Source organism: Allorhodopirellula heiligendammensis, from assembly GCF_007860105.1.
Taxonomy (GTDB): Bacteria; Planctomycetota; Planctomycetia; order Pirellulales; family Pirellulaceae; genus Rhodopirellula; species Rhodopirellula heiligendammensis.
Map to the genome: position 1 here is coordinate 806,278 of NZ_SJPU01000001.1, position 57,671 is coordinate 863,948.

At 56.3% G+C, this 57,671-nt stretch carries 36 protein-coding genes (1 of these 36 running past the window's edge); 18 read left to right on the forward strand and 18 right to left on the reverse strand.

All coding sequences use genetic code 11. The features are described from left to right. Both Poly21_RS03075 and Poly21_RS03080 read right to left on the reverse strand, forming a co-directional pair. Positions 1-700 carry the beginning of a DUF1501 domain-containing protein gene (locus Poly21_RS03075; protein ID WP_146405531.1) on the reverse strand. The gene continues 701 nt to the left of window position 1, outside the view, so the window shows 700 of its 1,401 coding nt (coding positions 1-700); its start codon is at positions 698-700; its stop codon lies off the left edge, out of view. Positions 701-728: 28 nt separating this feature from the next. Then, entirely contained in the window at positions 729-3,746 is a 3,018-nt protein-coding gene (locus tag Poly21_RS03080; RefSeq protein ID WP_146405532.1) for a PSD1 and planctomycete cytochrome C domain-containing protein, read from the reverse strand. A 245-nt stretch (positions 3,747-3,991) separates the two neighbouring features. Here Poly21_RS03080 and Poly21_RS03085 point away from each other — a divergent pair, with 245 nt between their 5' ends. Together Poly21_RS03085 and Poly21_RS03090 are read left to right on the forward strand one after the other, a co-directional pair. After that, on the forward strand, positions 3,992-5,281 hold the full coding sequence (locus Poly21_RS03085; protein ID WP_146405533.1) for a DUF1552 domain-containing protein: 1,290 nt from the start codon (positions 3,992-3,994) through the stop codon (positions 5,279-5,281). 17 nt (positions 5,282-5,298) lie between these two features. Continuing rightward, the gene (locus Poly21_RS03090) at positions 5,299-7,806 is read left to right on the forward strand and encodes a DUF1592 domain-containing protein (protein WP_302117362.1); all 2,508 of its coding nucleotides are present in this window, start codon (positions 5,299-5,301) and stop codon (positions 7,804-7,806) included. 753 nt (positions 7,807-8,559) lie between these two features. Here the strand turns inward: Poly21_RS03090 and Poly21_RS03095 are convergent. From Poly21_RS03095 to Poly21_RS03125, 6 genes are all read right to left on the reverse strand, one after another. After that, positions 8,560-8,883, reverse strand: coding sequence for a hypothetical protein (locus Poly21_RS03095; RefSeq protein ID WP_146405535.1), 324 nt, complete (start codon positions 8,881-8,883; stop codon positions 8,560-8,562). After that, a complete protein-coding gene (locus Poly21_RS03100; RefSeq protein WP_146405536.1) occupies positions 8,858-9,334 on the reverse strand; it encodes a hypothetical protein in 477 nt (158 codons plus the stop codon). Before Poly21_RS03100 ends, Poly21_RS03095 begins: the two co-directional genes overlap by 26 nt. A 156-nt stretch (positions 9,335-9,490) precedes the next feature. Next, the gene (locus Poly21_RS03110) at positions 9,491-9,910 is read right to left on the reverse strand and encodes a DUF4275 family protein (RefSeq protein WP_146405538.1); all 420 of its coding nucleotides are present in this window, start codon (positions 9,908-9,910) and stop codon (positions 9,491-9,493) included. A gap of 175 nt (positions 9,911-10,085) precedes the next feature. After that, positions 10,086-10,412 carry a hypothetical protein gene (locus Poly21_RS03115; protein ID WP_146405539.1) on the reverse strand — a complete coding sequence of 109 codons (327 nt, stop codon included), beginning with the start codon at positions 10,410-10,412 and terminating at the stop codon, positions 10,086-10,088. Positions 10,413-10,900: 488 nt separating this feature from the next. After that, positions 10,901-12,355, reverse strand: coding sequence for a DUF1501 domain-containing protein (locus tag Poly21_RS03120; RefSeq protein ID WP_146405540.1), 1,455 nt, complete (start codon positions 12,353-12,355; stop codon positions 10,901-10,903). After that, positions 12,352-15,492: a DUF1553 domain-containing protein gene (locus Poly21_RS03125; protein WP_146405541.1), complete on the reverse strand. Its 3,141-nt coding sequence runs from the start codon at positions 15,490-15,492 to the stop codon at positions 12,352-12,354. Before Poly21_RS03125 ends, Poly21_RS03120 begins: the two co-directional genes overlap by 4 nt. A gap of 443 nt (positions 15,493-15,935) precedes the next feature. Here Poly21_RS03125 and Poly21_RS03130 point away from each other — a divergent pair, with 443 nt between their 5' ends. Then, positions 15,936-16,583, forward strand: coding sequence for a hypothetical protein (locus tag Poly21_RS03130; RefSeq protein WP_146405542.1), 648 nt, complete (start codon positions 15,936-15,938; stop codon positions 16,581-16,583). A 74-nt stretch (positions 16,584-16,657) separates the two neighbouring features. On the opposite strand, the gene Poly21_RS03135 is transcribed toward Poly21_RS03130, so the two are convergent. Beyond that, positions 16,658-18,163, reverse strand: coding sequence for an alkaline phosphatase D family protein (locus tag Poly21_RS03135; protein WP_302117364.1), 1,506 nt, complete (start codon positions 18,161-18,163; stop codon positions 16,658-16,660). A gap of 581 nt (positions 18,164-18,744) precedes the next feature. Here Poly21_RS03135 and Poly21_RS03140 point away from each other — a divergent pair. Then, positions 18,745-20,646, forward strand: a complete 1,902-nt coding sequence (locus Poly21_RS03140) for a carbon starvation CstA family protein (RefSeq protein WP_146405543.1) — start codon at positions 18,745-18,747, stop codon at positions 20,644-20,646. Positions 20,647-20,727: 81 nt separating this feature from the next. Here Poly21_RS03140 and Poly21_RS03145 read toward each other — a convergent pair whose 3' ends face one another. Then, positions 20,728-21,789: a DUF1571 domain-containing protein gene (locus Poly21_RS03145; RefSeq protein ID WP_146405544.1), complete on the reverse strand. Its 1,062-nt coding sequence runs from the start codon at positions 21,787-21,789 to the stop codon at positions 20,728-20,730. Between the two features lie 314 nt (positions 21,790-22,103). Here Poly21_RS03145 and Poly21_RS03150 point away from each other — a divergent pair, with 314 nt between their 5' ends. The 6 genes from Poly21_RS03150 to ilvE all read left to right on the forward strand — a co-directional run bounded on the left by Poly21_RS03150 (position 22,104) and on the right by ilvE (position 29,170). Continuing rightward, positions 22,104-23,036, forward strand: a complete 933-nt coding sequence (locus Poly21_RS03150) for a ThuA domain-containing protein (protein WP_146405545.1) — start codon at positions 22,104-22,106, stop codon at positions 23,034-23,036. 221 nt (positions 23,037-23,257) lie between these two features. Continuing rightward, positions 23,258-25,480, forward strand: coding sequence for a PVC-type heme-binding CxxCH protein (locus tag Poly21_RS03155; RefSeq protein WP_146406821.1), 2,223 nt, complete (start codon positions 23,258-23,260; stop codon positions 25,478-25,480). Positions 25,481-25,606: 126 nt separating this feature from the next. After that, a complete protein-coding gene (locus Poly21_RS03160) occupies positions 25,607-26,728 on the forward strand; it encodes a c-type cytochrome (RefSeq protein WP_146405546.1) in 1,122 nt (373 codons plus the stop codon). Between the two features lie 160 nt (positions 26,729-26,888). Then, complete coding sequence (locus tag Poly21_RS03165; protein ID WP_436967470.1) at positions 26,889-27,407, forward strand: 3-hydroxyacyl-ACP dehydratase FabZ family protein; 519 nt, start codon at positions 26,889-26,891, stop codon at positions 27,405-27,407. 65 nt (positions 27,408-27,472) lie between these two features. Then, a complete protein-coding gene (locus Poly21_RS03170) occupies positions 27,473-28,243 on the forward strand; it encodes an enoyl-ACP reductase FabI (RefSeq protein ID WP_146406823.1) in 771 nt (256 codons plus the stop codon). Between the two features lie 69 nt (positions 28,244-28,312). Next, on the forward strand, positions 28,313-29,170 hold the full coding sequence (gene ilvE / locus Poly21_RS03175; RefSeq protein WP_146405547.1) for a branched-chain-amino-acid transaminase: 858 nt from the start codon (positions 28,313-28,315) through the stop codon (positions 29,168-29,170). Positions 29,171-29,385: 215 nt separating this feature from the next. Here ilvE and Poly21_RS03180 read toward each other — a convergent pair whose 3' ends face one another. Beyond that, complete coding sequence (locus Poly21_RS03180; protein WP_146405548.1) at positions 29,386-30,411, reverse strand: glutamine synthetase beta-grasp domain-containing protein; 1,026 nt, start codon at positions 30,409-30,411, stop codon at positions 29,386-29,388. A 445-nt stretch (positions 30,412-30,856) separates the two neighbouring features. Beyond that, positions 30,857-31,909 carry a hypothetical protein gene (locus Poly21_RS03185; protein WP_146405549.1) on the reverse strand — a complete coding sequence of 351 codons (1,053 nt, stop codon included), beginning with the start codon at positions 31,907-31,909 and terminating at the stop codon, positions 30,857-30,859. A 278-nt stretch (positions 31,910-32,187) separates the two neighbouring features. On the opposite strand from Poly21_RS03185, the gene Poly21_RS03190 reads away from it, so the two are divergent. Beyond that, positions 32,188-33,975 carry an aspartate kinase gene (locus Poly21_RS03190; protein WP_146405550.1) on the forward strand — a complete coding sequence of 596 codons (1,788 nt, stop codon included), beginning with the start codon at positions 32,188-32,190 and terminating at the stop codon, positions 33,973-33,975. A gap of 140 nt (positions 33,976-34,115) precedes the next feature. Here Poly21_RS03190 and Poly21_RS03195 read toward each other — a convergent pair whose 3' ends face one another. After that, a complete protein-coding gene (locus Poly21_RS03195; RefSeq protein WP_302117368.1) occupies positions 34,116-35,225 on the reverse strand; it encodes a lactonase family protein in 1,110 nt (369 codons plus the stop codon). A 420-nt stretch (positions 35,226-35,645) separates the two neighbouring features. On the opposite strand from Poly21_RS03195, the gene Poly21_RS26965 reads away from it, so the two are divergent. Together Poly21_RS26965 and Poly21_RS03205 are read left to right on the forward strand one after the other, a co-directional pair. Continuing rightward, positions 35,646-39,518 carry a PVC-type heme-binding CxxCH protein gene (locus tag Poly21_RS26965; RefSeq protein WP_302117370.1) on the forward strand — a complete coding sequence of 1,291 codons (3,873 nt, stop codon included), beginning with the start codon at positions 35,646-35,648 and terminating at the stop codon, positions 39,516-39,518. A 63-nt stretch (positions 39,519-39,581) separates the two neighbouring features. Continuing rightward, entirely contained in the window at positions 39,582-40,910 is a 1,329-nt protein-coding gene (locus tag Poly21_RS03205) for a Gfo/Idh/MocA family protein (RefSeq protein WP_146405552.1), read from the forward strand. On the opposite strand, the gene Poly21_RS03210 is transcribed toward Poly21_RS03205, so the two are convergent. The 4 genes from Poly21_RS03210 to Poly21_RS03225 form a co-directional block, all read right to left on the reverse strand. After that, on the reverse strand, positions 40,895-41,998 hold the full coding sequence (locus Poly21_RS03210; RefSeq protein ID WP_146405553.1) for an ROK family protein: 1,104 nt from the start codon (positions 41,996-41,998) through the stop codon (positions 40,895-40,897). The genes Poly21_RS03205 and Poly21_RS03210 overlap by 16 nt on opposite strands. Next, complete coding sequence (locus tag Poly21_RS03215) at positions 41,995-43,419, reverse strand: sugar MFS transporter (protein ID WP_146405554.1); 1,425 nt, start codon at positions 43,417-43,419, stop codon at positions 41,995-41,997. The genes Poly21_RS03210 and Poly21_RS03215 overlap by 4 nt, the downstream gene beginning before the upstream one ends. A 314-nt stretch (positions 43,420-43,733) precedes the next feature. Then, the gene (locus Poly21_RS03220; protein ID WP_146406825.1) at positions 43,734-45,215 is read right to left on the reverse strand and encodes a glycoside hydrolase family 125 protein; all 1,482 of its coding nucleotides are present in this window, start codon (positions 45,213-45,215) and stop codon (positions 43,734-43,736) included. Between the two features lie 488 nt (positions 45,216-45,703). Then, positions 45,704-46,297 (reverse strand): HNH endonuclease, encoded by a 594-nt coding sequence (locus Poly21_RS03225; protein WP_146405555.1) that lies wholly within the window; start codon positions 46,295-46,297, stop codon positions 45,704-45,706. 198 nt (positions 46,298-46,495) lie between these two features. Between Poly21_RS03225 and Poly21_RS03230 the strand changes: the two genes are divergently transcribed. The 5 genes from Poly21_RS03230 (at position 46,496) to Poly21_RS03250 (ending at position 55,287) form a co-directional block, all read left to right on the forward strand. After that, positions 46,496-47,173 carry a DUF456 domain-containing protein gene (locus Poly21_RS03230; RefSeq protein WP_146405556.1) on the forward strand — a complete coding sequence of 226 codons (678 nt, stop codon included), beginning with the start codon at positions 46,496-46,498 and terminating at the stop codon, positions 47,171-47,173. A gap of 82 nt (positions 47,174-47,255) precedes the next feature. Then, complete coding sequence (smc, locus tag Poly21_RS03235; RefSeq protein WP_146405557.1) at positions 47,256-50,834, forward strand: chromosome segregation protein SMC; 3,579 nt, start codon at positions 47,256-47,258, stop codon at positions 50,832-50,834. Between the two features lie 620 nt (positions 50,835-51,454). After that, a complete protein-coding gene (locus tag Poly21_RS03240; RefSeq protein WP_302118442.1) occupies positions 51,455-52,828 on the forward strand; it encodes an excinuclease ABC subunit UvrC in 1,374 nt (457 codons plus the stop codon). 192 nt (positions 52,829-53,020) lie between these two features. Then, positions 53,021-54,427, forward strand: coding sequence for a GTPase HflX (gene hflX / locus Poly21_RS03245; RefSeq protein ID WP_146405559.1), 1,407 nt, complete (start codon positions 53,021-53,023; stop codon positions 54,425-54,427). A 5-nt stretch (positions 54,428-54,432) separates the two neighbouring features. Beyond that, positions 54,433-55,287, forward strand: a complete 855-nt coding sequence (locus tag Poly21_RS03250; RefSeq protein WP_146406826.1) for an SDR family NAD(P)-dependent oxidoreductase — start codon at positions 54,433-54,435, stop codon at positions 55,285-55,287. A gap of 181 nt (positions 55,288-55,468) precedes the next feature. Here Poly21_RS03250 and Poly21_RS03255 read toward each other — a convergent pair whose 3' ends face one another. Then, a complete protein-coding gene (locus Poly21_RS03255; protein WP_146405560.1) occupies positions 55,469-57,430 on the reverse strand; it encodes a glycerophosphodiester phosphodiesterase family protein in 1,962 nt (653 codons plus the stop codon). Between the last annotated feature and the right edge of the window lie 241 nt (positions 57,431-57,671).

The following is a 57,671-nucleotide window of genomic DNA, read 5'->3' on the forward strand; positions in this document are numbered from 1 at the left end:
GAGTCACGCCCGCAGGGTTGCCGACATAGTTGACAGGGTTTCCACTGGCGTGCATCTGCACACCTTGGAACCGACTCGGTAGGAATCCAGAGTGCCACTGTCGTGAACTGATAGGTTGTGCTTGTCCACCGCCCACGCTCGTCAGAACGATGTAGCCGGGCAGGTCTTGCGTTTCAGCCCCCAGTCCATAGAGCACCCATGAGCCCATCGATGGACGTCCGCTGATCGCAGTCCCCGTGTTGAAAAACGTGTGCGCGGGGTCATGATTGATCTGCTCGGTGTACATGGACTTGATCACGCACAGGTCGTCGGCATGTTGGGCCGTATGCGGTAAAATTTCCGAGATCTCCAGCCCACTGTCACCGTATCTGGCAAAGCTATGTTGCGGCCCCATGACCTTGAGCGTCTGCCCTTGCAATTGAGCGAGCTGTTGACCTTGCGTGATGGATTCTGGCATCGGCTGTCCGTCCAACCGCGCGAGCTCAGGTTTGTAGTCGAACGTTTCCAGATGACTTGGCCCACCCGCCATGCACAAGTGGATCACGCGTTTGACGCGTGGCATTATGACCGATGAATCGACCGCAGCAGCTTGCACGACAGCGGATTCCAGTAACGACCCTAACGCCAAGCCACCGATCCCGGTTTGCCGTAGAAACGTGCGGCGGGCCAACTGCTGCGATGAATGATTCAAGAATGACATAGTCTTGCCGCTTACGAAGTAGGCGGGCCTAATAGCGAGTGATGGTTTCGTGCAAATTCAAAATCACGCGAGCGACGCTGGTCCACGCCGCCAACTCGGCTGCATCGAGGTCTTCTGCAGGCGGCGAGACGCCCGTGGCGACCAAGTCTTCGGCGTCGACGTGTTGCTCGGTGTAAGAGTGAATGTGCTCGATAGACAACTTTTCCAATTCTTCAGCGATCTCGGGTGCAGGCTTGTGCGACAACGCCTCGCGATACGCCCATTGGATTCGCTCCGCCGTGGTCTTCCCTCCCTCTCGCATGATGCGCGCCGCGAAGACGCGTGCGGCTTCCACAAACGTGGGATCGTTCAGTAGGGTGAGAGCTTGCAGGGGAGTATTGGATCGCGATCTCGCAGCCGTGCATTCTTCACGACTTGGTGCGTCGAAGGCCTTGAGCATCGGATGCAAAAAGGTTCGCTGCCAATGCGTGTAAAGGCCCCGTCGAAATTGATTCGAGCTCGTCTCGGCAACGTAGGTGCGTTTGGGAAAGTTCAAATGGTCGTAATAACCCTCCGGTTGGTAGGGCTTCACGCTCGGGCCACCGCGATGTTCCACGAGCAGACCGCTGACGGCGAGGGCATTGTCGCGAACCATCTCGGCATCGATGCGGAATCGACCCTGCCGAGCAAATAATTCATTGTATGGGTCGCTCGCCCGGAGTGACTCCGTCGGTCGGGATGATTGCTGGTACGCCGAACTGCTGACAATGGTGCGTATCAAATGTTTGACGTCCCAACCGGATTCGACAAACTCGACTGCCAACCAATCCAGTAGATCGGGGTGCGAAGGATAGGTACCCTGCCCTCCAAGATCATCGACACTCGTACTGATTCCACGCCCGAACATCAAATACCAAATTCGATTGACAAATGTCCGCGACGTTAATGGGTTGTCTTGTCGACACAACCAATTTGCGAGATCCAAACGTGTGGCTCGCGGAGAGTCAATTTCGAGCGATCCCAAGAATTCGGGAATCGCCGGCTCAACAATCTCACCTGAATCATCCATCCAGTTACCCCGGGGGAGGACACGAATGGGACGCGGCGTGACAGCTTTACTGACCATTACCGTGGTAGCAGTATTCACGATCGTCTGACGAGCGGTTTGTTCTGCCGCAATCTGCTGATCGATGTCGATGATTGGCTGGGACTGCGCTAGATAGTATGCCGTCAACATTTGGGCCTGCTCCATGCTGCGACCATCGACTGGTTGACTCAGCGCTTGGGCGATGTCTTCAGGCATGGAATCCGATTCGATCCAGGCTGTGTGATCCCAATAGGTCAATCCTCCGAATTGCGTCCAGGCTTGGCCCGCGACCGTGCTCCCGGGTTTCAACCCCACATCGGCCGCGCGGACCTCCAATCGAACCCACTGGCCCGTTTGCGGTAGATCACCTGCCCGGTGGTACCCGGCCCAACTTTCGGCTCGCTTGCCATACTTGATTGCATCCGAACCCCAGACAGCACGATGGTCCCAAGAACCATCGTGGAACTGCAGCATCACGGCCTGAGGTGGGTTACCGGGATCGAGGTAGACCCACGTATAGAAACGAGTGGTTTCGGTAATGGGAATTGTCGTTTTCGCCCCCAGCACAACGTGCTGGACGAGGCCGCTGGATGACTGCCGCCGCGCGTGGGTGCCGCTGTATACCGGTCCCTGATCGTGACCAATGAACTCCCATGATTCGCTGCTCTGACCCCCAGTGTCCTGTGAATCTTCAATCCAAACTGTGGTTTTGTCTCGCGTTTGGTCGAGCTGCGCTCGTGCTTGATTCTCCCAGATGGGTTGCGCGGCCGCGAGCTGTTGCTGTCGTGACAGACGCTCGCTATTGAGTTGGGCGAGCCGCTGGTCGTGCTGATCGAGGTGTGCTTGTTGGTCAGCGGTGAAGACGGGAATCGTAGGCGGCCGTTGGCGAGCGCCATAAACCCCGCGTTCGTCCAAGTCAGCGAAGAATGCGCCAAGCGAATAGAAGTCTTTAGCGGTGTAGGGATCATACTTGTGGTCGTGGCATTGGGCGCACCCCACCGTCGCACCCATAAACACCTGGGAAACATTGCGAACGCGATCGGCGAAATAGATCGCCAAGTACTCCTTGGCTTGAGCGCCGCCTTCTTCGGTGGTTTGATTGAGCCGGTTGTAGCCGGAGGCGATTTGCTGTGCTGGGGTGGCCCCCGGCAATAGATCGCCTGCCAGCTGTTCTCGTACGAACTGATCGAAGGGCATGTTGGCGTTGAAAGCGTCGATGACGTAGTCTCGGTAGGGCGACTGCGACACGTCCTGGTCACCGTGGTATCCGACCGTATCGGCGTAACGCACGAGATCGAGCCAGTACATTGCCATTCGCTCGCCAAAACGCGGTGACTCGAGGAGACGATCAACGAGTTCGCGATAGGCGTGTTCGGAATGATCATCAAGGAAGGCATCGACCTCCGCGGGCGTCGGTGCGATCCCAGTTAAATCAAGTGATAGACGCCGGATCAAAGTCACCCGATCAGCTCGAGCCACCCGCGCAGCGCCCTCACTCTCGAGGCGGGCGGCGACGAAGCAATCAATGTCATTGCGACACCAATCAGAATCCAGCGGTGACGGTGGCGTTGGCCGGCGGAGCGAGGTGTATGCCCAGTGCGGTTCGTACTGCGCCCCTTCTTCAATCCAGCGCGTCAGCAAATCCTTCTCCACACTCGTCAGCGTTTTGTGGCTATGTGGCGGCGGCATCACCGTGTTCTCATCGGAAGAATCGATGCGATCGATCAGCGGACTATCGCCGGGGACGCCGGGCGTGATTGCGCCGTTGTCGACGGCAGATTCAGACAAATCCAAACGCAGGTCACCTGCGACGCTTTCCGCGTCGGGACCATGGCAGGCAAAGCACTTGTCACTCAGAATCGGGCGAATGTCACGATTGAATCGTATCGGTCGCTCGTCAGCGCATGCGAGTTGCGATAGGCCGCACGAGACGAACGGGAATAACAGGAGAGCGAGTGTGGAGCTGAGGTGGGAGGTCATGCGCCGGATTCTACGAGCGGGGGTGAATCAGTTAACGTCATGTCGCATCTATTAAACCAGATTACGGAGCGCCCTGTGGAGTTGCCACACGCAAGATCGCGAGGAACGCCTTAGGAAATACGGGATTTTTGCCCCCCGAAAACGCCTCGTCGATAACAGCAATCTGGTGATAGCGTCCCGTTTTGACGATTCAATATTCATCCACGTGTTGCATCGGGTGGTCCTCTCGATGTTAGAATGGCTGCATGTCAAATTCAAATAATCTTAATCGTCGCCGTTTTGTAATCCGGTCCCTCGCTGGATCGCTCGCTCTCCCGGGGTTACCGTCCCTGATGGCTGGTTCGGTCGGTGGTAACTCAGCGATTCAGGCTTCCCGCGGCGCCGGCGTCGGTGCGAGACGCTTTGTCGCGGTGGGCAATCTGCTTGGTTTCCAACAGAAATCATTCTTCCCCGAGACCACAGGACGTGAATTTGAAGCGACAACACTCCTGAAACCACTCATTGCCAATCGCGAACATATCACGGTCTATCGCGGGCTCGATCATGGTTTGCGAGGTGGGCACTTTGCCGTGCACACCTTTCTTTCCGGTGTGCTCCATCATGAGTCAAAGAACCGGCCTGATGGCAACGTTACCATTGACCAGTTCATTGCCGATGAGGTTGGTACCGAGACTCGATTTCCGTCGTTAACGGTGGGATCCGAAGGAGGAATTCATGGCGGGTGTCAGATGTCGTGGACGAAGTCGGGTGTCCGTGTTCCGCCCATCACCGGCCCCGCCGAATTGTTTGACAGACTCTTCGTGACCGAGTCGAAAGAACGACGGGCCCAGCGGGTCAAAGACAACTCATTGCAAGGTTCTGTGCTCGATTTGATGCTGGAGGAAGCCGGGGCTCTTTCTAAGCAGGTCAATCAGGAAGACAGGGCTAAATTGGACGAGTATTTCAGCTCCATTCGAGATGTCGAGAAACGACTCGAAGTCCGCCGGCGGTGGGCAGATCAGCCCAAGCCTGCTCCACCTTTCGAGAAACCAGCCGACTCGAACACGGTCGACGATCTGCCGATGTTGTATGAGCTGATTGCCTTGGCATTGCAAACAGACTCCACCAGGGTCGCGACTCTGGAGATTGGCGGGAGCTTCTTGCCTCAAAATCTCGGCATCGATAAGTCGTATCACAGTCTTTCACATCACGGCAACGACGATGCGGCGATCGCAGACTTGATTACTCTTGAAACCTACCAGTTGGAGCACTTTGGAAAATTTTTGACACGTCTTGCCGACGTCCAAGATGGCGAACAGACCTTGCTGGACTCCACGGCAGTCGTTTTCGGCAGCGGTATGGGAAACGGCAGTTCACACACCAACAGTGACCTACCGATCGTCGTGGCCGGGGGCGGCTATGGTAGCGGTGAGTTCCGGAATGTCGCGTCGAGACACTCCGGCAGCATCCCCCTATGCAACCTCTTCGTCGACATCGCTCAGCGGATGGGAATCGAGAAGGATTCGTTCGGTACCAGTACCGGGGCATTTTCATAACCGCGATGGCCACGCACGTGATTAGCTTATTTCTGTCGACAGCCCGGCGCGGTGCGCTCGTGCTTGGCATCTGTTGTTCAGTCAGCCCTTTCGCCGTCGCCGCGGACACCGAACCCGATCTTCAGCCCGTAATTTCAGGTTTCGTTGAAAAGTACTGCTTGGAGTGCCATGACGCGGATACCGCTGAAGGTGAACGCGAATTCGAATCGTTCTCATTGCCGCTTGTTTCAGAGCAACAGCTGATAACGGCCGATGAAATGATCGACCAAGTGACACTGCAAGTGATGCCGCCGGAGGAATCCGATCAGCCCACGGATGACGAGCGTGTGTCGTTCGTTACCGCGCTGAGAAATCTAGTCTCCCAAGCCGACGACAAGGCGCCGGGGGGCGGTGGACGCACAGTGATGCGGCGACTTTCCAATCGTGAGTACGAAAACACGCTGGCGACACTATTCGGTCGTCGCGTCGATACTTTGGGGTTAACCGCGGATTTCCCCAAAGACAACACCAGCCATCACATGGACACCATCGGGGAGTCGCTGGTCACGTCAGGCTTCTTGTTGGACCAATACTTCCAAGCCGCCTCACGTCTTGTCGAGACGCGCCTGGGTAAGCCGAACCTGGAACCAAAATCATGGCATTTTACTGATAACTTTCAACAGTACGAAGAGCTGACAGGGGCGCACCGAAGCGTCTTTAAGTTTAAATTTCTCTGTTTGTATGAACAGCCCAATACGGACACGCGGCAAGGCGGTTATGGCCATATTGAGGATTTCTTGGAGGGGGTCCCTGTCTCTGGGCTTTATGATATCGAAGTTCTTGCCCAGGCGATGCACCGCGACACGCACTATGACCCCAAAATCTTCCGTATCGATTTCTCCGAGCCCTTCCAACTCGCCGTGGTCCCTGGTGACGCGACCAAGGGGCATATCCATTACCCGCAGGCAATTGAGCCCATCCTGGGGTGTACCGTCGTGCCCGATGAGCAGCCCGAATGGCTGACGTTTCGCGTTTGGCTGGAGGCGGGGCAAACACCTCGGTTTATCTTCCCCAACGGTCCTTATGAGTCGCGGGCGTCGGTGATCGAGACCAACAAGAGATACCAAGACGAGTTCAAGAATCCCAAGGTCGGCGTGAGCCGCACGTCATTGCTTCGCGAAGGGGCGCTGCCGCACATCAAGATCGGTGAAATCAAAGTCCGAGGACCGCTGAAGGAAGCTGACGGCGGGAAAGAAGACGTCACCGTATTCGGCATCGATGGTTTTCAGCCAGATCGTGCTCTTGAACAACTATTTGCCTTTGGCGAGCGAGCCTTCCGTCGACCCCTCAACGACCGTGATCGGGCGCGGATCGAGGCTATCTATCAGACACGCTTGTCCGAACACGCCACACCGCGCCAAGCTGCATTGGACGCGTTGAAAATGATTCTTTGCTCCCCCTCGTTTCTGTATCTGAGCGAGATTACTCCCGAAGACGAGAGCGACCTACGCCCCTTCGATCTAGCGTCACGGCTCTCCTACGCGATTTGGGCGGCGCCACCGGACGAGATCCTGTTTGAAGCGGCAAGATCCGAATGCTTGACAGAAGCGGACGAATTAAGAAAACAAATTAGTCGTTTGCTTGCGGACGAGCGATCGAATGAATTCATCAACGGATTTCTCGATAGCTGGCTGAACCTACGAGACATCGGCAGTCTGCCGCCACCTCGCAAGGCGGCGCCGGAGTACTATGCCGAGAACTTGCCTGAATCGATGAAGGAGGAGGCTCGGCGCTTCTTTCGGAATCTGCTGGACGAAAACGGATCGGTTACGAATTTCATCAACGCCGACTACACCTTCGTGGACAAAAAGTTGGCTAAACTCTATCAATTGCCGGAGCAGGACAGTTTGCGTTTGGGAGATGGATTTCAACGGGTCAGCGTCGCTGGAAACGAGCAACGAGGCGGTTTGCTCGGAATGGCGGGAGTGCTAACCGTCAGCGCCAACGGAGTTGATACATCGCCAGTGACGCGGGGTGTATGGGTGCTCGAAAACATCCTTGGAATCATACCTCCCCCACCGCCTGATGAGGTTCCCTCGATCGACAGCGACGTTAGCGGCGCCAAGACGATCCGAGAAAAGCTAGAGAAACACCGCGAGGACAAAACTTGCAGTGTGTGCCATCGAAATATCGATCCACTGGGATTTGCACTTGAGACATTTGACCCCATCGGACGCTGGAGAACGAAGTACCCTAAGCCGAAGAACAAAAGCGTAGCAGCTCGAGTAGACCCGTCGGGAACGCTGCCGTCGGGAGAAACCTACAGCGACTTTGCGGGCTTCAAGGAAGTGCTTGTCGAGAGTCGCCGTGATCACTTTGTTCGCAACTTGATCGAAAAATTGTTGACGTACGCGACGGGACGACACATGGAACGACGTGATCAGTACGAGATCGATCGCATCGTGGAGGTTGTCAGAGCGGATGGCGATGGACTCCATACGATGGTGACCGAGGTCCTCACCAGCGAGATCTTTCGGTCGCGGTAGATTGCTGTCCCGCGGTTGCTCTATCGACGTAGCTCAGAACGGTTCAGTGTCAAAGATGTGCGAGCGGTCGTGTAATTGACGCGAATCTTGGACCACGAAATACACGAACCACACGAAAGTCAGCGGTGGTCTATTTCGTGTCGTTCGTGTATTTCGTGGTTGATTCAATGCACGGCACAACGGCGCGGCCGCCACTCCTGAAGGTGTACAACCATGTTGCATATCTCTATCGACGTGGCTTAGAACGGTTCGGTGTCAGAGATGTTCAAGCGGCCCGTGCCATCAAAGCGAATCTTGGACCACGAAATACACGAACGACACGAAAAGTTTGGGGCCGTCTATTTCGTGTCCTTCGTGCATTTCGTGGTTGATTCAATGCACGGCACAACGGCGCGGCTGCCCCTGCTTAAGGTGTACAACCATGTTGTATATCTCTATCGACGTGGCTTAGAACGGTTCGGTGTCAGAGATGTGCAACGCGCCCGTGCACTCAAAGCGAATCTTGAACCACGAAAGACACGAACCACACGAAAAGTCAGCGGTGGTCTATTTCGTGTCCTTCGTGTATTTCGTGGTTGATTCAATGCGTGGCGTAACGACTTGGCCGCCCCTGCTTAAGGCGTACAAGCAGGTTGCATATCTCTATCGACGTGGCTTAGAACGGTTCGGTGTCAGAGATGTGTAAGCGGTCGTGAAATTGATGGGAATCTTGAACCACGAAAGACACGAACCACACGAAAAGTCAGCGGTGGTCTATTTCGTGTCCTTCGTGTATTTCGTGGTTGAAACAATGCGTGGCTCAATCGAACGACCGCCATCGTGTTTCTGACGGTCTGAGACGCCCAACAGCAGGTTTTGTCGACGCCAGTGGTGATCGAAGCGGAAATCGTGGCACACGAATAAGTTGTACCAACGGAGGAACACCTCGCCAGCCAAATAGGTTTCCGCGGGGTTGAATTGCCAGTGGACGTGACTGAAGCATTGGACGTATTGAGAAAAGATTTTCCAACGTAGAACGTGCAGCTTTGCGGCAAAACCATGTTGCCCGCCGCTAACCTCGCGATTGATTGTCAACATCGAGGTAACGCGCGTCAGGATACGCCATGAGAAATGCATCAGCGACGTTGCCAGACGCACCAATCAACAAGGTGGCGGATGAGTCCCAGCAAACGATCTCAAAATGCGCATCCGGTAATTGTGGCCGAGGTGAACCACGCCAAAGTTCGGAATTGCCGTCGGCGTAGGGTGCGGATTCGAGGGCCGCTGGATCACAGTTGGTATCAGCGGGCAATGCAGACAGGACAGACCAAACGAATTGCGGACGTTTGAGCGTGAAATCAAAAAGAACGTCGCCATCGATCAAGTAGCGGTCGTGGTCGTTGGGTGGCACAGGCAGCTCCGATGTGACGTCAACGTCCGTCCATAGCCAGTAGTGAGATCGGATCGTTGATTCGATCAACGAGAAGAATGGAAACAGATCGGAGTACCATTGGATCGTCGGCGAGTTTTCGATAATGAGGTTGGCCAACGATTAACCTGCGGCGTACAACGGAAGCTTTTTACGACACCGACCTGAACGAAGCGAACGATGCCTGAACTACGAGAGATTCTACCAATGCCAGCCCGCGTGACCAACCAAGAAAGGTGTGTTGAAGGCCTAGCGTAAAAGCCAGGTTGTGTGACGCTAAGCACCGGGTGCGGCGAAGAAAGGACCAAGACCAATCGACATTTCGTGAGTGGTGGTGAATAGCCACGTCATGTCGTGGGGGCAAACGTAAATGTCGTCGGCAAACGAGCGGATATCTGGCCATGTCGCTGCCGCGCAATCGAGCATTGCGTCGTGACATTCGTGATAGATATAGAATGGGACAACCGTCTGTTCGCGGTAGCACTCAAAGGCGGCGTCGCCAGCCAGTGCAATCTCGTGGCCGAACGTGTATCCGTGCCAGCGGTAGTTGCTGTACACCCACCTACCGGTCGCGCTTTTGACGTTGGGGAAGAAGCGCTCAAGCAACCGCTGGTTGACGTTGCGAAACGTTGCTGCGTCCAACACCGCCGCGGACGTGCAGTGTTCCATGCTGAGCGTTGCGATAAAGTCGTCCATCTTGATGAGACTGCGTGACCCAACGGAAGGTATTTGCGATACCGCCCTGAGCGAAACGAGCGATGTCTGAACGACGAGAGATTGTAACAAGGCCAGCCCGCGTCGCCAAACTCGGAAGGTGTACCGAAGGTCTCAGCGTAATAACCATGTTATGCGACGGCGAATCGCGAAAACGTTAGGAATCCACATAGAAGACCGACCAGACCGCGAGTGCGGTAATGAATCCAAAGAACGCAGAGCATTCAAGCAACGGCTTGCGAAACATCGAACGTCGATCGTTTACGAGCCAATTGACGGCGAGAGCCGTCAATAATGATGCCCAGGCAGTGACGCAAGCCATCGCAAACGCAGTGATTGCAACGCCAAAGACAATCACGGGGAGTTCGTAGTTGTTCGCGACGATTTCCGCCCAGCTCGCGGCAGTTGTGAGTGTGAGCCACATAGTGACGCCCAGCCAGACGACGGGCGTCGGAAAGAATCGAAATGTGCCTTGGTCATTCATCTGAGTCGCCCAATATGTTTATAGGCGACACCCTGTCATGATAAACGCAAGGTGTCGTGAAACGGGTTGTTTTGGCGGTTTGGGTGAAGGGCTGCAAGACTGTTTTTATTTCACTGAGTTCTTAATGGAATTTGCATGATGTTCTTCATGGTCGGTGAACGCAGAGCGTTGGATTCGAGTTTGGTGTTTCAGCGTTTTGAGCTGGGGGCCGCCTGGCGGATCTCGATGTTGGGAAATTCGCGGGCGCGAAATTGAGAGGGGTAAAAACGTGGACCCGAATGAATTGTTCGATGAGGCTTCAAGAGTTCGACAGGGACAGACGCGTTGCCGTGCTGCGCGGTCGATATGTCTTTGCAGTTGTTGGACAACGCCATGGTTCTCGATACTTATTCGTCAAAATCAGGGTAACCCCCCAACGGCTCATCAGCGCGGCGCTGCCGCGCTATCTGGGGCGTGTTGCGATCTAGGCGAGTCTGGCGGCTCATCCGTCAGGTCAAGATATCTGTCACGGCGTGACGTTCTTCGACGCCGGTTAGTTTTAAATCGAGACCTTGAAAGGGTATCGTCAGCCTGCGATGGTCGATGCCAAGCGTGTGCAGAATCGTGGCGTGTAAATCGTTCACATGGACCGGGTTAGCAACGATGTTGTAACCAAACTCGTCGGTTTCCCCGTAAACCGTGCCTGGTTTGATGCCGCCCCCGGCCAGAAACACGGAGAAACACCGCGGATGATGGTCGCGACCGTAATTGGTCTCGGTCAGTTTGCCTTGACAGTAAACCGTCCGTCCAAATTCACCACCCCACACCACGAGCGTGTCGTCGAGGAGTCCACGCTGATCCAGATCATTGATCAGTGCCGCCGTAGGCTGGTCGGTATCACGGCACTGTTTGCCCATGTGATCGGGCAAGTGGTCATGCTGATCCCAGCCCATGTGAAAGAGCTGGATAAATCGCACGTCCCGCTCGGCGAGGCGACGGGCCAGCAAACAGTTTCTCGCATAGGTGCCGGGTTTGGACACATCCGGACCGTAGCTATCGAGCACCGATTGGGGTTCGTCGCTGAAATCCATTAACTCGGGTACAGATGACTGCATACGAAACGCCAGTTCGTATTGCTCGATTCGGGTCTGGACGTCTGGGGCCATCGTGCGTGCGAACGTTTCCTGATTCAGCGATTTCAGATCGTCTAAAATTCGCCGTCGGATTTGAGGTGGGCAGCCTGCGGGATTGGCCAGATATAGAATTGGATCGGCGCCACCACGAAGTTTCACACCCTGCGTTTTTCCCGGTAGGACGCCGTTGCCCCACAGGCGGTCGTAGAGCGGTTGGCCAGCTGCCCGACCGGTTCCCCGTGAGACCATGACGACGAAGGTGGGTAGGTCCTCGTTGATCGATCCTAGCCCGTATGCGACCCATGATCCCATGCTGGGGCGACCGGAGAGCTGCGAGCCTGTTTGAAAGAAAGTGATCGCTGGGTCGTGGTTAATCGCTTCGGTGTGCATCGAGCGGATCACGCAATATTTATCGGCGACTGCGCCGATATGGGGCAACAGATCGCTCACCCACGTGCCCGCCTGACCTCGCTGTTGAAACTTGAAGATCGATGGAGCGATCGGGAAACTCGACTGTCCGGCGGTCATTCCAGTCAGCCGCTGGCCATTGCGAATCTCATCTGGCAACTCGGTCTTGGCGAGTTGGCTGAGCCCGGGCTTATAGTCAAAGGACTCGAACTGCGACGGAGCTCCTGATTGGAACAGATAGATCACCCGCTTGGCCGTGGCCGGATGATGTGGGAAACCGGCCAGAGCTGAGCTCGAGATACGTCCTTGCACCGTCGCTGGGCTCGGTTCGGCTCGGGCGTTCATCGCCGCCGCAGCGATGGACCCCAAACTGAGGCCCGACGATTTCAGAAATAGTCTTCGGTTCTCGATCATGTTATTCATTCCTTCGTGACGGCTTCGTCTAAGTTCAATAGGATCGCTGCCACCGACGTCATGGCCGCCATTCGGTCCGGCGGCAATGACGGATCTACCCGCGACTGACCAGTTGTCAATAATTCGTTGGCGTCATCAACATGCTCAGCATAGTAATGGCTGTAGACCTGATAACCCTGCCACAAGACATCCAGCTCGCTCGCGCTGGGTTGGCGCAGAGTCACGACCAAAAAGCCGTGGCGAATTGAGTCGCGAAGTGAGGTTTCGGTTCCTGAAGATTGGGTAGGCTCGATCAGCATCCGTTCGGCCAATTTGCGTGCTGCTTCCACATAGGTCACGTCATTGAGTAAGGCCAACGATTGCAGCGGTGTGTTGGTGCGGGGACGCTGGAGTTGGCAGATTTCCCAGGTCGGTGCATCAAACGTAGCCAAAGTCGGATGAGCAACGGTCCGTTTTCGATACGTATACAAACTGCGGCGATACAGATCGTCACCTTGCGATGGCACGTAGGGACCGTTGTTCGCGCCACCGGCTAATTCCTCCCACAAACCTGCGGGCTGGTAAGGAAACACCGATGGCCCCCCGACCCGCTCGACCAGTAACCCTGCGGCGTTCAAAGAAGCATCACGAATCTGTTCTGCGGACATCCGGTATCTCGGTCCGCGAGCGAAATATTGGTTGGCGGGATCGCGAGCGAGCGACTCCTCCGTCAGATCAGAGGCACGCTGATAGGTCGCGGTCATGACAATCATTTTATGCAGTCGTTTCAGATCCCAGTTGTGAGTTCGGAAATCGTCGGCAAGCCAGTCGAGCAATTGGGGGTGCGACGGGGGTGTGCCCTGCAAACCAAAATTGCCGACAGTCTCGACTAAACCCCGCCCGAAGAATTTTAACCACGCACGATTCACGACGACTCGTGCAACGAGTGGGTTACGGGAGTCAATCATCCACTTCGCCAAACCCAACCGATTGCGGTGTTGATCGGCACGGAGCTGGGGAAGTGCCGCGGGGATGGACGGCATGAGCGCGACGCTCGTGTCAGGTTGGTCGTATTGTCCACGTTGCAGCAGAAACGTTTCGCGGTAGGGCCCCGCGCGCTCCCGCATGATCATCGTTGTCTGCGTATTTGCCGACAGTCGTTCGTGCTGCGTCTGCAGTTCGGCCAGCTTGGCTGTCGTCCCATCGTCGGTGATGCCATGCAGATACTGGTTGCAAACCTGCATCGCAGCAGCCTCGTTGCCGGTGGTGGCGAGCTGACCGTAGTGGGAGATGACGGCGTGATGAAGCAGAGCGTTGATATCCTGTTGGGACAATGCGCGGTCGTACAACCGAAAATCCGCCAGCGCGCCTGTGAGAAACTCCGAGTGCGAGCGTTGTCCCAGTTTAAACGGGACTTCGGTCGCCACAGACTGCGTCAATGAATCTGCATTCATTTCAAGTTCGACTGGCTCGCCATTGAAATAAACTCGCACGCCACTGGCTTGGCTCCCACCATCGTAGGTCACACTCACTGAGGTCCATTGACCAGCCTGAAATGGACGTTTGGAGATCACCGCGATCGCGTTGTCCGACCAATGATGAATCAAATGAACTTTCAGTCGACCATCTGCTAGGATCAGTCCGTCGACGCCTCGGAATCCATCGCTCTCGTCCATGTGTCCGAAAATGGCGCCGCGGGCATCTCCTTGAACCCATGCCGACCATGAGAACGGTGAGTCTCGCTCGAACGTGAACGACGGTGTTGGGTGGGTGCTCGCCGCGTTGTTTCGTCCAGGGAATTCATAACTCGGCCCGGCGGGTGAGTCGCCCTCGGGCAGTTCGCTACCTTCAAACCCGTTCGATACGTAGACGGGCTGAGGGAGCGTGGTCGAATCACGCGCTGATAGCAACTCTCGCCATCGCTCCATGACGGTGCTTGCGCGGTTGACATCGTTCGATTGGGAATCGAGTCGCTGCCGTAAGTCGGCGATCTGGGCTGCAATTTCTAACAACCGAGCGGTCTCGTCCGTTGTGGGCACATGCAGTTGAGGTCCCGCGTTGCCGCGTTTTTCGTTGTAAACGCCCTGTTCATCGACGTTATTGAAGAACGCAAAAAACTGATAAAATTCCTGTTGCGACACCGGGTCGTATTTGTGGTCATGACAGCGGGCGCAACCCATCGTCAGACCCAAAAATGCTGCCGAGGTTGTTTCCACGCGATCAATGCAGTTTTCGATTCGCCATTCTTCATCGATCGTGCCGCCTTCGGTAACCGACGGGTTGTTTCGATTGAATCCGCTCGCGATCAATTGCTCATCAGTCGGATCGGGCAACATATCGCCCGCGACTTGGAAGACAATGAACTCATCGTAAGGCAGATTCTGATTGAAAGCCTGGATCACCCAGTCACGCCAGGGCCACATGTTGCGCACGAAATCGTTTTGATATCCGTTGGTGTCCGCATACCTTGCTACATCGAGCCACTCGACGGCCATCTGTTCGCCATAGTGAGGTGAGGCCAGTAGCTCGTCGACGACATGCTCAAACGCGTCTGGGCGAGAATCGTGGACGAACGTTGCTAGTTGTTGCGGAGTTGGTGGAATGCCGACGAGATCGAGATGCACGCGACGTAGCAACGTGGCTTTGTCAGCAAGAGGCGAGGGTGATAGACCGTGGCGGTCAAACTGCTGTGCGATATATCGATCGATCGTTGCTGGCGACGACTCGGAACTCTCGGTGGACGCGATGGGCTCGAACGCCCAGTGTTTTTGCCATGTGGCACCTTCCTCGATCCAACGTTTGAGCAACTGTTTGTCATCATTGGACAGAGGATGACGGGCCTCGGGAGGCGGCATAATCAGATTGGCATCTTCGGTGAAAATCCGAGAAACCAATTCGCTATTGCTGGCATCGCCAGCCACGATTGCATAGTCCTTAGCTGATGACTCGTCATCGAGGCGCAGATCGGCCTCGCGAGTGCTCTCGTCGGGGCCGTGACAGGCGTAGCAATGCGTTGCCAAGACAGGCTGGATCTGCTGGCGGAAATCAATCTTCGACTCCACCCCTTCACCTGCCGTGAGCCGCTTCGATGAGCCCAGTCCCAACGCGGAGAGTAGTATCGCCGCAAGCAAAAGTGGTTGTGGGATGCAATGCTGCGATGTACTCATGGAAGCGTCTCGGATTGTCAGAAGGTGGTCCGTCGCTAGTCCTCACTCGCTCGATGGACCGGAAATAGCCCTGATCGTAGTCTATGATGAAGTGTCAATCTATCAGCGCGGTGTGCTGCCGGTTTCCGTGGGAGTCGAGCGACGGAGCTGTCGATTGACGATGTTCTGCCAGAGTCCGAAATGCACCGTGTATCGCTATTCAGATTCGAACAGTATCTCTTCGGCAATAATCTCCTCAGCATATATTTTCTACATTTCAAGTGATCTGCCGAAATAGAATCAAGGTAACATCGCAATTCGGATAGACTGCCGGCTATTCGTCCTGAAAGTCACAGCCCTTTTGGTGATTGACAGCCCCTGCCTTGACGGTGTCCTTATTTCACCGACCACGGTGGTGCCGGTTCCAGTCAGGTATTTCCTTTCGCCTGTTCGCTGGAGCTGTGATGTCCGATCATACATTGACGCGAGAGTCCCCAGTCTACGTCTTGCTGCGGTTCCTTATCTATGGCCTGTTTGCAATTGTGATGGGGCAAATCATTGTCTGGAATTTGAATTCTCTGGGAGTCGCTGCGCTCGCGAGCGAGAACGGTGTGCTGGAGTGGGTGCAAGTTGCGTTTTTGGCGTTCGCGAGTGGCCTTTCTGCCTGCGCTTTCTGTACCTCGAGATCCGGTTCGACCATCTACGGTCTCATTGCCTGTGTCACGGCGTACGCGACCGCGAAGGAGTGCGATACATTTTTCGAAGCAGCACTCTTTGACGATGCATACAAGTACGTCGCGGGCGTTCCCTTGGCTCTTCTGGCTGGATTTCTGCTATATCGCGGACGCATGAGATTCGTCAACGAAATATCTGAATGCATCGGTTATCGATGGTTTGGCATCTTTGTGACCGCGGGCATTCTGTTGGCCTCTCTCTGCCAACTCTTGGACAGTGCTCATTTTTGGGAGACATTTGAGCAAAGTCTTACGCTGCAGGATGCCAAACGCCTCGTCGAAGAGACCTCCGAGCTGTACGCGTACTACTTTATGTCTGTCGCAGCCGTTGAGAGTTTTTTCCAATCGAGAATCTTGATAGCACCCACGGCATCGTAGCCCCCACCGAGCATCAGAGGCGGGGTATGGGTGCGAGACGCATTCGAGCGACTGCTTGTTTCTGTTGCTCAAACCTACACCGAGTCCGGGGAGGCTGGTGTCAACTCCGAGAGGCTGAGGTCGATCTCTTCGAGAATGTCACCCTGTGGCGTGATCAAGCGAAACGTGACGGCGGATTCATCGTCGGAGACATCAAAGGTGAATTCGCCGAACGCTACGAAGCTATTGCCCTGGTCGTCACTACCACTGTAACCAAACAGTTGCTCAGGACAGTTCTTGACCAATCCTGGAGGTCCAGAGACCCCGCCTAACGTCGCGGGTTCAAATTCATAGAACGTGAAAGTCGAAGGCCTCGGGATGCGGAACCCACGGGCGCCATGTCGATCACCACTGACCAGCAGAACGCCACCAATCGACTCTTCCTCGATCAAACTGAATATTTCCTCACGGGCAGCAGTGTCCCACGTGCCCCAAGAATCCTTTCCATTACTGACATAGTCGCTCCACATCGTTCCACTGCTAATGACTTTGAACTTTGCCGTTGAGTTTTTCAGCGTTTGCTTGAGCCAGTCCATCTGCTGCTGGCCAAGATACGAACCATGTTGCCCTCGCTGCTGGCGATCTCGACACGAGCGAGTGTCCAACATGATCACTTCGACGGGCCCAATCTGCGTACTGAAATAGATACCCTCTCGATTCGCGTCTGCCGCTGGATTATTCCAGTTCTCACGCCAAACTTCGCGGACATTGTCACGGTCTTGAGAGCTGAACTTTCGCGGAATGCCACTGAGGTCATTGTCAAAATAATCGTGATCGTCCCAGGCAGTGTAGACGGGAACGTGCGAGACGAGATCATTCCATGGCTTGGACACATCACGTAGTTGGTAGTCGGCCCGATGCATAGCGACTTGGTTGTTACGATCATCGACCGCAATATCTCCGAGCAGTAACATCGCGTGGGGCTGGCGGTTGACGATCGCACGAAACAAATTCGGATTATGCACGCCGATCTTGTGACAGCATGATCCAAAGGCAAGGCGAAAGGAACCTGAATCGTTGGTCGCTGGAGCTGTTACAAAACGTCCTGAGGCGATGGTGCGTCCCTCTGACTCTACCGCGTAGTGGTACGGTGTGTTTGGCTGCAGTTGATCGACTCGGATGCGAACGGTCTCACCAGGACGTCGTGGTTTGATCGGGAACGATTTTCCTGCCACGGTGATCGACATCTCTGACTCGGTGGCGGGTCTCATCCAAATGGTAACACCATCATCTCGCAAATCTCCCAACAGGGGCCCGCCCATCAGTAAGACACCGTTGCGCTGTGCAGCGGCGACGATCTTGGGGTCCGTAAAGTTAGCCTGTTCGTTGTTCGCAAAGATCTGACGGACATCCAGATAAAACCGCCGCAGGTTCGCTGCGGGCCCGCCGTAGCTGTCGAGCAGACGCGTGTCGATTTCCAGCGTCCCCTTGTGAGCTTCGGGCAGAGTGACCTTGAACTGAGGTTCGACGGTAGTTGCGAAGATCCGCTGGAGCGGAGTCAGTACGGCACCGACCGCGCCGAGGAATAAACGACGTTTCATGTTTGTTTCTTTAAATTGGCTCGCCCCACCCATCCTGCTTCGGGGATGGTGGATTGACCGTCACTTTGATGGCGGACGACATCGTCAGTCTACCCGGTAATGAACGCCGATTGTACTTGCGCTCGAAAACTTCCTGGGTGGCCGGTTCTCCGCAGTGCCTACGTCAGGTCGGAGAGGTTGAAAATTTGGGGAGTGTGGAGGTTGCCGACGACGAGTCCACCGCTGTCCTCTTGGTCGGCGACAATCGAGTTACACCTAGCGCGCCTCCGACCCGCGTTTTCGTCGGATGGTCCCAATAAAAGTGGTAAGGAGGGAGCCGCGGTCTGTTTGGTGGATTGTCCGGATGGGGAGAGTTGACGGGCTCTGTAAACAGCAGTCGTCGTCAGGAGTTTCGACGTTGGGCGATGGAGTCAGTGCTGCCGAAACCCGTAGTTGTTTCCAACTCAAAAGCTCACTGCCCAGCAGCGGTGCTCCGGTTCAGTACAGACCGGCCTGCGGGCTCACTGAATCCGTAAAGGTGGTTATGATGGGGCGACTCTTTGCATCAACGTCGTCCCCACTGGCCATCTCGGCACCTGTTTATGAGCACTCTTTTCGTTGCCGCCGCATCCATGATCGGCTTTCTGATCGCCTATCACACCTATGGCAGATACTTAGCGAGACGGTTGTTCGACCTACGTGACGATGAGGCCATGCCGAGCGTGACACAGCGTGACGACGTTGATTTCGTACCGACCGATCGGAGCGTCGTGTTTGGGCATCACTTTACGAGTATCGCGGGTACGGGACCGATTGTCGGCCCGGCTCTCGCCGTTTTCTGGGGTTGGTTGCCAGCACTATTATGGGTGGTGTTTGGATCGATTTTGGTCGGGGGCGTGCACGATCTTGCCGCCCTCGTGATCTCGATTCGCAATCGCGGCGAGTCGATCGGGCAAGCAGCCGGCCATCTGATTTCCCGGCGTGCCAAGTTCCTATTTCTCATCATTTTGATGATGGCCCTGTCCATCGTTTTGGCAGTGTTTGGACTGGTGATTGCTAATATCTTCAAACTCTATCCGGAATCGGTGCTCAGTGTCTGGACCGCGATGCCGGTCGCGGTGTTGATTGGATGGCGGGTGATTCGCCGGGGCGGAAACTTGATTCTGCCATGTCTGGCAGGGTTAGTCGTGCTGTACCTGACGGTCTATCTCGGTGCGTATCACCTGCCGATTGATCTCGCCAATGTCCTGCCTGCCGATAGTTTCTATGTTACGCCCGTCGTGGTATGGACGGCGTTGCTGCTGGGCTACGCGTTTGTTGCTTCGGTGTTGCCGGTCTGGCTGCTACTACAACCGCGTGATTTTATCAATTCACTCCAGTTGCTTGTCGCGCTGGTATTGTTGGTGGTTGGTTTGGCGGTGGCGTCGTGGGTGGGGCAAGCCGACTTGATTCGGTCGGCACCAGCGATCGCGTCCAATATCCCAAGTGATGCACCGCCGATGCTCCCGTTTCTGTTCATCACGATTGCTTGCGGAGCCTGCAGTGGCTTTCACTGTTTGGTCAGCAGCGGAACGACCAGCAAGCAGTTGCAGTGCGCATCGGATGCACAATTGATCGGCTATGGATCGATGCTCGGCGAAGGGATGTTGGCCGTGCTCGTGATTCTGGCTTGCTGCGCGGGTGTGGGAATGGGCCGTCTGGAGCGATCGTCGGTTGATGGTCAAACTGTGGTCAGCCGAGTCGAGCCGGACTTAGCCACAGAATCCACCGCCCTGGCGGGAGAAGAGGGGTCGGCGGCGTGGCGATCTTACTACCAAACTGGCCGGACTGCCCCCGATCTGGCGTCCCAACCGGGAGCGGCTGGTGACGCCACGCAGGCCGATACAGGCGGTTGGAGAAAGCAGGGATTGGCAAAAAACCTGGCAGCCTTCATTGATGGGAGTGCCAATTTTTTGTCATCGATAGGGGTTCCGCTGAAGATGGGTGTGGCGATCATGTCGGTCATGGTGGCCTGCTTCGCCGCCACGACGCTCGATACCGCGACCCGCCTGCAACGCTACGTGATCAGCGAGCTATCGGAGTCCGTTGGTTTCGCACCGGGGACGAACAAATATGTGGCAACCGCGATCGGCGTTGGGGTTGCCATGCTGATCGCCATTTTTGCTGGCGACGCACCGGGGACGGGCGGATTGATCTTGTGGCCGCTCTTTGGCGCCACCAATCAATTGTTGGCGGGATTGGCGTTGATGGTAGCTGTATTTTACTTGGCACGCCGCAATCGCAGCGTGGCACTGGTGGCTATACCGATGTTCGCGATGTTGCTGATGCCTGCGTGGGCGATGACCTTCGACCTAATCGAAAACTGGTGGCCAGCGCGTGACTGGGTCTTGGTCGTGTTCGGATTGGTGATCCTGAGCTTGCAGATTTGGATGATTTTCGAGGGCGTGCTGCTGTGGCGCCGAGGCACAGGCTTTTCCAATCTCCCCGATGAGCACGCCAGATAGCCGAGTCCGCGGCGACCTCGTGCATGTGCTGCAACGCATGCTGATTCGTACGGTGCCCAAATGGTCGCTGCCTTTGGTGGCTCAGTTGTCCACGTCGGCGGTGGGTAATTCGCCATCTTCGCCGGTGTGCTGGTCCTCGTCCTCAGGGCGGAATTGGTACGCCGGGTTCGTCCGATCAAAGTCCAGGTCGGTCAATTTGGCTTTCAGGTCAATCTTGGTGATGGCGTACTGTTCTTGTAAAATGGGCTCGCCGTCAGGCGTGTCCGACCACGCATAGGAGGAGAAGTACACTGGCAGTTCGAGTTCATTGTCGATGTACACTTTCGCGACCTGAAACATCGCGTCTGGGGTGTGTTCGATTTGTCTGACTTCGATGTGTTGACAGGGCCGTCCATCGACCTTGGCATCTGCGAAATATCGGATCTTGATATTGGCTGGATCGATTTGCGACTCCATGCGATCGAGAATTTGCTCGAGCATGGGGCGGATTCCAGTTTGCAGAATTGAATAGTTGCTTTTGCTCTTAGCTAATCGTCCCTCAGGGTTGAGCTCCAGCGTCAGATTGGGCAATCGAGTACCACCGCGGCGCACCAAGAGGTCACCATCTCGTTGGTTCTCTACGTAGAGGACTTCGCGGCCGGCTACGTCGTGCGGTTTTAAAAACTTCGCATACAGACTTTGGGGCTGGAGCAGGCGGTCACCCTCAGCACGCCGCTCCCGGATTTTCACCAGGATGTACTGTGCGGGCTCGAGGCCATCCTCAAGCGTTTCTCGTTTGACCAGCAGGCAGGTGTACGCATCAATTTCATTCTCGAATCGGATTTTGGCCTTCCGTGCAAACTCAATCAGTGGCTGCAGTGAATCTGGTGGTTGCTTGCCCGGGCCAATATGATCGACTGGCATCGCTGCCGCCTCATCGATTGCCTCAGCGTTGAGACGCGTCCTCGCATCGTCACGACCCAGATCGGTTGTGTCGGCAGATGATGGCATGTTTCCCGTTGCCTCATTTAGGCTCGCTTCGTCGTCTGAGCCTCGTAGGGGTTGCGCCGCGAAAATCAACGAGAGTCCGATCGGGACGGCGAAGACACGCCAAGCTGACAATCTGCTCGGGCCTTGGTTGCTCGCAAAAATAGAAGATTTCATGTGGAGGGGCCAGCGTGGAGGCGTACGGAACAGGAGTCCAAGGGTGAGTCTCCCTAGTCTGGTTCGTTGCGATGTGCAATCAAGATGCCATTTTGAGACGATAGCAGCGCCACCGGATGCGAATCAATGCGAAGCTGCAGGCGTGAACGTGGCGAAGAAATTCGGAGGCTGTGTACCAACGCGGGCGGAGCATGAGTTATAATCCGCATTCTCTCCCCCCTTCCCCACCCCCACGCGAGCGGTCCGAGTTGCCAGCCCGGCAGACCTTGGCTTGCCGCCGTGTACTTTCATTCAATTTGACAGGGCGTCGATACATGCGATTTTTCCGTGTTTTCTACTTGCTACTCTTGCTCCCAGCTAGCCTTGCGACGGTTGGCTCGGCAAACGCTGCGGACGCCAATGTTGACAGTGCCGACGCGTCCAAAAAGATCGTGTTCCTCGCTGGACGCCCGTCACACGGTTACGGCGCTCATGAACACTATGCGGGCTGCCGACTGCTCGCCGAAGCCCTGCAGGAGGCAGAGCCCAACTACGAAATAACCGTGCTGAAGGATGGATGGCCGAAGGATGGAGAGGCATCGCTGAAGGATGCCGACTGCATCGTCGTCTACTGCGACGGTGGCGAGCGTCACCTGCTCAACGCACATGTTGAGGAATGTGACCGTCTGATGAAAGACGGGATCGGACTGGTTTGTATTCACTATGGCGTCGAGACCCCAAAAGGAAAAACCGGCGATGCCTTTGTCGATTGGATTGGCGGTTATTTCGAAACCGATTGGTCCGTTAATCCTCATTGGGAAGCTAAGTTTGAGAGTTTCCCTGAACATCCGGTTAGCCGTGGTGTGAAACCGTTCGAGATCAATGACGAGTGGTACTTTCACATGCGGTTTCGAGACAACATGGAAGGGGTTACTCCCATTTTGTCCGCTCACCCACCGGAAGCCACAATGCGGCGACCTGACGGCCCTCACAGCGGAAATCCAGCCGTTCGTAAGGCGGTTGCTGATGGCGAGATCCAGCATATGGCATGGGCCGCAGAGCGTGATGGCGGAGGGCGTGGATTCGGGTTCACCGGCGGTCACTTCCATTGGAATTGGGCCGACGAGAACTTTCGCAAAGTCATGCTCAATGCAATCGTGTGGACCGCTCACGGTGAAGTTCCCGAAGGTGGTGTGAGCACACCGGATCCCACCGAGGCGGAACTTGAAGCCAATCAAGACGAGCCCAAGCCGCAAAAAAAAAAGTAGCGACTGAGTCGGCTGCCAAAAAAACCGGACCGCAAATCAAACGATCGGCCGCGCGATCGAACAGCCAGCCAACCAAACCGATCTTCCAGAGCGATCCGGTCACCAATCAAACCAGCGGTCACGCTGTTGAGATCGATGTTGCCCTGGGGGATGCGACGCAGCTGTACCTCGTCGTCAATGACGGAGGCAATGGGTACTCGTGTGATTGGGCGGACTGGGCGATGCCACGTTTAGTCGGTCCCCAAGGCGAAATGCGACTGACGGAACTGAAGTGGAAATCAGCGGTGGCTGGCTTTGGATCCGTGCGGGTCAATCAAAGTGCTGGGGGCACGCCACTCCGCATCGATGGCGAGGAGGTTGCCTACGGGATTGGCACCCACGCAAATTCGGTCATCGCCTACGACCTTCCTCCCGGCTTCGACCGGTTCCGAGCACGTGCTGGATTGGACAACGGCGGCACCGACCAAGGAAATTGCGGTGACGAAGCAAGTGTGCAATTTCTTGTGTACACCGCCGCACCACCGGCGTTGCCGGGGATGGCGGAGTCCGGATCGCATCAACCCGCCGATGCATTGGCAGGTTTGGAGGTCGGTCTGGGGATGACGGCGAGTTTGTTCGCTGCCGAACCACAGCTCCGCAGTCCTTCCAACATCGACATCGATCATCGCGGCAGGGTCTGGGTCTGCGAAGTTGTGAATTATCGCAGCCACAATGGTGAACGCGTGGAGGGTGATCGCATTTTGATCCTGGAGGATTCCGACGGAGACGGGCTGTGCGACCAGGAAAAAGTTTTCTACCAGGGAAACGATATTAATTCACCGCATGGGATCTGCGTCCTGGGACGCCACGTCATCGTTTCGGCCGGTGATCAGGTGCAGGTCTTTACCGACACCGACGGAGACGATCGGCCGGACGAGAAACAGGTGTTGTTCCGAGGCATTTCCGGCACCCAGCATGATCACGGCATTCATGCGTTCACCTTTGGTCCCGATGGAAAACTGTATTTCAATTTTGGCAATGAGGGGCGTCAGATTAAAGACGCCCAAGGCAATCCGATTGTCGATCAGGCCGGCAATGTCGTTGAAAACCGGCGCCAACCTTACCAAGAGGGCATGGTGTTTCGCTGCAATCTCGATGGTAGCGATTTCGAAACGCTAGCATGGAATTTTCGTAATAATTGGATGGTCACGGTCGACTCGTACGGAAATATTTGGCAATCAGACAACGATGACGACGGGAATCGCGGGTGTCGAATTAACTACGTGATGGAGTTCGGCAACTACGGTTACAAGGACGAACTGACCGGTGCGGGCTGGCAATCGCCCCGGACGGGCATGAGTGACGAAATCGCCAAGCGGCATTGGCACAGTAACGATCCCGGGGTTGTGCCCAACCTGCTGAACACGGGGGCGGGATCGCCTACGGGGATCACAGTTTACGAAGGAGATCTGTTCCCGATGTTTCGTGGCGACCTGATCCACTGCGACGCGGGTCCGAACGTTTGTCGGGCCTACCTGGTGGCGAGTGAGGGGGCGGGCTACACCGCCAAGATACGTGATATCCTGACAGGCACTCACGACAAGTGGTTCCGTCCCTCCGACGTGAAGGTGGCACCGGATGGTTCGCTTATCATTGCGGATTGGTATGACCCCGGTGTGGGCGGCCATGGCATGGGTGACGTCGATCGCGGGCGATTGTTTCGGATCACCCCGCGCCGCGGTAGTGTGCAATACACTGTCCCAAAATTTGACTTTGCATCTGCCGGTGGATCCGTCGAGGCGCTCAAGAGCCCCAATTATGCTACACGTGCTCTGGCGTGGCAGTCATTGCATGCAATGGGGCCTGACGCTGCAGCGGAATTGGAGAAACTCGCTGCTTCTGAGAACCCCATCTATCGCGCTCGCGCCTTGTGGTTGCTCGGGAAGATCGAGGGCCGCGGCTTCCAGACGGTGAGCGAGGCGATCGCGGATAAGGATCAGAACATTCGCATCGTCGGAATTCGCTTGGCACGCCAGTTGGGCATGCAGGTTGACAGGTACGCTGCGATGGTCGAGAAGGATCCATCTTCTGCGGTGCGGCGTGAGCTCGCGATTGCGTTGCGGGATAGCGAATCCCCGCAAGCGGCGACGATATGGGCGACGTTGGCTATGCAGTACGACGGTCAGGACCGCTGGTATCTCGAGGCCCTTGGTATCGGCGCTGGCAATGGGCACGCCGATGCATTTTTTGACGCCTGGCTAGCTGCCGCTGGAGACGGCTGGAATACGCCCGCTGGACGTGAGATTGTGTGGCGCAGTCGCGCTGCAAAGGCCCCCGGCTTGCTCGTCAAAATCCTGCAGGACCCCGCGACCCCTGCGGAACAACACGATCACTTCATGCGAGCGTTTGATTTCCATGAGGGAGCTGCCAAAGATGCTGCCCTCCAAGCTCTGTTGGGGCTATGACGTCGCCTGCCGATCTCCACCGCGTTGACTCTCTTGCTGGCGTGGCTTGGGGGCGATTTACATCGCCCCCGTCCACGCCTGGCATCTGTGTGATGCAAAGTTCCCTTCCATATCCCGATTTGATCCATGACCGTGCGATTCACACTGCTATTTCTCGCTGCCGCTCTGACCGGTGGATTCGTCGATGCGGACGACGCAGCACCACTTGAGCCCAAAGACAAACTCGTTGTTGAGGCGGTTCTGCGTTTGAAAAGCTTCCAGTTGGATTCCTCGCCACCGGCCAAAGCGGCGGTGCTTCGATACCTGCACGCTCGACCAGGAACGGCGCAATCATTTGATCTGATTGAGCGTTTCAAGCCTGTGGAGATCGCTCCCGAGTTGGCGGCGTTCGGTGTCGAGCATGCCGAGCAGACCTCGGGCGTGAGGGCTGCTGAGCTATTGTTTGCGATGGATCAGCAGGGCGAGCTGGTCGAATTGACTCAAGCGGAAGATGCAGAGGAAGCGCTTGCTGCGATCAGTTTGATCGGTCGAAGTGGTGGCATGAAGGCAGCCGAATTGCTGCTATCAATCGTGACGTCGGATTCGATTGCTGCCGATCGCCGGATCGCTGCCATTGCGGCCTTGAGTGGTCACGTCAAGGGACAGTCTCAAATGCTTGAGCTGGTGAAAACAAAAGCGCTTGCTGATGATTTAGAATTCGCGGCAGCTAATTTGCTGCTGTCGTCGGATGACGACTCGATCGCAACCGAGGCACGCAAGTATTTGACGCTTCCTGAAACCGCCGACAGCGAGCCGCTGCCTCCTCTCGCCGAGCTTGGCAGACGAAGAGGCGATGCGCGGGCGGGGGCTGGAGTGTTTCGACAGCAAGGGACCTGCAGTCAATGCCACCAAATCCACGGTGAGGGCAAAGTTGTTGGTCCAGATCTCTCTGAGATCGGTAGCAAACTCTCCCGCGAAGCGATGCTGGTGGCAATTCTTGATCCGAGCGCCGCGATCAGTCACAATTTTGAAACCTATGTGCTGCTCACCGAGGACGGCACCGCGATTACGGGGCTGCTGATCAGTCAGACAGATGCTGAGATTACTCTCCGAACCAATGAGGGAATTGATCGCACCGTAGACCGGGAAGAAGTGGAGTTGTTCGAGAAGAAATCGAAATCGATGATGCCGCAGGATCTGCAGCGATTGATGACGGCAGATCAACTCGTTGACTTGGTCGAATACCTGATGACGCTGCAAAAAAAGTAGAGACATCATGGCCGGTCGTGTGGGGTGAATCTCGTTTGGCGGGATATCTCGCGACGGAGGTGAACGATTCGGTGGACTGCGTCAACCTGCTTGACGACAACCCTGCTTTTGGCGTCTGATATGCTGTCTATTTGTTTCTGTTCCGCATGCTGTCGATTCCATGTCTGCCGCTCCGCTACCGCCTGATCCCGCCTCCCACACCTCGTCGAGTGTCCCGATGGGAACAGCGGAAATAGAGCAAAAGATACCGCATCGGGCCCCGATGTTGCTGCTCGATGAGATCGTCGAGATCAGCGAGACTGCGATCCACGCGCGAAAGACGTTTGCCTCGGATGACTTCTTTGTCCAGGGACATTTCCCCGGGTACCCTCTCGTGCCGGGGGTCATCCAATGCGAATGTTGTCTGCAGGCGGGGGCGATTCTACTGAGTGAGCAAACACCCGACGTCGGTGAGTTTGTGCCGGTTGCCACACGGATGGACAGCGTGAAGTTCAAAAATATGGTTCGCCCTGGAGACACTGTTGATATCCATGTGACGCTGAAGGAGCGACTTTCCAATGCGTATTTCTTGACAGGTAAAATGCTGCTTAATGGAAAAACAACGATGCGATTGGACTTCGCCTGCAGCATCACGAACCCTCGCGATACAGAGGAAGGTAGCGGAGGGGACGCTTCGTGAGCGATATCAAACCAACGCCAGCAGGTTTTGATTTTCTGGGGTTTGCCGGGAAGAAATATTTGGTCATGGGCGTGGCCAATCGCAAGAGCGTAGCGTGGGCGATCGCGAGTTTGATTGAACAGGCCGGTGGCGAAGTGATCTATACCGTTCGCAGTGAATCGCGACGTGATAGCACCGCAAAACTGTTATCCGGGCGGCGAGTGATCGTGTGCGACGTTGAAGACCAGTCCCAAATCGACGCTCTCGCAATCACGCTTGCTGACGAGAACGTGGTGCTCGCAGGATTCGTCCACGCGATCGCTTTCGCTGATTACTCCGACGGCATGCGTCCATTCCACGAAACCACACGAACACAGTTCCTACAGGCGATCGATATCTCGGCGTTCTCGCTGACGGCCGTGTGCCATGCCTTGAAGGATTGTTTCACACGCGATGCATCTGTGGTCACGATCGGAATTAGCACCACGCGGATGGCGAGCGAGAGTTACGGATACATGGCGCCGATCAAAGCCGCTCTGGAATCGTCACTCGCGTTTCTGACCAAGTCATTCAGCCGGTTCAGTGAAATGCGTTTCAACAGTGTCTCGGCGGGACTACTTAAGACGAGCGCATCGGCGGGGATTCCAGGATACGTCGATTCCTATCTCTTTGCGGAAAAGGTCATCCCACGAGGCCGCGCGGTGCAGACCGGGGAAGTCGCTGCCACGGCGGCTTTTCTCTTATCGTCTCGGTCGAGCGGCATCGCAGCCCAGTCTTTGGTGGTCGATGCAGGGATGTCCATAAACTATTTTGACGCAGACATTGTCGGCGCGGTCACCGCGGCAGCGGTGGATTGATCCTGCATGTGAACCTATCCACTCCGGTCTGTGTCAGTCTCACTTCAATTAACTCGATAGAAATTTCTCATGGCTCAAGCGATCTATATCAACGGCGACTACTTTTCTCGCGAAGACGCCAAGATCAGCGTTTACGATCACGGTTTGCTGTACGGTGACGGCGTTTTTGAAGGCATGCGGATCTACAGTGGCAAAGTCTTTGCGCTCGAAGACCATCTGGTTCGCTTGTACGAGTCCGCTCGCGCGATCGCGCTGAATATCCCGATCGACATCAGCGCGATGCGTAGCGCCGTCGAGGCAACCGTCGAAAAAAATGGTTTAGATGAAGCGTACGTGCGATTGGTGTGCACTCGCGGTGGTAACCAATTGGGCCTGGATCCGTACCGCTGTGATGATCCGCAGGTGATTATCATCGTAGACAAGATCTCGTTGTATCCTGAAAAGTACTACACCGAGGGTTTGGACCTGATCACAGCATCGACGATTCGGAACCATCCAGCGGCGCTGAGTCCGCGGGTGAAGTCCCTGAATTACCTGAATAACATTATGGCAAAGATTGAGGCGATTCGCGCCGGTTGCGTCGAAGCGGTGATGTTGAACCACAAGGGCGAAGTCGCGGAGTGCACTGGTGACAATATTTTCATTGTGCGGCGAGGACGCTTACTCACACCACCGAGTCATGCCGGCATTCTGGAAGGAATCACTCGCAATACCGTGATGGAACTTGCCCGGGATGCAGGTATTGAAGTGGTTGAGGAAACGCTGACTCGCCACGATCTATTCATCGCCGACGAGTGTTTTCTGACGGGAAGTGCTGCTGAAGTGATTCCTGCCGTGCGCCTCGATGGGCGATTGATCGCCGACGGAAAGGTTGGGCCGATCACGAAGCAGCTCAACGAGTTATTCCGAGCCCACGTGAATCGTTAGCGACGAGAGTTTGCCGGCAGTCGACGTGGTAACATGAGGGCGTTTTCGCCGCGCGTTCAGATTTTGCGCGGCCGGGATGCTTGGAAAGTCGGCTGTGAATTACGTGGTCCTTGAGAGCCACTCACACATTTCTTCGGGCGATTGAATAAAAAAAGCCTGGATTGCGATGGGCAATCCAGGCTTTTCGTCGTTAGACAAGAATGTCAAAAGTTTGATCAGACAGTTTCGGGAATCTTAGCGGTTCGCACTGTCGCAATGATCGCACTGGCCACCATGTATGGATCCGCGTTGGAGGCTGGACGACGATCTTCGAGCCAACCCTTCCAGCCGTGCTCGACGGTGAAGATCGGAATCCGGATCGATGCGCCGCGGTCGGAGATGCCATAGCTGAACTTGTCGATCGACTGAGTTTCGTGCAATCCGGTCAATCGCTGATCATTGTCGGCGCCATAGACGTCGATGTGCTCACTGATCCGGGGCTCGAATGCCTGGCAGACAGCGTCGTAAACTTCCTTGCTACCGCAGGTTCGCAGCAGCGTGTTGGAGAAGTTCGCGTGCATACCGCTGCCGTTCCAGTCACCTTGCATGGGTTTGCAATGGTAATTGATGACCAGACCATATTTTTCTGCGGTGCGATCGAGCAGGTAGCGAGCAATCCAGATCTCATCTCCAGCTTGGCAGGCACCCTTGGCGAAAATTTGGAATTCCCATTGGCCCATCATGACTTCGGCGTTGATGCCTTCGACATTCAGACCGGCTTCCAGGCACAATTCCAAGTGCTCTTCGACGAGGTCGCGACCGACTGCCTTGCCGGCACCGACGCTACAGTAGTAGGGGCCTTGCGGGGCGGGGAAGCCTTCGGCAGGGAACCCGAGTGGGCGGTTTGTTTCGGGATCGAAGATGGTGTATTCCTGTTCGAAGCCGAACCAGAAATCATCGTCCTTGTCTTTGATCGTCGCTCGTCCATTGCTGCGGTGAGGAGTGCCATCCGCATTGAGGACTTCGCACATGACGAGGAAGCCGGTGCCAGATCGATCGGGGTCGGGGCAGCAGAAAACCGGTTTAAGCAAACAATCGCTGGCGCCGCCGGGAGCTTGCTGCGTCGATGATCCGTCAAACGACCACACGGGAGCATCTTCAAAGTTGCCGCTGAAATCATCGACGACTTTTGTCTTGCTACGCATGCTTTGGGTCGGCTGATAGCCATCGAGCCAAATGTACTCCAACTTGCACTTGGTCATAAAACGGGAGTCTCCTCAGACTGGTTTGGCCAGCGAAACGGATGTTCGCAAAGGCCTGGAATCGAAACATTGGGACAAAAAACGATCTACCCAACCGCACCTGTCCACACGACTGAGCAGGGTCACCCGCCGCCGTCTGCTAACCTCATTAAAATAGCGGAATTTGTATAACTTTCCAGTGGTATCTGCGAAAGCCATCCCGCAGTGCGCAGACCGGCGTGTTCGACGTGACTTCGAGACCTAACTTGGCCACCCATGTGGCGGTGTTCCTCCCTCCGCTCCCTCGTCAGTTGGGGAAAAATCCCGCCCCAGCGTGCAGCGGCAACGCCCGGCTCGCGAGCATCCAGTCGGCAAGAAAAATGACACAGAAAATTGCTGCTGCCGCCGGACGCGTGCGTCGGTTGAGCCTGAAATTACCGACGAATGTTGGCAGACGCCCGGGGCGCTAGCTCAAGACCTTGGTCCACTGCTTGCCTTGTTCGACACACTCGAATTTCAGTTGACCCAACTGTTCGATTAGTTTGCGGTCGTCGCGATCGATCGCCGTTTCGACGGTCAGTATTTGGCGGTTGGACAGCGATTGGACGAGCGAGGAGATCAGGAATTGGCATTCAACCGAAAGTTCGCGAGATTCCGGATCGACGAATCGCTTGGAGGGGATCGAGACGGGCCGACCATTGTAAAGACGTCCCCCCATCGGGCTGAGTGAGAGGATCGCGCGCGAACTCTCCATCACCTGGACCTCGGGGTCACCAAGCCAAAACTCACAGGTTGCCAGCATGGCCTGCTGTTGATGGTCGACCAGAGTATGTCGCTCAATATCAAAGTGACTCATGGCCGCCGTGACGCGGTGGTCCGAGGGCAATAAAGGGACATGATCCAGTCGCGTACTACGTCGCAATTGGAGGAATGAGCGGTTGACAGGTGGTCGGTAGGTCGAGGTTTGAACGGCCATCCTGTCGATGCTGCGAGCAACATGGTATCCGTTGCGAGAGAGCAGAGATCCTGTGCGAGCATCCGATACGGGGATGCCGATGCCATGACCGACAGGAGCGAGACCGGCATAGCCATTTCGGTCGTCACGCACCGGACCGATATTGATTTGGCGTACCCCCGTGCTGCGAAGTTCCGTTTCGACGCGCTGGAGTAGTTGGTCGCAGATCGCAATTCCCGGTTCATCGGCGAAGCAGAGCGCTGCGATGGTCGCTGTGGTCCCCTGATCCTGGGTAGGTTGGGCTGGGGGTGAATCACCCTCCGATGCGCTCGTACCGCTCCGATCGGCGGGGGCGTCTGCGAAAGAGTGGGCCCAGGCAATCACCCGTTCGTCCGCCAGGGCGACCATCATATTCGATGGCCGAAAAAACGCACGGGCGAGCACTGCCCGTTCCAATATCGAAACGCTGACCGGCGGCGATTGACGCGCAGCCGCCCAATGTCGCATCCAGACTTCAAAGATTCCCGGTAGATCCGAGTTTTGAAAAGGACGAATTTTAGCCATCGGGAATTCTCCAAGCCGGTTAGTTAGGCTTCCGTGATCACATCACTCCTTCACCGGAGGTGCTTGCTCGAGCGCAAAACACTAGCAAGAAAACGCCAGCCTCAAAACACTCGTCCGAAAATAGCATCGTCCATAACGACAATGTGGCTCAGAAAACTAACCTAGCACAGAGTGGCGCACAATCGGCTTTTAGGAACATCGACTCCCTGGTAAGCTCCTCATTGGGTATTTTCCGCCACGGCACCCCATTCACCGCGAAACGTAGAATTCGTTTGACCATGTCCTTAATCGTCCAAAAATTTGGTGGCACCTCAGTTGCCGATCCTGAAAAGATTCGCGCTGCGGCCCGCCGGGCTATCCGCGCTCAGAATCAAGGGCACCGCGTCGTGATGGTGGTCAGCGCGATGGGCAAACAGACCGACGAGCTGCTGCGGCTCGCGACCGCAGTCAGTGAAAAGCCACCGGCTCGTGAGATGGACATGCTGTTGAGTACCGGCGAACAAACCAGCGTGGCGCTCGTGGCGATGGCCATTGATGACCTCGGCGCGAAAGCGGTCAGCCTGACCGGCGGTCAATTCGGTATGAAAACCGACAATAGCTACAGTAAGGCCCGTATCCGATCGATTGATACCTCCCGCATCAAGTCGTTATTAGACGATGGCAACATTGTTGTCGCAGCGGGATTTCAAGGCATCGACGATGATTTTAACATCACCACACTCGGCCGTGGTGGCAGCGATACAACCGCTGTCGCGCTTGCGGCTGTGTTGGGGGCCGATGCCTGCGAGATTCACACTGATGTTGATGGAGTGTACACCACCGATCCACGCCTACTGCCGGAGGCACGCCGCGTCGATGTGATCAGCTATGATGAAATGCTTGAACTGGCGTCGCTCGGCGCTGGGGTGATGCATTCGCGTTCGATCGAGTTTGCCAAGAAGTTCGGCGTCCCCATTCACGTCCGCAGCAGTTTTTCAGATCGTGAGGGCACGATGATCGTGTCGCAAGCCGAATCCGAGAGCTCACCGGTCAGCGGTGCGGCGCTCACGAAGGACGAAGCTCGTGTCACGGTGCTCGGCGTACCCGACGTGCCCGGCATGAGCCAAGCCATCTTTTCCGCCATCGCCGCTCAAAAGGTGGCGGTGGACATGGTCGTGCAGAACGTCGGTGCCCAAGGGAAAGCCGATGTCTCGTTTACCGTGGCTGGTCATGAACTCAAGCTGACGCTCAGTGCGGTCGAAGCCATCATTCACAAAATTGGAGCCTCTGGCATTACCCATGACGCGGAGGTTGCGAAGGTCAGTGTCGTGGGGCTGGCGATGGCGCGGCAGAAATCAGTCGCTGCTCGCATGTTTCGAGCGCTTGCTGATGCTGGCGTCAATATTCACATGATCACCACCAGTGAGATCAAAATCTCCGCCCTGGTCCCGCGTGATCAAGCCGCTGATGCCCTCCGTGCGGTCCACGAAGCATTTCAACTTGATCAACGCCCGGTGGATGCAAAAACGTGGGCAGAAATCCAGGCTGAATCCAACCCGCATGCTGACGTGGACGACGTCGTTACGCGTTTGCAGAACGACGCGCTCGAAGCACTCACGCTTACTGATATTGCGATTCTCGCTGGCCAAGCCCGCGTGACGCTCGACGGAGTTCCCGATCATGCAGGCGTCGCGGCGGATATCTTTGATGAGATCGGCCGCGCCGGTATTTTCGTGGACATGATTGTGCAGGGTTACGATGGCCAAGACGGCAGTACCAGCGTTAGCTTTACCATCGATCAAGCCGATCTCGAACCCGCATTGAAAGTCGCCAAAGCCCTGTGCCAGCAGCACGCCATGCGGGACGTTCGCGGCTCCGGCGGCATCACCAAACTCAGCGTCAGCGGCATCGGGCTGCGCAGCCACACCCAGGTCGGTACGGTGCTCTTTGAACAACTCGCCGCCGCGCAGATCAATGTTGAGATGATCGCGACGAGCGAACTACAAGTCAACGTCGTGATCGACTCCTCACGCGGTGACGAAGCTGAAAACTGCCTCCGGGACGCGTTCGCCGAAGCCCTCGGGTAATCGGCCGGGGCCAATGGGAACTGCTGCGGCGGCGCTCGCCACCGCATGGCGTTCTGCGGTCGGCCCGATTCGCCATCGCCCCGATTCGCCATCGCCCCAGAGACGATCGCGATGTCCCGGCCTCACGACGTGACAGTGACTTACTGACCGAAGAGCACGCAAATGGGTGTCGGCACTGGTTGCGTCTCACGCATGAACGTCAGCTCGCCGGATTCGGCATCAATCGAGAACAGGGTTGCGGTGTTGCTGTCCCGTCCTGCCGCGATTAACCATTTCCCCGTTGGATCAATGTTGAAGTTGCGCGGCCAACCACCGCGAATTGCTTCGACTTCCACGGCCTCGAGTGTTCCCGTGTCGTCGACTCGAAAAACGCTGATGCTATCGTGGCCGCGATTGGCGGAGTAGACAAACCGGCCGCTGGGGTGAACACGGATTTCGGACGCGCTGTTGAATGTCTCTTTCGCTTTCACTTCTTCGGAAAGTGTTGCGATCGTTTGCACCGGAGTCATCTCGCCATCCTGTGCGTTGTAGTCGAAGACAGTAATGGTCAGCGATAACTCATTGAGCACGTAGATTTTTGATCCGTCGACACTGAACTTCATGTGCCTCGGACCGCTGCCGGGCGGGCAGATACCGTAGCCGTGGTGGGTCAGTGACGGTTTATCGGCATCTAGCTTCCAGATCACGACCCGATCCATACCGAGGTCCGGAACGAAGGCAAATCGATCATCAGGCGATGTACCGGTCCAGTGCGCGTGCGAGGCGGTTTGCCGCCCCTCCACCGCGCCGCTGCCGACGTTGGGCATCAAATCAGCATGTTTCTTGACCTCAACCAAACGAGCAATTCGCCCGTCTTGGTCAAGCTGATAGAGTGACGTCGACCCTCCTCCGTACTGTGCCGATAGCAGCACCTTACCTGCACGATCGGTGGAAACTTGGGCAGCACCGCCGTCACCAGTGCCCACTGCACCGATGAACTCGAGTTCGCTGCGACCAGCACTGCCATTGACACGAAATGCGGAAACAGCATCCCGGGGACCATCAGCCGCTGCCGGACGACCTGTGGCGTAGAGTGTTTTACCGTCTGGGTGAAGTGCGAGGAATCCCGGTTGGTCGCATTGCGTGGCGAGCGTGGGACGTGTCAACTTGCCGGTGTTCGTGTCGAGCGAACTGTGATAGATCCCACGACTCTCTCCCCCTTTGGGCGTGGTCGTTCCAAACCACACATCGACGTTTTGGGCAGTAGCCAAGGAGGCTGCCATTGGAAAACAAACCGCCGGAAAGAATGCTAAACATCGCATGCGAATCATGTACAAAAGCCTTGTCACAAAGAAATGGGAAGGGAAAGATCGTGGCCGATATTGTAGACAAGTGGATTGTCGGCGGACATTGCTAAATGCTGGTTTGAGTTAGTTCGGCAGCGAATCTTCGGACGGCCCGCCTTGCTAGAGGTCGGCGAAGGGGACACGTCCTTCCAGCGGATCGCCAGGAGAAGGCCGCGGAGGACTGAAGTCGAGCTCAGCCGGTTTGGGCGGAAGCTTTCCCACCGACCGCTTGCGTTCAGCTATGCTGTTATCACGACCGCCTGACGGCACCTTGAGATAGGCCCGGTCGCCCCGCCTTTCATCCCTCCCCTTTTCCCTCCCTCAGCGCTTTGGAGCATCGATTTGATGATCAAGCATGATGTGAAGCATCCGAGTAAAGCTCGAGACATGATTCAAACACTGGCTGGCTCAATTGTTTGCAGCGTTGTTTTCCTGTGCGTTGGTCTTTCCTTTGGCGAGGCAGCTGCGGCCGATACGAGCGACGCTCCACCGCAGTTGTCGATCGCGACATTTGATATCGACGCCACACCACCAGTTGGTTTTATGATGGCATATGACCGAGTTCGCCGCGTGGATGAATTGGGGCTGCGGTGCCGCGGCATCGTCTTGGTGGGGGCTGGGCAACCTATCGTGCTATGTGCGGTTGATTGGATTGGGATTAGCAACCAGAGTCAGGATGCATTTCGCGAGCGTATCGCGGCAGCAGCTGGCACGATACCTCAGCGAGTCGCCGTCCATACGCTCCACCAACATGATGCACCGCGGAGTGATTTTGGTGCCGAGTCGCTACTTCAGCAGATCGGGGCATCGGACCTCGGAGCACATGATGGTACCTTCGCGCGCAAGGTCATCGATCGGCTCGCCGTGGCGGTGAAAGACTCCCTCGGCTCAGCTCAGCCGATAACGCATGCTGGGTTTGGAACGGCAGAGGTGAAACAGGTAGCGTCGAATCGGCGATTGCAAGATGAAAGCGGCCGAGTTGTCACGACGCGTTATACGGCGACGAAGGATCCTGCCATCCGGGCGCTCCCGGTGGGGACCATCGACCCCGAACTCAGCTCGCTTTCATTCTGGAACGAGTCAAAACCTGTCGCTGTGCTCACCTACTATGCTTGCCATCCGCAGAGCTACTACCGCACGGGTGTACCCAGCCCAGACTTCCCGGGCATTGCACGGTTCATCCGAGGGCAGGCCATGCCAGAGACACTCCATGTGCATTTCAACGGTGCTGGAGGAAACGTGGGCGCAGGTAAATACAATGATGGATCGCCTGCCAATCGCATGGTGCTGGCCGGTCGTGTTGCTGATGGGATGCGGCAGGCACTCGAGAATACGGAAAAGTTCGCAATTTCCGCGGATGATATTCGCTGGACGACCGCACCGGTCCATCTGCCGGTTGCCACTCACTTTGATCGTGAACAACTGTTGCAAACGCTCAACCAGTGGGATGGCGTTAGTTACTGGGGCACCCCTGACAAACTGGCCTGGGTGTTACGCTGCGAGAGCAAGACGGCGATCGACCTGGGATGCCTCAGTGTTGGCGACACACGTGTGCTGTACATGCCAGGCGAACTGTTCGTCGAATATCAGATTGCTGCGAAAGCCATGCGGCCGGACCTGCACGTGGCAATGGCTGCGTACGGAGATTATGGTCCAGGTTACATCGGTACGGAGGAGGCGTATGGCCAGGGCGGCTACGAGACTGGTCCCACCGCGTCGAACGTCGCCCCCGAAGTGGAAGGCGTATTGATGGATGGGATGCGTGTCTTGTTAGAAGCAAAAGCAGAACCCGCGAAAACTGTCAGCAACGAAGGGCAGGGGGCGTCATCCAATCTGTCGCAAACACCGGACTATTCCGATGAGCTGCCACGCATTGCTCCCACACCGGCAACCGAAGCCTTGGAGACCTTCGACGTTGCCGAGGGTTTTCAAGTTCAATTGATCGCGTCCGAACCCCTCGTCACCAGCCCTGTGGCGATGGAGTGGGACGCGAGTGGGGCTCTCTTTGTTTGTGAAATGCGTGGTTACAGCGAGGACCGTGAGGCTGGTCTTTCCCGAATCGCGCGTCTCACAGATTTGGACGGTGACGGAGTTTACGATCAACGAACCACGTTCGCTGATGGCCTGTTATGGCCGACGGCTGTATTTCCATACGACGGCGGAGTGTTCGTTGGCGATGCGCCGGATGTGTGGTACTTCAAGGATACCGATGACGACGGCGTCGCTGATGTTAAACAGCTCGTGTTGACTGGATTTGGAACGTCGAACGTGCAAGGCCTACTTAATTCCTTTCGCTGGGGGTTAGACAATCGCATTCATATTGCCTGCAGTAGCGTCGGCGGCGAGATTCGCAACCCGCACGCTGCCAGCGACAGTGCGGCGATCAACATTCGTGGTCGCGATTTATCGCTGAATCCAAAGACGTATCAGTTTGAACCGACCAGCGGCGCCGCTCAGCATGGAACCTGTTTTGATGATTGGGGTAACAAGTTCGTTTCCTCCAATAGTGACCATATCCAACAGGTGATGTATCGCGACCAGGATGTGGCTGCCAACCCGTACTACTCGCCGCCACCAGCGCGAATCTCAATCGCCGCTGATGGGCCGCAAGCCGAGGTGTTTCGCGCCAGTCCTGTCGAACCTTGGCGGCAGGTGCGCACACGGTTGCGAGTCTCCGGATTGGCCAAGGGGCCCATTGAAGGCGGCGGGCGGGCGGCGGGCTACTTCACCGGTGCCAGCGGAGTGACGATTTATCGCGGCGACGCGTGGCCGACACAGTGGAAAGGAACAGCGATCGTAGGTGATGTGGGCAGTAACCTGATTCATCGCAAACGACTCGACAAGAATGGTTTGGAATTCGTCGCTCGTCGTATGGACGACCATGACGAGTTTGTCCGGTCGACAGATAATTGGTTTCGTCCGGCTCAGTTTGCGAATGCTCCCGATGGTTCGCTGCATGTCATCGACATGTACCGTGAGGTCATCGAGCACCCCGCATCACTTCCGACGGAGATTAAGAAACATCTCGATCTCACATCGGGCCGTGATCGCGGCCGGTTGTACCGAATTGTGCCTGATGAATTCCGACCTCGGAAAGTCGACGATCTAACTCAGGCTGAGACCCGAGAACTGTGTTCGTTGCTCGCCCACGACAACGCATGGCATCGCGAGACCGCCTCACGCTTGCTCTACGAACGCCAGGATCCGGCGGCGATTCCAGTGCTCGTGGCAATTGTGCGGGATGCGACTTCGGCGTTGGGACGCATGCACGCGGTGTATGCGCTCGATGGGATGAAACAATTAACGGCTGATGTATTGCTCGCAGCTCTGAGTGACGACGAGGCCCACGTCCGTCGGCACGCCGTGCGATTATCGACCACGATGCAGCCCACACCGGCGATTCAAGAACGGCTCTTGGAGTTGGCGTCCGATCCTGCGATGGAGGTTCGTTACGAGCTCGCATTCGCACTCGGTAGTGCTATACGCAAGCAGCGCGTCGCGGGACTCGCTGCCATCTTGCGCCGCGATCCAGCCGATCGGTGGATCCAAGCCTCAGTGCAGACCGCGGTGGGAGATGCTGCGGAATCCCTCGCCAGCATCCTGCAGTCTGACCCTGGACTGACCGAGCAGGTTGGCGAGGAATTTCTCAAACAACTTCACTCCCAAATCGACGCCCGGGCGCGGCACCCCCAGATGGATTCGCTGCCATCAAGTGGTGGGAATCTCAGCGACGCGGCCGCTCGCACGCCGGAGGAGATTGCTGAACGGGAACTCGTCATCGCCCGCTACCAACCGGCCTTGAACCAGGAGGGAGATGCTCGGCGAGGCCGAGATTTATTCAAACAGCACTGTAGCAGTTGTCATCGAGTGGATGATGTCGGCCATGAACTCGGTCCCAACCTAGCCGCCATTGCGACCCGAGGAGCAGAGACTCTCCTCACCTCGGTCATGGATCCAAACCGTGAAGTCAATCCTCAATTCATCAACTACATTGCGTTGACTGCGGACGATCGGATCGTCGCTGGGATGATTGTTGACGAAGGTGCGACCAGCGTCACACTACGTCAGCCTGACAATTCACTCGAGACCCTGTTGCGCATCGATATTGAAGAGCTTCGCAATTCAGGTAGATCGTTCATGCCCGAGGGTCTCGAAGCGGTCATTGACATCCAATCAATGGCGGACCTGATCGCGTACTTAATCCAACCGGCGCAGTGAATCGTCGCCTTCCCTCCCCACCGTCTCACCTCTCGCCCCTTCCCCCGCTCTGAAAGACAAACGATGTCCCTTCATCAACAACACCAGCGTGATCGCCGATTATTCCTTCAAGGTGGTGTCGCCATTGGCGCCTCCCTGCTTAGCCGACGAGCCGTTGCCGACACATCGACTCGCTCGGAGTCAAGCTCAGCGGCCACGTCGGGCGAGAAACAACGCGTTGCTATCATCGGTGTCAACAACCGAGGCTCGGCACTCGCCAAGGGCTTTATCGCCAATCCCGATGCGGATGTCGTGTGTGTGTGTGACGTCGATTCACGCGCTGGTGAGAAAGCGGCTGCGATGGTGGAAGGTCTATCCAAGCAGCGGCCCGATACTGCCACGGATATTCGCAAAGTGCTCGACCGCTCGGACATCGATGCCATCGTGGTCGCAACTCCAAACCACTGGCACGCTCCCGCGACGATTATGGGCTGTGCCGCAGGCAAACATGTCTACGTCGAAAAACCCTGCAGTCATACAGCGCAAGAAGGAGAGTGGGCCGTCGAAGCAGCCCGCAAACATAACCGAACCGTGATGATGGGATCTCAGCGTCGCAGCTGGCCTGCGATCATCCAGGGCATCGAAATGGTGCAGTCCGGTCGCATTGGTAAAGTCTCGTACGCCCGCACTTGGTACAACAATCGCCGGGCGTCGATTGGTATCGGAAAGCAAACCAGTGTGCCGCAATGGCTCGACTGGGAATTGTGGCAGGGACCGGCGCCTCGGCAGCCCTATGTCGACAATCTTGTTCATTACAACTGGCATTGGAAATGGCCGTACGGCAATGGTGAGCTCGGCAACAATGGCATCCACATGCTCGACCTGGCTCGCTGGGGACTACAAGTAACCTATCCCAATCGTGTCAACGCTGGTGGGGGCAAGTACCGCCACGATGACGATCAGGAAACACCAGACACGATGATGGTGACGTACGACTTCCCCGAGGCGAAGACGATCACGTGGGAGGGCATCAGTTGGTCGCCAATGGGACCCTACGACGACCAAGTTGGCGTCAGTTTCCACGGTTCCGAAGGTACGCTCGTCGTGCTTGGAACCGGCTACACGCTGTTCGACGATCACAACAAGGAGATTGAAACGGTCAGCGACGCGGGCGGCGACACCGCACATATTGCAGAGTTCATCGACTGTATTCACTCCGGGCGACTGCCCAATGCGGACATCGCGGAAGCCCATCGCAGTACCCTGTTATGCCATCTCGGTAATATCGCGTACCGCACCAGTTCGACACTTCACATCGATCCGGCCACGGGTAAACCCCAGGACCATCCTGACGCTCAAAGGATGTGGGGACGCGACTACGCGGAAGGCTGGAGTCCTCAGCTGTCGATGTGATGTAAAGCGAACGCATAGGCGCCAATCCCCACCGCCTTGCTCGTTCCCAGGACGGTGGTGCCGATCCCGATCCGCTTCATGGGGTCGTATGAAATCTCGCGGGTGGTACCGGGAACCAAGATCGTCTTGGTCGCGCCCGCGACAAACGCCCGGGACTGTTCAGGCGACTCCAAATTGAAGACTTGCTGGACGATGCGCCGCATGGGGGTGCCGTCGTAGGTGGCGATCGTGCTCTGCATCTCGTCAATCAGCGGTTGCATAAAAACACCATGGGCAGCTGAAATTCCACCGCCGATCACGATCAAACCATCGAGTAAGGTGATCGCGTTGGCGAGGGCATCGCCGACAACTTCACCAAGTTTTGCGAAGGCGCAGGTCGCCGCCTTTTGGTTACCGGCAGAGACGCCGCGGGCAATCGACTCGATCTCTTGTGGTGAGGGTGAATCTTCCAGCGGGATCCCGGCGGCTTCTGCGTAACTGCGCCGAACGGAGCGAATGCAAGCGCCCTCCTCCGCGAAGGACTCCGTACGAAGCTTATTCCGTAGCAACCAAATCTCAGAGGCGTTCGAATTGTCACCGATGAACAGCTCACCACGATGCACCAACCCGCCACCCAGTCCAGTGCCGAGAGTAATCGCAAAGAGTGTTTGGTAGCGTTTGGGACTCCCGGCGTCTGCGAGCAGTTCATTGACCTGGGGCAACAGACCAGCGATGGCCTCACCGTACGCAAAGAGGTCGCCATCGTTGTTAATAAAGGTCGGCAGTCCGAAACGTTCTTCCAAGTAGGGGCCTAGCGCGACACCACCGGCAAAAGCAGGCAGATTGCCGACGTTGTCGATAATGCCATTGGGATAGTCAGCTGGACCAGGGAACGCGAAACTGATCGCCACCGGAGGACTGTCGAGAGCGTCCATGACCTGCCGGAAACCCGATTCAATGGTTTCCAGACTACGTGAGAGCACTTGGGTTTCGGCGGGTAATCGGACCGGCTCAATGACTTCACGGTTCGCGGCAATCGCGGAGAATACAAAGTTTGTACCTCCGGCGTCCAGGGTCAATACAACCCGTTCGTCGTGCTGATACCTCATGCGACGGCATCCATCGGTTGCACCTTGTGCCCGGCGAATCCGAAGAACGCGATGTAGGCATAGTTGATAATGGGCACAGCGAAGGCCAGCTGAATTCCGTAGTGATCCGCAGCCGCGCCCATCACGAGTGGTACGATCGCACCTCCAACAATCATCATCACGAGCAGGGAGGAGCCTTGGGACGTGTACTGCTTTAGGTCTTTGATGGACAGCGTGAAGATATTCGACCACATAATCGAGTTGAATAGGCCGGTGCCGAGAGCGGCCCAGAACGCGACTGAGCCTCCCGTAAAGGCGGCGATACACAACAACGTGATCATGCCGAGCGAGAATACTCCGAGCACGCGGGCGGCGTGGCCTCGCCCAAACACGAATGCCACAAAGTTCAATGCGATCAACAAAAAGTAAGGTGCGATCTGCTGCGGTGTCATGAACTTCATCGAGAATACCCCGTCGTCGATTCGAATCGCCGTAACGAGATAGACGAGGAAGAATACCGCGATCCCGGTCGCGGCCATATAGAAGTACTTCGTGCTCTGATTGGCGATCTCACTGAGCGAAATCGCACCGCATAACCGCCCGATCATCGCTCCGCCCCAATAGTAAGCAAGGTAGATGCTGGCGTCCGCTTCCGCTAATCCCATGATGCCCTCGTCCATCATGAAGTTGATGAGATAGCTGCCGATCGCGACTTCGCCACCGACATACATGAAGATTGCCACCATCCCGTAGCGTAGATGTGGGAAACGCAGTGCCCCGAGCCCCTTCGCTAACTTCTCTTCGTTGGCGACCCGCGGCAGATGACTAAACCACACGATGATCGCGAGGATGAGGAACATCGAGCCATAGATGAGGTAAGGCATCTTGATCGAATCGATGGTGACCTGGCCATCCTCTGCAAATACTTTGTAGAGCAGCAGACCTCCCGCGATCGGCGCGAGCGTTGTTCCCATGGAATTGACTCCCTGAGCCAAGTTCAACCGGCTCGATGCTGTTTCCGGTTTTCCCAAAATCGCCGCATAAGGGTTCGCTGCTATTTGCAACAAGGTCACCCCAGTTGCCAACATGAAGAGTGCCGCCAAAAACAAACCGTACTGCCGAAATTCAGCTGCCGGATAAAACATAGCGCAACCGGCACCACAAACCAACAACGCCACGATGATACTTTTTTTGTATCCGATACGATTGATCGGATCCCCTTGCGACAGCGATATAAAGTAATAGAGCAGCGAGACGAAAAAGAATGCTCCAAAGAATGCGAACTGCACCAAGCCTGCTTGGAAATAGCTGAGCTGGAAGCTGTTTTTAAGATATGGGATCAACACGTCGTTCATGACGGTGATGAAGCCCCACAAGAAGAACAACATCGTAATCGTGATGAACGGACGCCGATAATCCGGCGTCGTGCTTGCGGGTTCCATGGAATCTTTCCGACGAGAAGTAGATGAGCCAGATGCCGTGCCATCGACGTGATCTGCTACCATCGCCAGCGAGCGTTCCGCCGGCAGACAGGGGAGGAATCGCTTCCATTCGAAGGACGGCCGTGGGGATTCTACCAGGTAAATCGACCGCTGCGAGGCACGTTACGCTGGAATCGATTACGAAAACGCCGCTCGTCTTATCCGTTGCCAGCGTCGTTCAGACTTCGGATCTCCGATCGGTGAGGCCGCGCTGTCGAAACTCTTGCAACGTTTCGCTGCGAAAACTCCAAGTCTCGGCGTGAGCCGGGAGTGCGCTAGTCGCTGAATCGGTGTGAAAGAATCTCCGGATGCTGATGGTGAATTTTGACAATCAGTTCGCCGAAGAGAGTATTGGCCCACGCGAACCAGTCGCGACTGTAATCAGCGGGATTGTCTTTGTTGAAAGATTCGTGCATGAAGCCTGTTCCGGCGTGAGTGTTCCGGAGCATCGTGACACATTCCAAGATTTCTTCTGGGGACGTGCTCGACAGTGCTCGCAAGATGATCCCCATCGGCCAGATGGCATCTTTGCCTGTATGCGGGCTCGCTTGCCCAGATGCTGCGGAGCCTTGTAAATAATATGGATTGTGCTGACTGAGCAAAAAACGCCGCGTCCGTTGGTACAGCGGGTCGTGCGGCTGGTGGATTCCTAAGTAGGCTAACGACATCAAGCTGGGGACGTTAGCGTCATCCCAGAAGGCCGCGTTGCCAAATCCGTCGACTTCGTAGGCATAGATCTGTCCATAGTCCATGTGCTCAGCAACAGCATACTTATCGATTGCAGTTTGGACTTCGTCGGCAAGGCTCGTGCACTCTGCTGCAAACTCTTGATCGTTAACTTGTGCGGAGGAGATCTTGGCGAGTTGACGCAGCGATTGGATGGCGAATAGATTCGACGGAATCAGAAACGGGTACAACGTGCTGTCGTCGCTGGGGCGAAACCCGGAGACAATCAATCCGACGGGGTTGATCGGGCGTCCCGTGCCATCGAACGGCGGCGCATCGAGCATCCGACTCGTCTCGCGAACGAAGCGGTAGGGTGTCGTGCCATCTTTACGCTGCTCGGTGCGGAAAGTTTTTACCACCAAATGCATCGCAGTCTGCCACTCTTCGTTGAAGATCGAGCTGTCGCCGGTCCGCTCAAAATAGGCATTGGCTAAACGGATGGGGTAGCAGAGCGAATCGATTTCCCACTTCCGCTCGTGCACGCCGGGGATGGGTGACGGTCGGTCACTGGCCCAATGAGACGGCTGCGTCAAATCTTTGTAGAAGGCGTTGGCGTAGGGATCTAAGAGAATGCACAAATTCTGACGGTGAATGAGGCCTCTGACCAACCGCGTCAGCTGCTTGTCCGATTTCATGTAAGGTAGGTATGGCCATACTTGTGCGGTGGAATCCCGCAACCACATCGCGTCAATATCTCCAGTGATGATGAAGGCATCGGGCTCGCCATCGACCTCTTCGTAATCAACCGTGGTGTCGAGCGTATTGGGATAGCAGTTTTCGAATAGCCATCCCAACTGCTCGTCCGCGATGTCTGCTTTCACTTTTGTAATCGTCGCTTCGACGGAGGGACTGGTGAACTTGCGTTGATCGATTGGAGGCCGCTTGCTGGCATACGAGCCGCCGTCTTGCGGATCATCAGCATGGGCGACGTGGCGTCCAGCGAGCGTGAGAGTCGCCCCTGCTGCGGCGGTGATTGCTTGACGCCGCGAAAATCCCGGCAAACGATTCGTACTTGGATTGGGATGAGTCATGGTGTTTTGAAAAAGAGAGAGACGCGTATCGATGAGAGACTTCTGCATTCGACTGTCGTTGCCGGGCCGCATGCGTGTCTGGCGGAGTGTGCGCTGTGTGATCGTGCTAGAACCCTGCTAACATTGCGGTGCCGAGGAAGTGCAGCCATCCTCCATACGGTTACCGCAGGCGAAACAGAATTGACAGCCCGGCGGTTTAGCGATTGCCAACTCACCCCATTATACCTGCCTGCGATAACCCGGTTTGAAGACGAACCGCCCTCTTCCCCGGGGGTGAGGGCAGAAACCAGCAGTTTTGAATACCAAAGTCTTACCCGTCGCCAAGGTCAGCTGTCGCTGGCGCAGGGAGAGACACCCCGACAGCGAGCCGATCGGATCCGAGCCGCAGCAAATTAAGACCGAGCTTGTACAGCAATCAACCACCCTGACAATTCGATGCCGTCCTCACGGCCAGGATGGCAGAGCCCAGTTTAAGGCCTAGTCCAGATCTATAGAAATGTCTTCCATGATTCGTAGCGTGGGTCGTCACATGACAAAGTCATCAGCGGGTTGAAGCGTGGCTTGGCCGGGTGCGATAGCAATTTCATGTGAGCCTGTTGCGGAGTTCGACCACCTTTGCGGCTATTGCACCGCAGGCAACTGCACACGATGTTCTCCCACGTTGTCGCTCCGCCATGAGAGCGAGGCACCACATGGTCTAGGCTCAGTTTCGCCAGCGGTTCGGTCTTGCCGCAGTATTGGCAGCGATATTCATCTCGCGCGAACAGGTTACGTCGATTGAATCGCACTGTCTGCACTGGCATCCGATCGAATCGCGTCAAGCGCGCAATTCGAGGGACTTTGATTTCGAATTCGACCGCTTGCAAGAACTCCTCGCCGGGGTGCTTGTCCAGCGAAGCCAATTGGCTCAGTTCGCACCAGGAGTCGAAGTCGTAACTGACGTACTGGCCGTCATCGCAATCGATCACCTCGGCGCAGTCGCGGTACAGTAGCGTCATCGCACGACGCACGTTGACTACTCGAATCGGCATGTAGAACCGATTCAAAACGAGCACATTGGTATCTAAAACCCTTGCGTTCATGGATACTGCTTTCCTCTCGCCTAGCGAAATTGGGATCACGTATTCGTTGCGTCCATATTAGCGGCAGGCACGGCGCCGTTCCACATCGAGAGGCGGATTGTTAAAAAGCTGTCCGAAACACCTCGCCAATACTTTTGTTCATTTGAGACGGTATTCGGTGAAATCGGGTTCACCCGCAACGAGAGACTTCATGGAACCATGATCGAACCAACCGATTTTCTTCACAATCTCATGGCGGGGGTGGCGACACAGTTGATCGCCGAGAGCGTTTCGGATCCCGCGCCCGATCCGGGGTGGTTATTGCAATTGCAGGAATCTGCCAGGCCTGTGGTTACATCGGGGGGGACGTTTCTGATCGCTACCGTACTGGTCCTGATCTGTCTGGGAGCATGGTTGCTCAATTTGATCGCCTTGCCTGGCAATTGGCTGGCGGTTTTGGCGATGGGAGTCTACGCCTGGCTAGGACCCGAATCGGGCCGAGGTCAGCTCGGCCTGGTGCCGTTGGGCCTAGCATTTTTAGCGGCGATTCTGGGCGAAATCGTTGAGTTCGCTGCTGGAGCGGTCGGTGCAAGTCGCGCCGGGGCTAGTCGACGGGGGACCATCATGGCCATCGGTGGTTCCATGATGGGTGCGATCGCAGGTGGCATCATTGGTCTACCCATCCCGGTGATCGGCCCAGTCCTCGCTGCGTTATTGTTTGGGGGATTGGGCGCCACTGCTGGGGCCATGCTGGCGGAATGGCAGGATGGGAAGCCTTGGCGAGAGAATTGGCGGATCGGCCACGCCGCATTTTGGGGACGAACAACAGGCACGGTTGGCAAAATGTTGATTGGAATCTTGATCGTGCTGATTTGCCTGATCGCTGTGCTGATCTAGGATTTTCCGAGGAATTTGGCTAATCTGACAGCAGTTTCCGTGATTTCCAATTCTTCCACTCTCGGCCTGCTGCCTCTTATTTATGCTCAAAGCGCTCGAGCTGGCCGGATTCAAGAGTTTTGCGGATCGAACCCGCTTTGATTTTCCTGATGGGATCACCGTCGTGGTTGGGCCCAATGGGTCCGGGAAATCGAACATCGTCGATGCCATGAAGTGGGTGCTGGGGAGCCAGAGCGCAAAAAGTTTGCGTGGGAAAGACATGTCCGACGTGATCTTCAAAGGATCGCAGACGCGTGGCCCCGCCGGTGCCGCTGAGGCGACCATCATCTTCGATAATACGGGCGGCGAACTCCCTGTGGACGCCCCCGAGGTCCACGTTACACGCCGCGTATATCGCAGCGGTGAAGGCGAGTACCTGATCAACAACCAAGCGGTCCGGTTGAAAGATATCCGTGCGTTGATTCGCGGTACCGGGATCGGCATTGACGCCTACAGCCTCATCGAGCAGGGCAAAGTCGATCGGATGCTGCAGGCGAATGCGAAGGACCGCCGCGCGATTTTCGAAGAAGCCGCCGGCATCAGCCGCTTCAAGGCAAAAAAAGTGGAGGCGGAGCGGCGATTGGCCCGCGTCCAACAGAACCTGACGCGACTGGGAGACATCGTCGATGAAGTTGCCACGCGCCTGAAGACGCTCAAAAGCCAGGCTGGAAAAGCGGAACGATACCGCCAGGCGAGTGATCGCCTCAAAGAACTACGTACCGTCGTCGCCTGGACCGATTGGCTGGCGTTGTGCGATGAATTGAAATCGGCACAGCAGCGATTGACCGACGCCACAGCTGAGCATACCCGCCTGGAGGCGGAACGCGAGTCGCTCGAGGAACAGCGTCAAACCGCCGAACAGGGGCTACAGGCGATTGCCGACGAAGCTCGTGATGCGGAGCGGACGCGCGGCGAACTGTCCGGCGAAGTTGCGCGACTGCAAGGCCGCCGCGAATCAGACCAGACCACGTTCGTCGAGCAGCGACGAGCGCTCGCCAGTCATTACCGCCGCTTGCGAGTCACTCGCACGGCATCCGGAAATGCGACCGCCGATCTGCAGAAAGCCATTTCAGACTGGGAGCTCGCCCAAACCCAAGCTGCTGAGGTGCTCGCGAAGAAGCAACAGATTACCGCCGATCGTGATCGCTTCCAAAGCCAAGTCCATGCCATCGCGGATCGGCGTGACGAGTTGCAGCGAGAGCACTTGGCGTCGGTCAGACGCGTTGCTGATCACGAGGCTAACCGTCAGAGAGTCTCCCAGCAGATCGTCGAGGCCAAACGGGCAATCGCTGAAACACAGCGAAGCCTTGAGGTTGCCCAGGAAAACCTGTGTGCTGCCCAGGAAGAATACGAAGCTGCCAATGCTCAAGTAGCCCAGCTCGTTGCTGAAATCGCCACATCCCAAAAACACGTCGAGATCGCAGACGCGAAACTTGCCGAAACTCGCCGCGTGTTCGAACGGCGGCGGGATGAAGTCGGGTCGCTGAAGATTCGCCTGCAAGGGATCACGGAACGTGCCAAGGTGCTCGGTGAGCTCGAAGCACGGCACGATGGGGTCAGCGGCGGTGTGCGTGAAATTTTGACATTGCCGGAAGGTCCACTCCGCAGCCAGTTGGTCGGTCTGGTCGCAGAGTGTTTTGACGTCGATCGACAGGTTGCTATGCTGATTGATGCCGCCCTGGGCCCGCGCAGCCAATACGTGATCGTGCGTGGTGCGGCGATCCACGACGCCATCGCTGCAGGTGAGCTACAGGTTCCCAGCCGAGTGGGGATCATCCGCTTGGATGAATTGCCCAACCGCCGCCCCGGCGATCAGATTCGGCTCGATGGGCTCGCAGGAGTGATTGGACGGGCAGATCGCATGGTCGAGTGCCATGCCGATCTGCAGCCACTGGTCCGTCACCTACTGGGAAACACTTGGCTGGTCGATTCCATCACGACCGCCATGGGACTTCGAAAACTCTCAGGGGCTGGCCTGCGATTCGTCACGGCTTCCGGCGACCTGCTCGATAACGATGGATCATGCGTCCTCGGCCCTCCCGGTGGCGAAAGTGGGCTCATCAGTCGCCGCAGCGAGCTGCAAGCAGCGCGGTCGGAGATGCAGCACTACGGATTCCAGATCAACGAAGGCGAAAAGGAACTCGCTCGTCTGGCCGGTGAGATTGACGAGCATGCAGCCGAATTCGGTCGTCACGAACAGGCTCAACGCAATTGGATCACCGCTCATGCCGCTGCGGAGGCTCGCAGCCATCACGTGGCTGAGCGGTTGGCCGCGAGGCAGGCGTCAGTCGATCAATTCAGCATCGCCAGTCGCGAACACCAACAGTCCCACGACCTCGCCAAGCAGCAAGACAGCAAACTGCAGGCGGCCATTGACGAGGGGAAATCGGCTATCGATCAGCTCGAACAGCAACGCTCAGCAATTGAATCGGAACTGAGTGATGCGACTGCGGAATTGCAAGCCGTGCAGAGCGAAGCGATGAACGTGTCGGTCGAATCGGCAAGGTTAGAACAACAGGTGGAATCGCTCGCGACGGCTGCCGAGGTAGCACGCCGAGACCAGACTCAACGTGAGGCAGCCAAACAGGAATTACGCGACGCGATCGCGCACACTCGGTCGCGCCTTGCCCAAGTGGAAGCCAGCATCGTTGGCGCAGACGATCGTTTGGCCGAACGATTGATTGCCATGGAGGCCGTCGACGAACAACTTCGCCAGTTCGCTCACCGCGCCGCATCACAGCGTGCTGTGGCGAAGTCCGTGCAAGCGAAATCGCAGGCTGGCGCAAAGGCCGCGACCGCGGCCACGGAAGCCATGGCATCGATTTCCTCGGCACGCGATGCTGCGGAACTCAAACGCACGACGCTCGCTGAGCGAATTGCCGAAGACTACAGCATCGATCTGCGAAATGACGAGCCGCCCGAAGAACTCGCTGAAATCGAGGACCGCGACGAGGTCGATGCGGAAATCAGCAAACTTCGCACAGCAGTCCAAAATGTCGGATCGGTCAATATGGAAGCTCTCGAAGAGCTCAATGAGCTGCAGGTTCGCTATGATGAGCTGCATGGGCAATACCAAGACCTGACCGCGGCCAAGGATTCCCTCCAACGAGTGATCGCGCGGATCAACGCGGACTCGCGACGCTTGTTCCTTGATACGCTCGAAGCGATCCGGCAAAACTTTCAAAAGCTCTATCGAAAGTCATTCGGCGGTGGACATGCGGATTTGGTGCTGGAAGAGTGCGACGACCCGCTCGAAGCCGGTGTGGAAATTGTCGCCACCCCGCCCGGCAAACCCAGTTTCAGTAACTCGCTTCTTTCCGGTGGTGAGAAGGCCCTGACCGCGGTCGCGCTGCTGATGTCCATCTTCCAGTACCGCCCCAGTCCGTTCTGTGTCCTCGACGAAGTCGACGCGCCTTTCGATGAAGCCAACATTGGCCGATTCGTGACCGTGCTCAATGAGTTTCTCGATCAATCCAAATTCGTCGTCGTCACTCACAGCAAAAAAACGATGACCGCAGCAACCACTTTGTATGGCGTTACCATGCAAGAGTCCGGTGTCAGCAAACAGGTCTCGATCCGCTTCGAGGATGTCAGCGAGGACGGCCAAATCAGCGCGGCATGAGCGAGATTCAGGCGACGCCCGGTGATGTCGCTGCCTGATTGGCATCGCTGCCTCATACTCGTTCATTCGCACGCGAGTCGTCCCCTGTTGCCCAACGCTTACGGGCAATCTGCCATTCTGCGCTCGCATGCTGGAACACTACTTTGCCGCCTGTGCAGTCGACAACATGTATCATGCCGGCTGAGCTTGGGCGGGCAGCACGCCATTCAAAGGCACCAAGCACACCGCCTCGTATTTTGGAGGCACTCGCAACCCCATGGTCATTTCATGGCCACAGGTGCTTCGCCTCAGTCCCATTCCACGCTCCCAGTTTTCTCATGTCGTAGATAGTTTCAAGTAGTCAACAGTGGCGTAGTGCGAATGGTTTTTTCCTAAGAAATAATCATGTTGGAAAAGGCGAATCCTGATCTGCGGCGTGATTCAGAGGACGCGTGCGAACTCCGCGCATGCTCATGGGGGCAACGACGGCGCGTGCGGGGGGACCGGCAAGCCAAATCGGGCGTCCGCTCTGGCGGTAAAATCGATTTCCCAAAAGTATGGCTGGAGTGGTACAATCGCATCTGCTGTGACGATGACTTGTCCCAGAAATCCACCATGACCCCTCACCCACGGACGGACGCCTGAACGACCCTTCATCCCCTGAACCTGCCGCTGAGCCTCCCGAGTCCGCTGCCACCTTCGAGTTCAAGGGGCATGCGCACGCGGCGGCGAAGGTAAAAACGTTTCCCAACGAGCCTGGTGTCTATTTGATGAAGGACGCTGCCGGGGTCGTGATCTACGTTGGCAAAGCAAAGAATCTTCGCAACCGCGCGGGTAGCTATTTTCTCAAAGCCGCCGAGGTGGATGCTCGCACAGCCAGCTGGATTCCCGATATTGCGGACATCGACTTCGTCCAGTGCGAGAGCGAGGTCGACGCGTTGCTGATGGAGTCGAGGCTGATTAAAGACATCCAGCCTCGGAACAACAAAGACCTCAAAGACGATAAATCATTCCCCTACCTGATGATCACGACACGCGAAGAGTTTCCGCGCGTCGAGGTCACACGCGAACCGAAAACGTCGGGCGTGAAACTGTACGGACCGTTTACCAGTGCCGGGGCGTTGCGGGGGGCGATCCAGGTGATGCAGCGGATTTTTAAATTTCGCACCTGCACGCTCGACATCAGCGAATCGGACGAGAAATGGAAATGGTTTCGCCCGTGCCTGCTAGCGAGCATCAACCAGTGCACCGCCCCCTGTAATTTTCGTATCAGCAAGGAGGACTATCGCCGCGATATTAAACGCTTGCAAACGTTTCTCGACGGTGGCAAAACGAAACTGATCAAAGACATGAAGGCGGAAATGGCGACCGCCAGTGCTGAACTGGAGTTCGAACGAGCCGCGGTGCTGCGTGACGAGATTCAAATGCTCGAGCGGTTGTCCGAACGTGGTGAACTCGATACCCATGCTCAGCCGGAGGTTTTTTATATCGATCCCAAAAAGGGACTCGCGGGATTGAAGAAAGTCCTGCGGTTGAATGAAACTCCGCGGGTGATTGAGGGCGTCGACATTGCGCATCTCGGTGGCAATGAAACGGTCGCTTCGCTGGTCCAGTTCATCGATGGCTTACCGTTCAAGCCAGGCTATCGTCGATACAAAATTCAGGACGTCAAAGGCGTCGACGATTTTCGTAGCATTTACGAGGTCGTGTCACGACGATTCCGACGCCTGAGCGATTCGGGTGATGCATTCCCTGATATTTTGCTGATCGACGGAGGGAAAGGGCAATTGAGTGCTGCGATGGCAGCGTTTCGAGATCAACAAATCACGCCACCGACCGTGATTTCCCTCGCGAAACGCGACGAAGAGATATTTCGGCCTGGAAATCCCGAGCCGCTCCGATTGAGTAAGAACGCCTTTGCACTAAGGCTATTGCAGTACGTTCGCGACGAATCGCATCGTTTTGCCCAGCATTACCACCACATATTGCGAAATCGGTCGACTTTCGATCGCTAAGCTCGGATTGATCTTCGAACCTTTGCCCGCGACAAACTGTCTGTCAATGAGTTAACATGAAAGCGTCTCTGTAGCTACCGTCACCCGGCGTCGGGCAGGGCCGCGATAATGCGATCTGTGTCCCACCGAGCACGGCTACGGACTCAATCACTTTTTTAATCATTCTCTCCAACCGGAGTCCCCATCCACCTCGTGTCTCATCCACACAATTCTTCGGACCTGATCTCGCTGGTCGACAACGGTCCCGAACGCAGCATTCTGGCGCGTCTCATTCTTCCTGATGTGGTCGTCGATGACGATCCGTTGGAAGAACTCCACGGTTTGGCGACGACGGCTGGTACGGAGGTCGTCGACGAGCTGACTCAGCGGCGTGGGACGCCTGATCATTCGACTTATCTTGGTAAGGGTAAAGTTGAAGAACTCCGCTTAATGGTCGAGCGGCATGAAGCGCATGTCATCTTTTTTGATAACGATTTGTCGCCCGCGCAGGTCCGCAATTTAGAGAAAGCGACCCATGCGAAGGTCATCGATCGGACTGAATTGATTCTCGATATCTTTGCTGCGGGAGCGCGGACCCACGAATCGCGGCTGGCCGTCGAATTGGCGCAGCTAGAGTATTCGCTTCCCCGGCTGAAGCGGATGTGGACTCACCTGTCACGACAATCGATGGGCGTGGGCATGCGAGGGCCCGGTGAGAAACAACTCGAGGTCGACAGGCGACTGGCCCAGAAACGCATCCATGATCTAAAAGTTGAACTTGAGAAAGTCGAGTCGCGACGGGAGCGGCAAGTTGCCAGTCGTAATGAGATTCCAACGATCTCATTGGTCGGTTACACCAACGCGGGTAAAAGCACGTTAATGAATGCACTGACCGGTGCGGGTGTGCTCGCTGAAGACAAGTTGTTTGCGACTCTGGAAACTCGAACTCGTCGTTGGCACCTGCCCAATTGGGGGCATGTTCTGCTGAGTGACACCGTCGGCTTCATTCGAGATCTCCCTCACTCCTTGGTCGCCAGCTTCAAGTCAACGTTGGAGGAGACCCGGCAAGCCGACTTGTTGATGCACGTGGCCGACGCCAGCAGTCCTCAGGTGTTCGAGCAGATCACTGCCGTTTATCAAGTTCTCGAAGAGCTCGGCATCGAAGAGAAAGACACCCTGCTCGTGCTCAATAAGATCGACTCGATCAACGGTCCGAGAACGCTCAATCGTGTGCTTGATCGCTATCCCCACGCCATTCCCGTCAGTGCGAAAACGCACACGGGCCTCACGCCGCTCTGCGAAGCTGTGGGTGCGGCGCTGGCAAAGGAGTTCCTCGACGTGGAGATTGATGTCGCACATCATGACGGCAAGCTGCTGGCATATTTATCTGCCAAGGGTAAAGTCGAATCACGGGATTTTCATGATTCGCATGTCACCGTCCGCGTACGAATGCCTGCGGGCGCCATGGGAGAAGTCCACCGCTCGGCAATTCGAGTTGTGCCTACCCAGCTGACGATTCGCGGCGACGGAGGTACTGCCGAACACGATGCCGTGGAAGACGACACTACGCAAGAGCCGACAGGTGACCAAGCCAGCGCACACTCGAGCGAGGTTGCTTGAGGCGGATGACAGAGGCATGGTCATCAATCGCCGCATGGGCGTTCTGGCGAAAACGTCGCTGGCATTGGCGAGCGGATCGAAGCTTGGCCATCGTGACCGGCGCCAGTAGTGGAATCGGACGCGAACTGACCTTGTTGTTGGCCAGCCAAAACTGCCGCGTGATTGCAGTTGCGCGCCGGGGCGACCGTCTCGACGAGATCGTGTCCCGGGCAGCACATGGAAACGTCGTCCCCATTGTCGGCGATGTTACCGATGCAGAGACCCGAGATGCCGCGATGAATCAGGTACTCAAACTCGGTGGTGGTCGACTTGACCTATTGGTTAACAACGCGGGCATCGGCGGGATCGGCCCGTTTGCCGAAGCGGAATCGCAGCGGATGCGACAGATTATGGAAGTCAACTTTTTTGCCGCGACGGAATGGACCCGGGCCGCAATCCCCCTCTTGAAGTCTTCCACCGAGAACCAGTCCCAACGCTGCTGCACCCCAGTGATCTGTAACATCGGCAGTGTGCTGGGGCACTGCGCCGTACCGGACAAGAGCGAGTACTGCGCCAGTAAGTTTGCGCTCCACGGATGGACAGATTCTCTCCGCGCCGAGCTCAGTTCACATGGTATCGCCGTGGTGCTGGTTAGCCCCAGTACGACACGAAGTGAGTTTTTCGAATCACTCGTTGGCACTGACGCCAACCAACAATCCAAAAGCTTCGGCAGTTGGCCACCCGATCGCGTAGCCCACTCTACCCTGGCCGCCATCAAGGCCTGTCGACGAGAAGTCATCCTGAGTTTCGCTGGCAAAGCCCTAGTGTACGGCGATCGTATCGCTCCGTCGCTGATGAGCAAAGCACTCGCCAAACGGTGAACGCTCGCCTTAGGCTGTCTACAGAAAGTCGTGGATCGCTCCGCCGATCCACCATCGTGATCGCGGGGCGATCAGCGACCATTCCCACGGGCGGTTTCAACGAAATGCCGACAATGCTTTGTCGCTCACCGAGATGAATTTCGTCGCAAGCGGTACAGGCGCCGTCGTAGCTGCCCGCGAATTAGGGTGTTTCTTCACCTACCATCTGTGGTCCCAGTTCTCGGAATAGGTTCACCCACGACAGCCAGATGGCGTTGTGAATTGTGGCTGTGCCGGACTCTTGAAGCCTTGTCAGTTCGGTGGGAGATTCGTCCGGCCAGTGGCCGATCCAGCCGTCGGCAATGCCGTGGCTTTTTAGCAAGAAGTCTCGTTCGTCATCAACGCTGCAACTCAAAGGAAATGTCTCGCCAATCACGATGGGCTTCCCCCAATCATACTTTTTGAGGAGTTCAATTTCTGCATCGACCTTGTCGGTCTTGGGATAGAGGTGTGGCGAAACGAAATCGAGTTCCTCGGCGGCGACCTTGTAGACGCCAGGAAATGGCAGCATGCCCAACGTGATCAAATGTGTCTGATCTTGCGAGCGAATAGCGGCCACCATTTTCCGAGTCCACTGCCGAAAAATTTCATCACCGTTTCGCTCCTGGGCGTCGAGACTCAGTCGTTGACAGAATTCTACATAGCCCATTCTTCCTAAATACCAGCCTTCTTCCGGTGTCCCGATTGCCCCTGGCTCGTTGACGAGGTCGTATGCGAATACGGCTGGGCTGTCGGCGCACGTTCGCGCAATGGTTTGCCAGAAAAAGGCTTGGGTTTCCCAACGCTGGGCTTCCTCGAGAGAGTCATACCAAGCCATCCGGTCGTCGATTTGGTAGCAAGCCAGCCCAGTGATCATCAAGTGAATGCCTGCCCCTTGAGCAATCCCCAAGAGCCGTCTCAGCAGGGCGAGTCCCTCGGGGTCCGCTTCCTGGGGGCCTTTCATCAATCGCGGCATCTCTGGATGGACGCGCGCCACCGTCGTTCCAGCAGCACGCATTTCGGTGAACTCTCGCTGCACGCGGGCGGGGTCGTTGGCCAATCGCTCCATGAGGTCGACCGAAGCGTAATTGTGCCCCCAGGGTACGTATCGCTTCCTCGAGGGATGTAGGATAAACCCGCCTGCATCAGGGTCGACCTGAACTGTTTCCAATGTCGATTCGCGCCAGCTTGTAGGAGCTGCTTTCGCCAAGATAGTTCCGACTTCAATGGGGCGGTCGGTCTCAATGACGTCAATGCCCATCTGCAAGAGTTCACGATAACTCGCCTCAAGGTCGGCTGGTTGCCTGGCACGATCAATTACAATCTGTTGATCAAGGTTGCGAGATGTGCCTGACATGCAGCGCGCACCCTCATCGTGGATGCGCTGAATCAGCTCTTGGTCATGTGAAGGTTGATGGCCAATGAAGGCGAGGATGTTGCCCCAAGGCACACCAGACGTCTCAAATGCTTGGAGCTTCTTGCGATCACCCAGCATGACCTCCATACAGATGTTTTTGTCAAGTTGATGGCATCGCTTCGCCTCTGCGATATTGTTGACAATCAACATCACAAACCCCTGTGCATTGTGCTCGATGATTTTCTGAACTCGCAGATCGAGCGGAACATCCTTCTGATCGAGCACAAGAATTGTTCTTCCTCGCGCCCATGTGATTGCTTCGTCAAGCGTGGGAATTCGGTACTCCGTAACTGTACCGTCGATATCCTTCAAATACAGGTTTTTAAGTTCCTCCAGCGTGGCGTCTCTGACTAAGCCAGTCCCCGTAGTGGTCCGGTCAAGGGTCGCATCATGAAGGAGCACAATTTGGCCGTCCTTCGTCAGACGGGGATCTACCTCCATCATCGAGGGCTCGTTGCGTAGGCTATGCTCAAACGTTTCAATCGCATTTTCGGGAAGCCCTCGCCCCGGACCTCCACGATGGGCACTGATGATGACCAACGGGGGCCCATCATATCGCAGTTGGGCCTGCAATTCGGTGGCAGTGAGCGGAGCAATCCAGCGGGGGTTGGCGGCCGTCTGGGCACTGCAAACGCTGGAGATTGCTGCGGCGGTGATCAACGTTACGATCGGAACTGCCAAGCGTGACACGCTGATTGATTTTGTCATCTTAAATCCATTGGCATACGAGAATAGCGTTCGGCCCAACCCTGTGCGGTACGGTGATGGGTCTACCGCAACTATTTTAGAAGCTGGCAGGCGAGCAAAGCGTGTCGCTAGACGCTCCGCAGCCCGTTGTTCGGCGAGCGGCTCTTCCCCGCCCAATTGCTGAGGGGGACGTTGTATTGTAGAGGATCCGTCGCTATCAGCGGGAGCGATTCGAAGTTCGAACTCATATATTCACTCGTAT

What these genes read in the sequence shown, in the direction of transcription:
- Poly21_RS03125 (WP_146405541.1), bottom strand. Translation starts at nt 15,492, where the DNA reads ATGAGTACATCGCAGCATTGCATCCCACAACCACTTTTGCTTGCGGCG.
- Poly21_RS03110 (WP_146405538.1), bottom strand. Translation starts at nt 9,910, where the DNA reads ATGGACGACTTTATCGCAACGCTCAGCATGGAACACTGCACGTCCGCG.
- Poly21_RS03120 (WP_146405540.1), bottom strand. Translation starts at nt 12,355, where the DNA reads ATGAATAACATGATCGAGAACCGAAGACTATTTCTGAAATCGTCGGGC.
- Poly21_RS26965 (WP_302117370.1), top strand. Translation starts at nt 35,646, where the DNA reads ATGATCAAGCATGATGTGAAGCATCCGAGTAAAGCTCGAGACATGATT.
- Poly21_RS03185 (WP_146405549.1), bottom strand. Translation starts at nt 31,909, where the DNA reads ATGGCTAAAATTCGTCCTTTTCAAAACTCGGATCTACCGGGAATCTTT.
- Poly21_RS03145 (WP_146405544.1), bottom strand. Translation starts at nt 21,789, where the DNA reads ATGAAATCTTCTATTTTTGCGAGCAACCAAGGCCCGAGCAGATTGTCA.
- Poly21_RS03180 (WP_146405548.1), bottom strand. Translation starts at nt 30,411, where the DNA reads ATGACCAAGTGCAAGTTGGAGTACATTTGGCTCGATGGCTATCAGCCG.
- ilvE (WP_146405547.1), top strand. Translation starts at nt 28,313, where the DNA reads ATGGCTCAAGCGATCTATATCAACGGCGACTACTTTTCTCGCGAAGAC.
- Poly21_RS03150 (WP_146405545.1), top strand. Translation starts at nt 22,104, where the DNA reads ATGCGATTTTTCCGTGTTTTCTACTTGCTACTCTTGCTCCCAGCTAGC.
- Poly21_RS03155 (WP_146406821.1), top strand. Translation starts at nt 23,258, where the DNA reads ATGCCACGTTTAGTCGGTCCCCAAGGCGAAATGCGACTGACGGAACTG.
- Poly21_RS03130 (WP_146405542.1), top strand. Translation starts at nt 15,936, where the DNA reads ATGTCCGATCATACATTGACGCGAGAGTCCCCAGTCTACGTCTTGCTG.
- Poly21_RS03140 (WP_146405543.1), top strand. Translation starts at nt 18,745, where the DNA reads ATGAGCACTCTTTTCGTTGCCGCCGCATCCATGATCGGCTTTCTGATC.
- smc (WP_146405557.1), top strand. Translation starts at nt 47,256, where the DNA reads ATGCTCAAAGCGCTCGAGCTGGCCGGATTCAAGAGTTTTGCGGATCGA.
- Poly21_RS03190 (WP_146405550.1), top strand. Translation starts at nt 32,188, where the DNA reads ATGTCCTTAATCGTCCAAAAATTTGGTGGCACCTCAGTTGCCGATCCT.
- Poly21_RS03135 (WP_302117364.1), bottom strand. Translation starts at nt 18,163, where the DNA reads ATGAAACGTCGTTTATTCCTCGGCGCGGTCGGTGCCGTACTGACTCCG.
- Poly21_RS03255 (WP_146405560.1), bottom strand. Translation starts at nt 57,430, where the DNA reads ATGACAAAATCAATCAGCGTGTCACGCTTGGCAGTTCCGATCGTAACG.
- Poly21_RS03225 (WP_146405555.1), bottom strand. Translation starts at nt 46,297, where the DNA reads ATGAACGCAAGGGTTTTAGATACCAATGTGCTCGTTTTGAATCGGTTC.
- Poly21_RS03170 (WP_146406823.1), top strand. Translation starts at nt 27,473, where the DNA reads ATGGGCGTGGCCAATCGCAAGAGCGTAGCGTGGGCGATCGCGAGTTTG.
- Poly21_RS03210 (WP_146405553.1), bottom strand. Translation starts at nt 41,998, where the DNA reads ATGAGGTATCAGCACGACGAACGGGTTGTATTGACCCTGGACGCCGGA.
- Poly21_RS03230 (WP_146405556.1), top strand. Translation starts at nt 46,496, where the DNA reads ATGATCGAACCAACCGATTTTCTTCACAATCTCATGGCGGGGGTGGCG.
- Poly21_RS03085 (WP_146405533.1), top strand. Translation starts at nt 3,992, where the DNA reads ATGTCAAATTCAAATAATCTTAATCGTCGCCGTTTTGTAATCCGGTCC.
- Poly21_RS03165 (WP_436967470.1), top strand. Translation starts at nt 26,889, where the DNA reads ATGTCTGCCGCTCCGCTACCGCCTGATCCCGCCTCCCACACCTCGTCG.
- Poly21_RS03215 (WP_146405554.1), bottom strand. Translation starts at nt 43,419, where the DNA reads ATGGAACCCGCAAGCACGACGCCGGATTATCGGCGTCCGTTCATCACG.
- Poly21_RS03160 (WP_146405546.1), top strand. Translation starts at nt 25,607, where the DNA reads ATGACCGTGCGATTCACACTGCTATTTCTCGCTGCCGCTCTGACCGGT.
- Poly21_RS03080 (WP_146405532.1), bottom strand. Translation starts at nt 3,746, where the DNA reads ATGACCTCCCACCTCAGCTCCACACTCGCTCTCCTGTTATTCCCGTTC.
- Poly21_RS03220 (WP_146406825.1), bottom strand. Translation starts at nt 45,215, where the DNA reads ATGACTCATCCCAATCCAAGTACGAATCGTTTGCCGGGATTTTCGCGG.
- Poly21_RS03115 (WP_146405539.1), bottom strand. Translation starts at nt 10,412, where the DNA reads ATGAATGACCAAGGCACATTTCGATTCTTTCCGACGCCCGTCGTCTGG.
- Poly21_RS03250 (WP_146406826.1), top strand. Translation starts at nt 54,433, where the DNA reads ATGACAGAGGCATGGTCATCAATCGCCGCATGGGCGTTCTGGCGAAAA.
- Poly21_RS03095 (WP_146405535.1), bottom strand. Translation starts at nt 8,883, where the DNA reads ATGTTGACAATCAATCGCGAGGTTAGCGGCGGGCAACATGGTTTTGCC.
- Poly21_RS03205 (WP_146405552.1), top strand. Translation starts at nt 39,582, where the DNA reads ATGTCCCTTCATCAACAACACCAGCGTGATCGCCGATTATTCCTTCAA.